Below are 54,170 nucleotides of genomic sequence, written 5' to 3'. Positions count from 1 at the left end.
ACGCCAGTTTTAATTAACTGGGCAGCGAAATTAAATGTTGTTGGTCCATTGACGTTACTTTTTAATAAAAACTGATTCGTCGTGGCTGGTAAATCGAAGTCTGGTCCAAATTTTATTGGAGAATTATTATATTTTATCTGAATGCCAATGCCTTGTGCGCTACTTGCTGGGTCGAGACTAAGTATATTTGTTAAATTAGTAGGGTTGATATTATCTGTGAAAGTGGTGTAGATATTTGGCCCGTAGGTGGTTGGGCAAGTTAAATTAATCGAAAAATTTCTGACAAATAATGCGGAGCCTAGACTAATATTATTCGTTGAGTTGGCAGTTATGCGAGGGAGTGAAACTAATAAATTATTTGAATTTACTGTGCATGTTGCTGTGGTGGCATTGATGGTAAAAGAATTAAGCCAAACGGTGCCATAGCTAACAACATTACTATTTCCTGCGATATCGTTTGGGTCTCTTATTTCGATTGTAAATAATTTAGTTGCAGGTATGGCGTAATTGCCCGATTTAATCGCTACTCCATTAAATTGCAGACTTAAATTAGGAGTTACTATAAGGACTGGAAGAGTGCTATCTAGTTGCCCGATATAAACTCTACTCGTGTTTGAGAAAGTAACGCTCCCTGCAGTACTGGCACTCAGGCCAACTTTTAAAGCCAGTCCAGGTACGGATGGCAAAGTTATAAAATTATTTGTGTCGAATATTAAAGTAGAATCAACTTGGGCCCATATTCTATATGCAAGCTGTGGAACATAAGGTCCGTTGCATGGCACAGCGTATGAAGTATCATATTTTGTTCCTGCATATCCTGTTTTATTTGCAGGTCCAGTGTAGTTGAGTGGGGACGGGCTTAGACCTGCATTAATTGTAATATTTTATATCGTTCCAGCCCCCGATGTCGCACCACCACAATCAACAAGAGCGGCGTTGGCATGGAAGGGTAAATTAAAAAATACTATTGTGAAAAATAAAATTCTGTAATAGCTAAATATTTTCATGCCATGATACTCCTTGATTATTCATTTTTTAGTGGTTAGTAGGCATATTTAAATAAGCAAGCTTTACTAAATTATATACTTTATGAAGCTATTGATAGCTCATGGTGAACGTAGCCGTTGCATTATAGTCACCAATTATTGCATCACTAGTTTTTATCAATGTAGCCGTAAATGGTATGTTGACAATTCCAGTCGCATTATTTTGCAATAAAAACTGATTGCTGTTCCCTGCCATGCCGGAATCAGGGCCTAAATATATAGGTGTATTTTTATACTTAAGCTGTACACCAACACCCCTTGCGCTACTGGATGGATTCAGTGTGAGAATATTACTCGTGTTTCCAAGGTTGTTATTATCAGTAAATGTAATATATACATTAGGCCCGCCTGTAGAAGGGCAGTTTAGCTGAATTGAGAAGTTCTGAGTACTAATATTGCTACCATTTATGGCATTGTTAATGGATGATGCTGTGATTGCAGGAAATGCAACAGATAAGTTCTTGGTATTGACCGTGCATGTGGACGTTGTTGCGGTAATCGTAAAACTGTTGAGCCATACATCGAACCGGCTCATATAGTACGTGCCATATGCATCATATCCAGTATCAAGTTCTATTCTACCCAGCTTTGTTTTTGGAAAAGTGTATGTGCCCGATCTTATCGCTATGCCGGTATATCTCAAAGTAATGTTGTAGTATATAGTAGGGGAAGAAGCTGCTGCTGGTGCGGTTGCTTTCCCTAAATATGTTCTGTCTTTTGAATTTATTGGGGTAAGGGTTCCGCCTTGTGGTTGTATGTTAAAACTTATTCCAATTCCAGGAATATTGGTTAATATAAAGTATTCACCTGTGGATACTGGTAAAAAGGTTATTCCACTATCAGCCGTATACCATACTGCTGGAACATCGTTAGGGCAATAAAAAGATCCATAGGAGTTGGCGTTCCCTCCCGCTACAGTGGCATCAACTCTTTGGTTGGCTGGGCCGGTGTAATTAATAGTTGTCGGTTTCATTGTTGCGCTATAATCAGGTAATATTTCCTTCGCCTGATATGTGCCACATTTTATTCCTGCAGCGTAAGTTTTTGTGGAAAATGAAAGCAGAATAATTACTGATAAAATAATAATGCTATTTGCTGATTTGGCCATGTTGTATAGGATAGCTTTCTTTAAATAGGCAAGGTTGTGCTGCAATGATAAAGCCTATGGCTTTTCTTCAATGTACTGGGCCGTGCTCATTGCTCTCAATTTCATAATGCTATCCTAGTGGGCGGTAAATATGAATAATCGACACGATCAATCTGTAATTACCTCGTAGTGACATTATTCCATTGTTGCATATTCAAATTTATACACTCATTGATAACTCATTGTGAATGGCGCGGTTGCTTTGTAATTGCCAGGACTTACCGTGCTAGTTCTCACTAATGCTCTATCAAAACTGTAATTGACCAATTCGGTTGCTTAATTTTGTAATAGAAACTGATTTTTGTTGCTCAGAATGGCTAGATCAGGTTCGAACTAGATGATATTTTCATTGTATTTCAATTGCACATCTATTCCTTTTGCGCTGCTATTTGAATCTAGGCTTAGTACAATACCTGTATTGTCGATGTTGTTATTATCCGTAAATGTTGTATAAACATTAGGCCCGCTGGATGTCAGACAGTTTAATTGTATTTAAAATTTTGTGGTCAAAATACTGGAGCCAATGCTGGCATTGTTAATACCGCTGGTGCTATATTCCGGCATTCAACGAGGCCTCTGGAAAGTATCCTGTGGGGCCTGAGTCGCCTGTTGTACAGTTGACAGCAGTTGCGTAAAGTTTTGGCGATATAATTAAAATTACTAATGCATGCAAATGGTATTTGAAAACTATCCTTTTTTTAAAATTTAGCATGTGCTATTTATTTTGAAATTTTCAATGAATTGTGTAGTTTGGTTGTATTTGCGCATCTATATTAATATTTCCCTGATGAAAGTCTTATTTTTTATGCAGTTCAATTTAATTGCAGATGCTCTTTTGCATAACGTACTGTTTTGAATTTTCAAATGTCGTATAGCTAAATTGGCAGCTTTTCTTGTCGGCCAAAGCTGCATGCAAAGTACCTTTTGCATTTTTGACACGAGCCAATAATTTACCATTTTGGCCCACATTGCCTACATTATTGCCATTCTCATCAAGAATGTCGGTGCCAAATGGCAGTACTTCACCATTGGGCTGTGTTACTTTAAACAGAACTGGTAATCCTTTTGTTGTTTTAAAGTTGACATAGACTACAGCGCCACTCCGCGGTACTGCCTGGTTACTGCTGCCCTGTAATTCAACGCCTTCATTCATACTGCCAGTTTGTAGTTGTACATCATTCAGTTTATACGGAGACAATGAAGGTAGTAATGCATAACCGGAACGATCAATCTTCACACCAACTGCGGGCATGACTTCCGCACCTTCAGCGTCTTTGGCTTCAACAATAGCAGCACTTTCACCCATGCTCTGGCCAAAGAAAATACCATGTGCGGTAGCAAGTACAGAACCAGTCACACCAAGCGAAAGTTGTTTGCTGTTTTTATTAACACTGGAAGTTGCATTTACTGAAGCTTTACTGCCGGAGTAATTTACATTTCCACCAATGGTATTATCTTCAGTTGTGTTATTGGTATTTCTGTTTGCATTAATACTGTAGCTCCATCTTTTATCTTCTCCAGTATTGCCGGAAAGGCTGACTTGCTGATTATTATTCCCTTGGCTATCGTGCTGAAAAGAAGAGCTAAATGATTTTCCACCATCCATATTGATGGACAAGTTAAACATGACCGTGGCTACTTTATTGTTATTGTTGTCGCGTACCTGGTTCAGGCTAACACCTATAGAGCCCCAACGCAGGCTTTTTCTAAATCCTGCCTGATACTGTACATTTCGAGTGTCTGAGTTCCAGTAGTTCTGTACCGATGCATTTAAATATACTGAGCTGCTCTGGTTAAATGTTTGGTTAATATTTATTTCAGCACGGCTACGAAGCCTGGAAAAAGAAGTAGCTGGGTTTTCTGTACTTTTGACGGCTAGGTCCCGCGCATTAAGTCCATCGCGCACGCTGAAATAGCCACTTGTCGAGTATCGATAAGCAGCAAGCGTAACGTTTGTCCCTGTGTTGAGAAAAAGCTTGTTAAAGCTGAAACGATAAGATTGTCCCTTCAGTAGTGTGTCATTGATTTTTGTATTGGAATGAGTGGCATCAACACCCACCGCACCAAGGCTGGTATTGAATACCGTACCGGCTTGGAAGGCGGTGTATCCTTCTGAAAGGGTAAGCCCGGTATTTCCCGTGATTAAGTTACTCAAACCGCGCTGGTAAGTAAACTGACCAAGCATGGGGCTAGTGTTGAATAAATTTCGCACTTTGCCGATATTGAAATTGAAGCGATCTGATCCTTCACGCATGGAGCGTGGAACTGCAGAGAATGGTACGGTGAAAGTACTCTTTTTCCCATCAGCTTCGGTCACAGTCACATCCAGGTCACCATTGTATGATCCCGGCGGGATGTCACTAATTTCAAATGCACCAGGCGCGACGGTTGTTTCGGAGATGACATAGCCATTCTGTTTGATGGTAACTACAGCATTACTATTGGCAATGCCACGTACAATGGGGGCATAGCCTGTTTGAGAAACAGGTTTCATGCGGTCATCAGTGACTAAACGTAGGCCGCGTAATGAGACAGAATCAAATAAATCACCATCGGTGAAACTGTCACCTAGAACGAGTTGTGCCCGTAATGAGTCGATATCTTTTTTGACATAGCTCTCCATTGGCACGACAGATCTGCCATTATTGTTGTCCCAACTAATCGATGTTGTATTCCTGAATTGCCATTCCCCAAAATTAAATCCTAGTTTGGTGGATAGATAAGCATTTTCCGTACTGCTATTATTATTTTTAGAAAAATAGGTGTTGCCATTGTAGTCAAGAAGAAATGCTGGAATGCCTGCTTCCCACTTTTCTGGAGGCGAGTAATCTCTTGGGTGATATTTGACATTAATCTGAGGAACACTAATTCTCAATGATAAGTCGTTCGTATCAAATGCATAAAATGCATCTGGTATATATTTGGAGATGTCGATGCATTCGCTGTCTTCTACTGTTGGAGGCAGGCTTTCCTCTTTAACTCCAAATGAAATAAGTAAGCTACGAGAAATGCATGGCATTGAATAACCATTTGTGGTATTTTTCTTTACTGCAAGCTCATATCTCCCTTTGAGAGTATCATTGAAAACAATATCAATGCTATATGTGCCATCTGGAATGACATTGCCTTCCTCATATTTTGAAATGTCCAGCTCTTTTAAGTTTCCCCATAGCATGCTTTTGTCAAATAAGGCAACTTTGCTTTCTTCTCCAGCCATCGCATAGTCGTACGGCATGCTCAAGGCACACAAAACCAGCAAGCTGATTTTATTTCGTTTGAAGTAAGTATCTGTTGTCATGATGATATACGCTTGCTATAGTGGAAAGTACTATTTTTAATGTGGCTTTAACGTGGCGCTATAGTCGCTAGTGCCGCCGTAGTCGTTGATGGTGCTGAACTTAACTCCAGGTTCAGTAGGCGTGCTATCTGGTGCTAATACTAATTGTATATTTTGTCCTGGCGGGATCATTGAGTTTTGTGGTGTTAGTTTTGCAATACCCGTGAACTGAGATGTTTTAACTTTGATTTGACTTAAGGTTATAAAGTAGGGGCTGTCGTTTTGTGCGGAAAGCAGCCACTTTCCTTCGTTATGTTCGATTTGCCAGGTTACTTTCTCAGGTGCTTCTTCTGGTTTTAATTCCAGATTGCTTGGTCTGTAAAAAAGTTTTATCCTGGTTCGTAAAGAGATTCTTAGTTCGTTTGGATCCTGAGTGTTTTTGGGTGCTTCAAGGACATTAATCCAGAATAATGATTCCTTGTCGTTTGCTAATGCCTGTTCACCGCTGTAGCTCATTCTAATGTTTTGAGTTTTTTGTGCACCAATCACAGCCAGCGGTGGGGTGAGAATGAATGGTGCTTTGGAATTGTCTGGAGTGTCTTTGGGATTTCCTTCATCCACCCAAGTCTGAATGAGTGATTTCGTGTTCGCCCCATTACCTACAGTGAATGTAATTTCTCGCTTTTCGGCTGGATAAATCACTCGGGTAGCATTGATGTAGACGTCTGCATTAGCTGAATTAAACGCAAGCAATGCAGATAGCGTGAAAAAATTACTTTTATTAAATATTGGCATTATCTTTCCCCGGAATAAAAAAGGAGATAACCTGTGCATCTCCTTTTTTGTTTGTTTACTATCTGTGATGAATCGAACGATTATTGATATTGAATGGTGTAGTTGACCTTGGCCTGAACCTTACCAGGAGGTACGCCGGTTGTTTCTGCGTAGTACTTTGCCTGGTATTTCAGAGTAGTACCTGTTCCGGTAATATCAAAGGCGGCACCATTGCTACCAATACTGCCGTCGCCCTGACCAATGGCAATCGGTGTTGTACTTGTCAAATTGTAGAGCGCGATGCTTAAAGCACTTGTTGACGCACCTTCAACGGTTGTAAAGAGGCGCCCTGCGGCATTTACTTCGGGTCCAGCTTCAAACCATGCAGCAGCCTTTGTTGGAGCAGGGGTGCCAGCGCAATTCGACAGTACGATGTTGAACTGCGTGGCACCTGCGGTATCACCAGCTGCTTTCAGTGCAGATTGGGTAACGGCTGGTAGCGTCACAGTGCCATTATTAGAGCCACCTGCTGTAGCAATGGTGCAGGTAATGCTTGACACATTTCCTGTGAAGTTAAGCGTGCCGTCATATGCGTAGGCATCGGCTGCAATTACTGCCATCGCAACTGTACTGGCGAGTGTGATATATTTTTTCATCGTTTATCCTTGGTACAGCAAAGCAATCAACTGTTATTGTTGTTGATTGCTATGCATGTTTTCTAAGTATTCGCCTAAGATTCGAGGCTTACTGGTATTGAATGGTGTAGTTCACCTTGGCTTGTACTGCACCTGGAGGAACGCCTGTTTTTTCAGCGTAATACTTGGCTTGATAGTTGAGTGTTGCGCTACCGTTGCTAAGCTGGAACGGAGAACCGCTGCTGCCAATGCTGCCATTGCCCTGGCCAACAGCGATGGGAGTTGGGCTATTGATGTTGTAAAGTGCGATACTCAGGGTATCTGTTGAGTTGCCGGCAACTGTCGCTACCAAGCGGCCTGCTTGATTTACTTCAGGGCCACTTTCAAACCAGGCAGCGGCCTGTGTCGGGGCTGGAGTACCTTGGCAATTGGAAAGTTTGATACTGAACTGCGTTGCCCCGGCGGTATCACCAGCAGCTTTCAATGCTGATTGGGTTACGGTAGGCAAAGTAACTGCACCAGTTCCACCACTGCCAGCTGCCAGCGTGCAGGTAACGTTTGAAATAGTACCGTTGAAAGTGATGGTCCCGTCATAGGCGAAAGCCTGAGTTGCAATGCTTCCCAATGCGAGGGCGCTGGCGATAGTCAGAAGTTTTTTCATGATGAGTCCTTGGCGAGTGTTTTGTCGGTCAACAAGAGTGTTCTTGTCTGGCCGTAACTATCGCTAACTCAACGATGACTGTAATTAAGACTAGTCCCTGAATTGTCTAAGAAAATTCCCAACATCGCAGGGTTGCAAATTGCCCATTGAATTGTTCTAAATATTTGGCTTATTAATAACAAATCTTAATAGTTTTTTACCATAAACGCATAAAGGTGATATTTTCCTACTCGAATGGAATTGAATGGCCATTCGTTTTTTATTCATACGCTTACGACTTCTTATGACTAATTCTTGTCACAGCATTGACTGAAGGTAATAATTCCCTTTTATTGGCGTGTCAGGAATGATTATGTTGATCGGCGAGTCGCGTGTTGAGCGCTTGGTAGTACATCGGGTGGGAAATCAGGCGCGTGGTGAACCGCTGCAGTTGTCCGAGCGAGCCAGCGATGTTGATGATGGTGTTTCGTCGCTGATCCTTAGTGGCTATCTGCGTGGTGTGGTGTCGGACAAGAAAAAGCATCAGTTCTTTCATGAGTCCGATCTCAATCTGAACGAGATTTATCATTACACCCGCCAGTTTTTCCGGGACGAACTGGACTTCCTTGCACTGTCACAGCGCATTGCCAAGCACCTGTATGCACGCTCACAGCATCCCAACATCAGTGCCGGTGACTTGTTTGTCATCCTGTTTTCCGGCTTGTCGGATGGCGAGCGTGAACTGCGTGGTCTGGGAGTGTTCAAGTCAGAAGTGCGTGATGACTTCCTTTCCGTTATTGAGGCTGGTGAGGTGTTTGATATCCGCCATGCATCCGGTATCAACCCCAGGTTGATTGACAAAGGGGCTTTGATTCTGGAGTCCGGCCCTCTTGTGTATGCGGTGGACCGTGGAGGTCAGCAGGCAAAATTCTGGCTGGATGATTTCCTCAAGGCCATGCGGGTTCCGGATGCTACGAGTAGTAGCCGGATGGTTGCCAGTGTGGTGGAGCAGCTGTCTGAGGAGATTGCCGACCCGTTGGAACAGGCCCGCTTCAAGGATGAGTTTCTGGCGGTATGCGAAACCGAGGAAGAAATGTCCGCAGCTCAGGTCAGCTCGATTGCAGAAAAGTTTGTTGGCAAGGAGCAGGTCAGCCAGGCTTTTGATGATGCTGCAGAAACTTATGGTTTCGCCCTTGATGACGAGGCCCGCCTGCCTGCACAAAGCATGGCCAAGCGACTGGAAAAGTCGCTGTCAAAATATGGTATCGGTCACGGTATCAGCGTGTTGTTGCCTAGTGGCATTACCTTGAAGAATATCCAGTCGCAGAATGATGGCGAAGGTGAACTGACTTTGGTGTTGAAGTTGCACAAAAGAGAGTGAGATGTCGCGGCCGGTCAGGACTGTGTTTTCTATCACGGTCAGCTGATAACGGTATCTACAGAAAAGAGAAAAGCCCGGTACAAGACCGGGCTTTTTGCTGGGTGATGGCAGTCAGTTTTTCAGCACGGCAGCCATCGCTTCGGCAACATAATTCACATTGCGACTATTCAAGCCCGCCACGCACATCCGGCCGGAACGCACCAGATAGACTGCAAATTCTTCGCGCAGCCGGTCAACCTGTTCAGGAGTGAGGCCGGTGTAACTGAACATGCCTTGCTGTGTGACGAAGTAGCTGAAGTCACGACCGGGCACGCGCTCGCTCAGGACTTGATACAGGCTTTGGCGCATGGCCTTGATGCGGACGCGCATTTGGGCAACTTCTTCTTGCCATTCTGCAAACAGAACCGGGTCATTCATGACGGCGGCAGTGATCTGACCGCCATGCGTCGGAGGACTGGAGTAGTTGCGACGCACGGTGGCCTTCATTTGGCCCAGTACACGTGTGGCTTCTTCCGCATCCTGACAGACGATGGAGAGTCCACCGCAACGTTCACCATAAAAGGACAGATTCTTGGAGAAGGAATTGCTGACAAAGAAGCTGATGCCGGCATCGGCCATGCTGCGAATGGCATAAGCATCTTCGTTCAGACCCTCGCCAAAACCCTGGTAGGCAATGTCCAGGAATGGAATCAACTGGCCAGTCTTGAGTAGCGGAATCAGGATGTCCCATTGTGCCGGGGTCAAGTCAACGCCGGTCGGGTTGTGGCAGCAGGGGTGCAGCAGCACGACGCTCTGTGCTGGTAATTGCTTGATGGTGGCAAGCATTTCTTCAAACAGCAGGCCGCCGCTGACTGCGTCGTAGTAGGGATAATCGTGCACTTTGATGCCCGCACCTTCAAAGATGGCGCGGTGGTTATCCCAGCTGGGGTTGCTGATCCAGGCTTCACTTTGCGGAAAGTAACGTTTGATGAAGTCCGCGCCTACCTTCAGTGCGCCGGAACCGCCAATGGTCTGGATGGTGGAGATGCGCTTCTCGACGACAGCCTTGTGGGCTGCGCCAAACAATAAATGCTGAACGGCTGTACGGTAATTGGCTGCGCCTTCCATCGGCAGGTAAGGACGGGGCGAGGGGCTGGCTGCGCGCGCGGCTTCGGCTTTCTGCACGGAAGAGAGCAGCGGGATACGGCCTTCTTCATCATAATAAAGCCCGATGCCGAGGTTCACTTTCTGCGGACGTTGATCTGCATGAAATGTTTCTACCAGGGTCAGAATGGGGTCGCCTGGGTACGCTTCGACATGTTCGAACATGAGACGGTACTTCCTTTGTAGCGGATTGTTATTGAATGAGTGAGCAGCGATTCAGCCCCTGTCCGGATGATTGGGCTGATGCCAAATGCTAATCGTGCATCTTCGCGCAAAGCATGCTCTGGCAGCAAGCCATGCGCATCTTCTCTGCCGGGTGGCAGCAAAATGCACGTCAGAAAGATGACGCAGTGCCCAAGTACTGGCATAATCCGCGTCTCGGTGCGCCCATGGCGAAATTGGTAGACGCAAGGGACTTAAAATCCCTCGACTTCGGTTGTGCCGGTTCGACCCCGGCTGGGCGCACCATCACCGTTGCCAGCCTGATACGCAAATCTGTCCTGCTGCTATTCGTTCCCGCCTTTTGCTGGCACGGCTTGGCAAGCTGCATTACCATACAGGACGCTGCGGTGTCGTGGATCAAACGACAAGTTGGCATTGTGACGGTTCGAGGCCGTTCCCCCTGTCTGGCAGGCTTGCCTGTCATTACAAAAGCATCACTGGATCTAGATAGAAGTTCATGAAGCCAAATACCGAAACGGCACTGGGTGCTGCTCTCAAGTCCGCTGTTCAGAGTCTGTCCAAGAAAAAACAGACTGAAATGATTGCGGAACATGTATACAGCAAGTTCGAAGTGTTCCGTCAATTCCGTCCGCTGGCTCTGGGCATCCATGAGAGCCTGATTGCCGCCCTGCCGCAATTCGATGCAACCCTGATTTCCCGCGTGGTGGCAAATCATTGCAGAAAGCCGCGTTACGTGAAGTCGCTGGCGCGTGGTGGCAAGCGTTTTGACCTTGCCGGCAAGCCTGCTGGTGAAGTGAGCGCCGAAGAGAAAAAGGCCGCCCAGCTGATGTCGGCACCCAAGCCCGCTGCCGAAACCCCGGCTGTCGAAGCTGTACAGAACGATCAGGCTGCTACTGAATAAGCGAAGTAGCCCTGTTTTCAGACCCCTCCTTGCCTTGGCAACGAGGGGTTTTGCATTTATGTTGGCTGTTTTTGTCATGGGGGTGTGCTATGCGCTGGGTACTTGCACCTGACTCCTTCAAGGGGTCGCTGGATGCGGCTGACGTGGCGAGTGCCATGCGCCAGGGAATTGAACGGGCAGATCCTCGTGCTGAATGTGTTTTGCGTCCCATGGCTGATGGTGGCGAGGGAACACTGGATGCCCTGCATGCGGCAGTAGGAGGCCAGTGGCTTGATTATTCCGTTTGCAATGCAAGCGGGGTGGAACAGTCAGTGTCCTGCCTGTTGCTGCCGGATGGGACGGTGGTGCTGGAAGTGGCGCGCATCATCGGTTTGCCAGACGCCGGCGATACGCCTGTCACGCAGCGTAGCAGCCGCGGAGTTGGTCAGCTGCTGCTGGCATTGCTTGCTGATGGCTATCGAGAGATTGCTGTTGCGTTGGGTGGCTCCAGTACCAATGATGGCGGAGCTGGCTGCCTGGTTGCACTGGGCTTGCAACTGTGCAATGCGCAGGGTGAAAGCCTGCAAGGAAGCCTTCAGGATGTGCTTGATTTTCAGACGCTAGCGTGTGAGCCGTTACGCGGAAAGACGGCACAGGTGAAGCTGGAAGTCTGGTCGGATGTGGAAAATCCTTTGACCGGAGAGCAGGGAGCGACAGCGGTATTCGGTCCGCAAAAGGGTGTTGCAATGGCGGATATCACACGCTTTGACGCAGGGATTGCTCATTTCGCACGGCAGCTGGATACCGGTATGGGGCAATCTGCCAGTCATCTGCCCGGGAGTGGCGCTGCCGGTGGCTTGGGTTATGCGCTGCAATTATTGGGTGGGCGCATGGTGTCCGGAGCTCAGGCGGTGGCCAGCCATATTGGTTTGGCACAAGCTGTTGCCGAGGCAGACTGGGTACTGACCGGGGAAGGTCGTAGTGACAGCCAGACCCTGTCCGGCAAGGCTCCGGCTTGTGTTGCGGCCCTGGCCCGGTCGTCAGGGGTGCCTGTCAGTTTGCTGTCTGGTGCCATTATTGCGGATGATGCGGGTAGGCTGGCAGCAGCATTTGATGGCTGCTATTCGCTTTGCAATCGCCCGATGGTTCTGGATGTGGCGATGCAAGAAGCTGCACATTTGCTTGCCCAGCAGGCCGAACAGTTGACGCGGACCATTCTGGCCGCACGTTCCCTGCCAAATGCCCGGTGATGTTCAGCTGACTGTGTGATTGGCCGGCCGTGGCAGCTTGCCGCCACAATGCTTGCAAAAGCGGGCATCCCAGTCGTGCCCTTCGGTAAAGCAATGTGGACACAGCCGGGTGGCTGATTGCTTGTCTGCCGGCGTACTGCTGCTGCCACGGGCAATTTCTGCCGTCACGATGCCGGTGGGCACCGCAATGATTCCATAGCCGGTAATCATGACAATGCTGGCCAATGCCTGTCCCAGCGGGGTTTTGGGGGTGATGTCGCCAAAACCGACGGTGGTGAGGGTGACAATTGCCCAGTAAATCCCGATGGGGATGCTGGTAAAGCCGTTGGCTTCTCCTTCTATAACGTACATCAGCGTGCCCAGGATGATGACCAGGGCGATGACACTCATCAGGAATACCAGAATCTTGCGGCGGCTGGCCAGCATGGCGCGTTTGAGCTCGCGTGCCTCACCCATGTAGCGCGTGAGTTTGAGAATGCGGAACATGCGCAGCAGGCGCAAAACCCGGACGTCGGCCAAAAAACGGCTTTCCGGAATGAACAGGCCCAGGTAGAGCGGCAGGATGGAGAGCAGGTCCACCACACCGAAAAAGCTGCGCGCATAACGCAGTGGCTTGTGTACACATACCAGCCGGAGCAGATATTCAGCGGTAAACACGATGGTGAACAACCAGTCCAGCCATTTCAGTTGTGTTCCCCAGCTTTGACGGATGCTGGCCACACTCTCCAGCACCACGGTGAGCAGGGACAGCAGGATGAGTACGATCAGCCCCAGGTCAAACATGCGGCCAGCCCGGGTATCGGCCTCGAAAATGATGATGTAAAGTTTGCGGCGCCAGCCGTGCAGGGGTATCAGGTTTTCCTGGATAGGCATGGTAGGACCCGGATTTGTTGGTTCATTCAATAGAAGCAAACACTATTAGGTTTTCAGGCAGGCTCATATATTATATGGGATATTAAATTCCGATTTATTGTTGCCCGGGAGAATAAGACAATGCGTATCGCCAATACCGTAACCGATCTGATCGGCAATACACCGCTGGTCAAGCTGAACCGTGTGACCGAAGGGTGCGTTGCCACCGTGGTGGCCAAGCTGGAGTTTTTCAACCCAGCGCACAGTGTGAAAGACCGTATTGCCGTTGCCATGATCGATGCTGCCGAAAAAGAAGGCAAGATCGGGCCGCATACCACCATCGTGGAGCCAACCTCTGGCAATACCGGCATCGGTCTGGCGATGGTTTGTGCCGCACGTGGCTACAAGCTGGTGATTACCATGCCGGAAACCATGAGCCGCGAACGTCGGCAATTGCTGAAGGCATATGGCGCAGAACTGATTCTGACCCCGGGCCCGGATGGCATGGGTGGTGCAATTGCCAAGGCGCGCCAGCTGGTGGAAGAAAATCCGGACACCTGGTTCATGCCGCAACAGTTCGAAAATGCAGCCAACCCTGAAGTGCATCGCAACACCACGGCAGAGGAAATCTGGCGCGATACCGATGGCCAGGTGGACATTTTTGTTGCCGGTGTGGGTACCGGTGGCACCATTACCGGGGTTGGCGAGGTGCTGAAATCCCGTAAGCCTGGGGTGCAAGTTGTGGCGGTAGAACCGGATGCTTCGCCGGTGCTGTCTGGTGGTCCGAAGGGACCGCACCCCATCCAGGGTATTGGTGCCGGCTTCGTACCGCCTATCCTGAATACCGGCGTATATGATGAAATCATTCGCGTTAAAAACGACGATGCGTTTGCGACGGCGCGTGCCGTTGCCACGCAAGAAGGTGTGCTGGTCGGTATTTCTTCTGGTGCGGCGGTGTGGTCTGCCATTGAACTGGCCAAGCGCCCTGAGAATGCAGGCAAGTTGATCGTGGTGGTGATTCCTTCGTTTGGCGAGCGCTATCTGTCGACGCCGCTGTTTGAGCATCTGGCCTGAAGCTGATTGTTGTTCAGGCCCACCGGGCAAAACCGACTGTGCATTCCCAGCCAGTCGGTTTTGTCATTTTCGCTGCTTGCCGAACTGTGTGATGGTGGATTTTGTCCAAGATTGCCTGACATCCGCTACACTACCGCCATGATTTTCATCCATAAGACCTCACTGCAACTCGCGGTGCTGTCCTTGTCACTCAGCGCATGCAGCTTGTTGCAACAGCCTGCTGCACCACAAAATGGTGGCATTCATCCCGCTCGTCCTCCCGTGACCACCAGTCCGGCGGATAGCAAGGTGGATTTGCTGTTGAAAGAGGCCAATCGTTTGGCGGACAAGGTCAAAAATGGCGGCATGACCCGTGTTGCCGCTGCCGACCAGCTCAATGCCTATCGCTTGCGGCTGGTGGGCGCCAATCAGGTTGATGACAACTGTTTTGCCATGTACCGCTATCTGGCGGTTCAGCGTGATGCCGGTCAGCTTTCTCAGGAAGAGTCGCAGTCTCGGATGGAAATGCGTCTGCGGGAGTGGCTACGGCGCTGGCCCAAAATGCAGCCAAAGCCGCCACAACCTGTTTTTACCAATTTTCTGTTGAAACTCTACGGATTGCCCGCCCTGGGCTAATTGAAACAATGAGCAAGAAAAAACAATCCACAGGCTGTCCTTGCGGGCTGCCTGCTTCCTTTCAGGACTGCTGCGGCCGTTATATCAATGGTGGGGAATCTGCTCCCGACGCAGAAAGCCTGATGCGCTCGCGTTATGCTGCGTACACCATGAACAATGCGGACTATCTCCTGGCCAGCTGGCATGCCTCCACACGTCCGGCTGATCTGGATTTGTCGCGCGAAGAACGCTTTGTCAAATGGATGTCTCTGGATGTACTCAGTACCCAGGCCGGTGGCAAGGATGATGAGGCAGGGGTGGTTGAGTTTGTTGCACGCTACAAAGTAAATGGCCGGGCGCAACGACTGCATGAAATCAGCCGCTTCCGCAAGGAAGATGGCCACTGGTTTTATGTAGATGGAGATGCCGAAGAAGGCTGATTTGTTGTCCCTTGCTTCAATCGCATGCTTGAGGTGAAGGGGACTGGGACGCGACGCATGGTTTTGTTGCTGTCCTCAATGTTGTCGCTGGTATTTGAGAATGGCTGTCCTATGGTGATAGGGCAGCCATTTTTGCATTGTGCATGATGATTTCCAACGCTATCCGCCTGGTCCGGAAACGTGAATATCTTGTTTCAAGTCAATATGTTGGTTGCCTGTTCTTGGTCGGTGTTCTATCAGGAGCTAACGTTAAATGGAAGCTGAAAGGAGAGTGTGATGGGACTGGCTCTGAAGGACTTGCTGGGCGAGCTGGAAAGCTGTCGCAGCAAGGGAATGGTGGCTGATGAAGTCATTCATGTCGATGCAGTGCGTACGCTGGAAATTCCACTGGATCTGAACAGCTGTCGTGAATTGCGGGTACTGTCGCATGTGTTCAGTGTCAGTGGTAAACAGTCGGAGCTGGCGGCCGTGGTGCTACGGGCGGCCTTGATGGACTTGCAGGAACATCTGGATGAGGATCTGGATGCCTTGGCGGAAGCTGCCAGGGTATTGATGGCGGATCCCTGTCAGAAAGCCAGTGAAGTGATTTAGTCTGCGGCGGGTTTGTGGGGGGCGGGTACGGATCGGGGTCAGCATGTGCTGGCCCTGTTCTGTTTGGCCTGATAGCGGTTTTCAAAGTGTCATCTGCATTGTCATTTAAAATCCAATGAAATTTTATTTTTCAGTCAATATGCAAATGTAATTTTATCAGCACAAAAAAAGGGGCGTTACGGCAAGGGGGAACCGCGACACCCCAAGAAGAAACTGTAATAAAGGCAGATTGACTTGCATGGAAAACTATTTCGTACAGTTCATCCTAGAACAAGGCGGCAATAATGCGAGCGGCTTTTGATTACACAGCAAACAAAAAAGGACAGCGATCGCTGTCCTTGTCTTTGCTGCTGGCCGGGCTGGCCATGTGTATTCAGGGGCGTGGCAGGGTAACACCAACCTGGCCCATGTATTTGCCTGCGCGGTCGGCATAGGACACATCACACACTTCGTCGGACTCGAAAAACAGCACCTGCGCCACGCCTTCATTGGCGTAGATTTTGGCTGGCAACGGGGTGGTATTGGAAAACTCCAGCGTGACATAGCCTTCCCATTCCGGTTCGAAAGGGGTGACGTTAACGATGATGCCACAGCGCGCATAAGTCGATTTGCCCAGGCAAACCGTCAACACCGAACGCGGAATGCGGAAGTACTCTACCGTGCGTGCCAGCGCAAAGCTATTGGGCGGAATGATGCAATAGCCTTTGCCGGAGACTTCAACAAAAGAATCGGGGTCGAAGTTCTTCGGGTCGACAATGGTGCTGTTGATATTGGTGAAAACCTTGAATTCATCGGCACAGCGAATATCGTAGCCATAGCTGGAGGTGCCGAAGGAAATCACCTTCTCGCCATTGACGTTCTTGATCTGGTTGTACTCAAACGGCTCGATCATGTTGTGATCCTGCGCCATACGGCGGATCCACTTGTCGGATTTGATGCTCATGGTCGGGGGTCCGTTACGGAAATTGGAGATGAGCCAGATTCTAAACGCTATGCCGCATCAGGGCCACATTTGCGACCGGATTTACCTGCGCCGTCTGTTACCCGGCCTGAGCCGATTGATATGGCTCAAGGGTTGGCATCATCCTGCCGTGCAAAGCCTTACAGGATGGAGGGATTATTGCGTACAATAATGCAAATTATTCGCGTTATTGGGCTGCACATGTTGTCACTCGACAAGTTTCCGCTGGGGTGTAAGGGGGTGGTGGACAGTCTTGAATTGTCTGATGAGGCATTTCGCCGCGTTGCCGCATTCGGTTTGATTCCGGGAAGTCGGTTCAGTTTGTCGCGCCGCGCACCGTTCGGCGGGCCTCTGGTATTGGAAGTAGGCTGCACGCGGTTCTTGCTGCGGCGCAGCCTGGCACGTTTCATTCAGGTCAAGGTGGCTGAATGAAGCGTTTTGCCCTGATTGGTCTGCCCAATACCGGCAAGTCGACCTTGTTCAATCGTCTCACCGGCATGTCACAGCGGGTAGGTAACTGGCCGGGACTGACGGTGGACCTGACCAGTGCGCGTGTGTTGCTGGGTGGCAGCATGGTGGAGCTGGTGGATTTGCCCGGCGTCAATGACCTGACCGGTTATACCGACGATGAAGCCGTGGTTCGTGATGTGCTGATGAGTACTGCATTCGATGCCGTGGTGCTGGTGCTGAATGCCGCGCAGCTGGACCGTCAGTTACCACTGGCGATGCAGATACTGGCCAGTGGCTTGCCCGCTGTGGTGGTTTTGAACATGGCGGATGAAGCCCGGCTGATGGGGATCAAACTGGATGTTGATGCCTTGCAGCACAAACTGGGCGTATCTGTGGCGCTGGTTTCTGCCAAGCGCATGGAAGGCTGGCCGCGACTGATGGACATGTTGAACAGGCAGGCCTCTGGCACAGAGCCCGCCGTGCATGCCCAGCTGGACAAGGTACCGGAAACACAAGAAGCCATTGCACTGGCGCATGCGTGCTTGCAGGGAGTATGGAGCTTGCCGCCGGTGTTGCCGGTGGGCCAGACCGAAAAGGTTGATGCCTGGCTGATGCATCCATGGCTGGGTTTGCCGCTGTTTTTCGGTTTCATGGCCTTGTTGTTCAACCTGACCTACCAGATTGGCACTCCGCTGCAGGACCTGGTTGGCTCCGGGCTGGATTGGTTCAAGGAAGCTGCGCTGGGGCACTGGCTTGCGCCATTGCCGGCCATTGTGCAAAGCCTGCTGCTGGATGGTATCTGGCAGGGGGTGTCCACCGTTCTGACCTTTGCGCCCATTCTGTTCGTGTTTTTCATCCTGATGGCCATGGTGGAAGATAGCGGCTATCTGGCACGGGCGGCTTATCTGACTGATGCCTTCATGGCGCGGCTGGGGCTTGATGGGCGTGGCTTCGTGATGCAGCTGATGGGCTTTGGCTGCAATGTCCCCGCCATTCTGGGGACGCGGGTGATGCGCGAGCGCAAACAGCGCTTGCTCACCATGTTGATCATTCCCTTTTCCCTGTGTTCGGCCCGCTTGCAGGTGGTGGTGTTCTTTTCCGGCATCCTGTTCCGGCCACAGCAGGCGCCCTGGGTGCTGCTGCTGCTGTACCTGCTGAGTTTTGCCGTCGCCATTTTCACTGCCTGGGTGTTCAAGCATCGTTATCGCGGCAATGAAGCATTTTTGCTGGAGCTGCCGCCTTACCGCCTGCCCGGCTTGCGCCATATGCTGATCCGGGCGACGGGTGAAGTGCGTGCCTTTCTCGAGCTGGCCTCCAGCTTCATTCTGATGGGGGTGGTGCTGGTATGGCTGGTGTCCCATATCCCGGCGGGGCATGACAAGACACTGGCGGATATGTTGGGCAGTGTGATGGCTCCGGTACTCGACCCGATTGGCATCCGCCACGAACTGGCCGTTGCCCTGCTGGTGGGCTTTGTGGCCAAGGAAATTCTGCTCGGCGGTCTGGCAGTCATTTACGGCGTGCCGGAAGCCGGCCTTGGCGCAGCTTTACTGCACCATCTGGATTGGGCTTCGGCCATGAGTTTTCTGATCTTCACCCTGATTTATGTGCCTTGCCTGTCTACGGTAGCGGCCATTCGTCGTGAATCGAAAAGCCGCGCATTCACCGCGTTGTCGGTGGTCTGGTCGGTGTTGCTGGCCTGGGTCATCGCTTTTGTCTTCTACCAGGGGGTGCACGCCTTGCGCTGATGCGCCCTGTCTTGTCAGAAAACGGCCGCCTGACGGCCGTTTTTCATGGCGTTTGACGTGGCGCAGTACCCGCTTTGCCAGCGGCGCTCAGACTGCGCATTTTGATGGTGAGGCGAGCGATCATGCAGCTAGACCTTTCTGTTTCCTGGCTTGGTCTGACCATGACCAACCCTCTGTACAATGCTTCCGGTGTAATGTGCCGCTCGGTGGAAGAACTGGAGCAAGTCCGTCATTCGGCTGCCGGTGCTGTGATTACCAAAAGCTGTACCTTGCAGCCCAGAGACGGCAATCCTGAACCGCGCTACTGCACAACGCCGCTGGGCAGCATCAACTCGATGGGCTTGCCCAATGCCGGGTTTGACTACTATCTGGACTATGCGCGTGGCTATCCGCATGAAGAAGGCAAGCCGCTGTTTTTGTCGCTCTCCGGCATGAGTCTGCAAGACAACCTGCAGATGTTGGCCACCCTGGCCGAGCAGGATCTGCCCTGTATCCCGGAAGTCAATCTGTCCTGTCCGAACCTGCCTGGCAAGCCGCAGTTGGGCTACGATCCTGCCGCATGTCTGGCAAGTTTGCAGGCCATGAGCGAGGTCTATCCCGGTGAATTCGGGGTCAAATTGCCGCCCTATTTCGACCCGGTGCATTTTGACCAGATGGCCACGGTACTCAATACCTTCCCGCGTTTGCGCTTTGTCACCTGCATTAATTCGATTGGTAATGGACTGGTGATTGACCCGGAGCATGAGTGCGTGGTGATCAAGCCCAAGGATGGGCTGGGCGGGCTGGGTGGGGCTTATGTATTACCGACGGCACTGGCCAATGTGCGCGAGTTTGTCCGGCGCTTGCCGGACAAACATGTGGTGGGCTGCGGTGGCATCAGTAGTGGCCGGGAGGCGTTCATGCATATCCTGGCCGGCGCGACTGCGGTGCAGATTGGTACCTGTCTTTATGAGGAGGGGGAAGGTGCTTTTGCCCGCATTCTGCAGGAGCTGACAGCGCTGATGGAAGCTAAGGGCTATCAGAGCCTGGCTGACTTTCGCGGCAAGCTGAAAACCCTGTGACAGCCGGTTTACAGTACAGGCCCCATGGTCAGGGGCCAGCTGCCTGCTCAGTCAAATTGCCAGCACGCCATGGACAGTGAGCCCATGCGCCAGTCGTCGTGCAGTTTTACCGGCGCAGTATTGTCCGAGGCAGCACCCATCATCACCAGCAGCGGATTGAAGTGTTCGTCGGTAGGGTGGTTTTCCCTTGCCAGCGGTGCCTTCTGTTTCCAGTTGAGAATGTCCTGCTGACGGTTTTCCAGCAATGCCTGGTCCATCCATTGGGCAAAAGCTTCGGCCCAGGCTGGCGGCGTACTGCCATCGCGGCTCAGTTGCCACAGATTGTGGGTATAGCTGCCAGAACCGATGACAAGTACATTGTCATCGCGCAGGCCCCGTAGCGCACGCCCCATCTGGAAATAGGTCTCCCCGCTTGCGTTATGGGGCAGGGACACCATCACCAGCGGGATATCTGCTGCCGGGTACATCAGCATTAGCGGTGTCCACATGCCATGGTCCAGTGCGCGCTGGTCGGTAGTGCCCACTTTGAGACCGGCATTGCGCAGACGGTCTACCACATCTGCGGCCAAGCCGAGGTCGGTACTCGCCGGATAGCGCAATGTATACAGTGCCGCAGGGAAGCCACCGAAGTCATACATGGTCTCAGGCTTGGCGGCCAGGTTGACGGTGGGAATATGGGTTTCCCAGTGCGCGGAAACCACCACAATGGCTCGGGGGCGCGGGAGCGTTTCACCCAGCCGGGTCAGAAAGTGGCGTGTCGGGCTGTCTTCCAGCGGCAGGGTAGGGGCGCCATGTGAAATGAACAGTGCTGCTTGTCGGGTGCTCATGATTGTCATGCCTGTGCTAATTGCCATGTGAACAGCTTAAAGCGATTGCCATGTTAAAAAAATGGCTATTTCTTCATTAAATTATTTACTAATAAGAAACAATGGTGCTGCTGAGGCTGGCAAGACAATAAAGCATTACGGCTAACCCGTCTGCTGCTGGGTAAACGAGCCGGCCACTTTCTCTTGTCCATGCAGCGCAGACCCGATCATCCAGCCCCAGCCACTGCAAACAATCAGTAATCCGGCAATCACACGAATCTGGTGCCATCTGGCGGCAGGTTTGTGGTAGTTGTGTTTGTCTTGGGGCATGGCACTCTCCTTTGGTAGTTGGTAGTTGGTAGTTGGTAGTTGGTAGTTGTATTTTAATGATAATTATTCGCAAGTAAAATTTATAATATCTAAACTTCAATTGCTATTTTAAATTGCAACCTGTGCTGGATAGGCTGCTGCCGCTATCTCCAGAGTGAGAGCAGGCATGGCCTTGCAGGCGAAAGTGCGCAGCAGCAAATGAAAAAGCGGTACCGCCGGTGCTGGCGATACCGCTGTGGGCAAGCAGGCAAGTCCTGCCTGTCGGGAGGCTGATTAGTTCAGATCAAAACGATCCGCGTTCATTACCTTGGTCCAAGCGGCAGCAAAGTCCTTGATGAATTTTTCCTGATTGTCATCCTGGGCATAGACCTCGGCATAGGCACGCAGGATCGAATTGGAGCCAAACACCAGATCAACCCGTGTTGCCGTCCATTTCAACGCACCACTGCGACGCTCGCGAATTTCGTACAGATTCTGCCCAGCCGGCTTCCAGGTGTAAGCCATGTCCGTCAGGTTGACAAAGAAGTCATTGGTCAGCTGGCCCGGTTTATCGGTGAATACGCCGTGTTTGCTGCCGGCATGGTTGGTATCCAGAACGCGCAGGCCACCAATCAGAACGGTCATTTCATTGGCAGTCAGACGCATCAGCTGAGCGCGGTCCAGCAGCAGTTCTTCGGCGCTGACGATGTAATCCTGCTTCTGCCAGTTACGGAAGCCATCTGCCAGCGGTTCCAGTACGGCAAACGATTCGGCATCGGTCTGCTCGGCAGTGGCATCGCCACGACCCGGTGCAAACGGCAGCGTCAGGGCATGGCCTGCCGCACGTGCGGCCTGCTCGATACCGACATTGCCACCCAGCACGATCACATCTGCAATGCTGATGGAAAACTCGCTGGCAATACCTTCCAGTACAGTCAGTACCTTGGCCAGGCGGGCTGGTTCATTGCCTTCCCAATCCTTTTGCGGAGCCAGACGGATGCGTGCACCATTGGCACCACCGCGCTTGTCCGAACCACGGAAGGTGCGGGCGCTATCCCAGGCGGTGCTGACCAGTTCGGCCACGCTCAGGCCACTGGCGGCAATCCTGGCCTTGACGGCATCGACATCATAGTCGCGGCGGCCTGCCGGAACCGGGTCTTGCCAGATTAGCTCTTCCTGCGGCACGTCCGGGCCGATATAGCGGGTTTTCGGGCCGATGTCGCGGTGGGTCAGCTTGAACCAGGCACGGGCGAACACCTCGGAGAAGTGTGCCGGATCCTTATGGAAACGTTCGAGGATCTCGCGATAAACCGGGTCTACTTTCATGGCCATGTCGGCATCGGTCATGATCGGCATGCAGCGGATGCTCGGGTCTTCCACGTCAACCGGCTTGTCTTCTTCCTTGATGTTGATCGGAATCCATTGCCAGGCACCGGCCGGGCTCTTGGTCAGCGTCCATTCATGACCCAGCAGCATGTCGAAGTAGCCGTTATCCCATTGGGTGGGGTGGGTGGTCCAGGCTCCTTCGATGCCGCTGGTGACGGCATTGCGGCCAATGCCACGGCTGTGGTGATTGATCCAGCCCAGTCCTTGTTCTTCCAACGGCGCGCTTCGGGAGCCGGGCCCAGTTGCGCTGCGTCACCGTTGCCGTGGGTCTTGCCCACGGTATGACCGCCAGCGGTCAGTGCAACCGTTTCTTCATCATTCATCGCCATGCGGGCAAAGGTTTCGCGGATGTCGTATGCAGTTTTTTGCGGGTCTGGCTGGCCGTCTACCCCTTCCGGGTTGACGTAGATCAGGCCCATCATCACGGCTGCCAGCGGGTTTTCCAGCGTGCGGACGCCGGAGTAACGACTGCCTTCACTACCACTGGGTGCCAGCCACTGCTTTTCCGAACCCCAGTAGATGTCTTTTTCCGGATGCCAGATGTCTTCGCGGCCAAATGAAAAGCCGAAGGTCTTCAGGCCCATCGATTCATAAGCCATATTGCCAGCCAGAATCATCAGGTCTGCCCAACTAATCTTGTTGCCGTATTTTTTCTTGATCGGCCACAGCAGGCGGCGTGCCTTGTCCAGGTTGCCATTGTCAGGCCAGGAGTTCAGCGGGGCAAAACGCTGGTTGCCGGTACCTGCGCCACCACGACCATCGGCAATGCGATAGCTGCCGGCTGCGTGCCAGGCCATGCGGATCATCAGTCCGCCATAATGCCCCCAGTCGGCCGGCCACCATTCCTGGCTGTCGGTCATCAAGGCTTTCAGATCTTGCTTGAGCATTTCAACATCGAGCTTTTTGACTTCTTCACGGTAGTTGAAGTCGGCTCCCATCGGGTCGGTCTTGCTGTCGTGCTGGTGGAGGATGTCCAGATTGAGCGACTTGGGCCACCAGTCAGTGTTCGACATGCTGGACTGTGTCATGCCACCGTGCATGACCGGACATTTACCTGCGGAACCTGTTGTATGTGCCATCACTTGCTCCTGTTCTCTAACGCTGTGAGTATTGCGAGTTTTGCTCGCTCGCCTGAGTCGATCTACTTGCTCCCCAGTGCAGGCATCACGCCATGTGCTCGTCTGCCTTGGGAATGGTCTGGAAGTTGTTTTCCAGTATGGTCACTGCAAACCTGAAAAAGCAGCCAATATGTCGAGCAACACTTCCTGCCATGTTTGTTGGTTTTGCATGAGGCACTCCCTGTGTACTGGATTGCTTGATGTATTTGTACTGCATCGCCTGTTCTTTATGACTGGGATGCTTCTTAAAAAGTAATAGGAATATTCTCAGCTAAACGCATCCACAAAATGGCTGGTACAAACTTTTGCTGACAACCGTGTTACTCTTGGCATGGATGCAGTATCTGTGATGGCAATAGTTTTGTTAAATTGATTGTTATAAATCGATTGTTAGTTTAGAGCTATCAAAAAAAAAGAGCCCGCAGGCTCTTGAGTGGATCGTGGTGAACAGGCGATTCAGTCCCAGGGCAAATCGCCAGGGCTGGCAGCAGTTACCTGTGCAACAACCGGACTGTTGGCTGGTGCGCTTGCTCCGGTTTGTGGTGTCAATGTGGCCTGGCTGTCATCCAGTCCACCCAGTGCTTCAATCAATGCCTCAACCAGCTCGCCCAGTTCTTCGCTCATCAAGGTAAAGGTTGCTTCAAACAGGCTTTCCCTGTCGTCGCCGGCTTGACTGGCTTCTTCCTGCAGAACGTCCAGGAACTGGATCCGCTTCAATTGCAAGGTATCGGTCAGCATGAAACGCACTTTCTCTTGCCAGATCAGGCCAATGCGCGTGACTTGCTTGCCGGTTGCAATATGCTGACGAATTTCATCGGATGTCAGATCCATCCTGGTACAGCGGATGACGGCACCATTTTCACTGCCATCTTTCAGTTCGCAATCAGCATCCAGCTCGAAACCATACGGAGCCTCACCGGCAGCCAGCCAATCTGTCATGGCCGTGTGCGGTGCCAGCTTGGTGCGTGGCAGGGCGGCAGGGAAGGGGGGCAGGGCCTCACGCAGTTTGGAAACCAGTGCTTCGGCTTTGCTGGCAGTGCCTGAATCCACCATCAGCCAGCCACGGCGGCAGTCCAGATAAGCAGTGGTGCGGTGTGTGCGTACGAAAGCACGTGGCAGCAGGTCATCGGTTACTTGCTCTTTGAGCGCCAGCTTTTCCTTGCGGCCAACCTTGCGCAGTTCCTTGTCTTCAATTTCCTGGACTTTCAGTTCGACAAAGTCGCGGATGACCCCTGCCGGCAGTACTTTGTCTTCGCGCTTCAGTGACAGTAACTGACAGTCGCGTGCCTGGTAGACCGGGCTGTCCAGATGTGAGGCCGCGGCGACCCAGCCCTCGCTGAACCAGTCGAGACCACCACAATGCTGGAACGGGGTCTTTTCCAGTGCTTGCACCAGTTTGCCGGTTTCGTGCAGGGATTCCTGATTCAATCGATAAAAAGATAGTTGCTTAAACCACATAAATGTTCCATAATGCGCGTCCTCTGATGTCGCTGATTGTAACCCGGAAACAGGTCAAAAAGCAGACATTAAGAGGACAGAAAAATGGAAGCGGAGTGTAGCTTAGCCTGGTAGAGCGCTACGTTCGGGACGTAGAGGCCGGAGGTTCGAATCCTCTCACTCCGACCAGATTTCTGAAAAAAATGTTGCAAAAAGACTGGAAAACAGTTAAATTGCTTCTCTCGCAGAAATAAATGCGGGACACATATCGGAGTGTAGCTTAGCCTGGTAGAGCGCTACGTTCGGGACGTAGAGGCCGGAGGTTCGAATCCTCTCACTCCGACCAGATTCGAAAAAGCCTTGAATTTCTTAACAGAGACTCAAGGCTTTTTTACCAAGTTGGTAAGCCGGTATAGCTCAGTTGGTAGAGCAGCGCATTCGTAATGCGAAGGTCGGGGGTTCGACTCCTCTTACCGGCACCATTCACATCAAGGCCTTACAGTAGAAATACTGTGAGGCCTTTTTGTTTTTGTCTGACCGGAAATGAAGCCGCCAGGTGTAACGTCGCGGATTCTTTTGCACACTTTCGCACAAGCTTTTGCACTGAGGTGTGCATGAGACAGGTGCAAAACAGCCTGCAAAATCGGGCCGTTTAAAACTTTCACTAAAGCACCTGATCTGATATTGGTGTGCTATCAACAATAGTCGGTTCTCCACCGCTATTCGCCCACTGCTGGTAGTTAAGAAAGTCTGGGTCTTCTGCAGACTGGCAGGGAGCTACCTGCTTACCGTCGCTATCCCGTACCACAATACCAGTGTGTATATCTAACGTGTACATATCAGAGTTCCAACTCGTGGTAGATACGGTTAACGTCAACCCCTACCGCCTGTGCGGTAGAGTTGTTTGTTCGCCATATTGTTGGGCATAACAGAGTGCCGGCAGCAGGTAGTACCGCCGATGAACCGGCAGACGAGATTGTGTTTGTGAAGCTGTACGCAGTGCCGACGCGGTCTACCTGTACGATTACTTGGCCATTTTTCGCTGGGTCGGAATAGATGTGCAAGTCGTACAGAGCCCCTCCATTGGCCGACCCCGGCGACTCCTGCACAGGGAAGTTCACACCGAGAGGCACTGCAGCCTGCGCTGTCGTTCCTCCATACACCAGATACAGCTGAGTACTATCCGACGACAACTGCGCGATACCAATGCAGTTTATAAGCGTGTTTGGTTCAACATTGGTTGGGGCACTAGTTGTTGCCACCAGGCCGGCAAACATACGCGCACCTGCTACAGGGGCGGAATCCGAAATGGAAAAACGGCTTTGCCAGTAAAACCCTCTCCCGACAGTGGAACCATCCCCTAGCAATAGCCAGCGTGTCGTGTAGTAGAACCCGCACAACGAGCCAGCCGCTGTAGCAGAGACGTTACCCCAACGCACGGAGCGTGAAGCAATCGTCGCAGAGTTATAGGTGCGCGCAGTATTTGTACCCACTGCAGTGATTGCACCTACACCGAAATAGGACAGGCCTGTACCGCCGTAATAGGCAGTAGCAAGCGCCACCGTTTTTTTCCAAAGGGAGGTCTGCAGTGCGTACTCGCTACCGGAGTCGGGAAGAACATGAAGCATAGCGCGGCCGGCCACCATCTTGGCGTACAGCAGCATAGAACCCGACATTGGAGAGGCAGGTGTACTGATAGCAACCAAGCGTTCCGCTCCCGCGATCTGTAATGCAGATGTACCGTCATCAGATATACCAGCACCAACAACTACCCTGGACAGTATAGGCTTCGCCATCTCAGGCCCCTTTTGTGTAGTAGAGCTTGGATAAGAAGATCATTGCTGCTACTGGTAGCGAGTTATTGTTAACCCAGCACAGTTGATACAGCTGCATTCCGTTCTGAGGAACAGTCGTCGCCCCTCCTGAAACTGTCGTTTCAAACGAGCTGCTACCGTCTGCGGTTTCGACGCGGATGTAATATGTCCCGGAGGCATTCGGGTCGGCATAAATGTGCAGGTCGACGAGAGACCCGTTCTCCCATGAAGATGTAGTAGACGCATAAACTGGAATACCGGTTGGTATTGCAGGTTGCGCAGCAGTTCCACCGTAGACGACATACCATTGGGAAGAGTCTGTAGACAAAACGCCGATGCCGACAGCGTTTGTCAGCGAGCTTGGCTCTACATTAGCCGTTCCAGTGTTATAGCTCACGGACAGGCCTATAAACGCACGTATGCCAGCAGCAGGCGTCTGAATAACAGCCCCACCGCGCATAGAGGTCATGAAACCATCTTTGCCAGTGCCATCACCTGGTGTTATCTGCGGGCTATTTAGTACCATGCTGGCACTACTACCAGTTGCGACCGCGGTGTACAGCCCTAGCCACCACACAAGTGCAGCAGCAGACGCTGTAACACCAGTATTCCCAAGAGCATGGTTGTAGCCGGTACCGCTAGACGCCACGCCAGATACTCCATGCACATTCTGAGTACCGTTGAAGTAGTTCCAGAACCCGGTATGTCTGTTGCGAAACGCCGCTGCTACAGGAACTTCGCGCCCTGCACCTGACCGCATGTGCGGCAGGGTACGTCCGGCCATGATTTTGCCATACAGGTGCGCACTGCCCGGTACGTTGACCGGGGCTGATACCATAATGCGTACAGGCGCGATCAGCTGGACCGAAGAGCTACCGTCGTCAGATGTATTCACCGCCAGGCGGCTGAGATAGCGTTTTGCACCAGCCATAGATCACCCGTGGATAACAACGATCAGCGAGTTAACTGCTGGGGCTGAGGAGAATGTGAATGTGACGTTATCCTTGTCGGTAGCAGACCAGTCGACCTCATAGGCCTGGAACGTTGTCACATCAAGCACCGACACGGTAACAAGCCTGGTGCCCAGGCTATGCAGCACCGTGATGGTTGTTGCCGCCCCATCACCGATAGTCTTTGTTACCTTGCGCACGGCCACTGCGGTATCCAGCTGCAGGCCGCTGGCGCTGGATGACAGGCCACCACCGGCTAGCAAGGCGATGCCCGTACCAGCAGCAAGTGCTTTGATGTCGGCCGCAATACCCTGTGCCAGCGTATTGATTTTGGATACCAGGCTCATGTGTTAGACCTTGGCTGCGTTGTAGACCGCAACAAAATCAGCGCTGGGATCGCCTATGCCGAGGTTGGTGCAGGCTTGCAGCTGCTGTGCTGCAGTCAGTGACTGGGGATCAGCAAAACTGAGCCGGTTACCCACTGCCGCCAGTAGATTGGCCAGTGCCGTGTCGTCGCTGCCCAGCTTGGCTTCAATCTCCTGCAGTGTGTCGTAGGCCGACGAGGCACCACCGAGTATCTGGTTTTTCAGGGCAGTCAGCTGCGCATCGATATGGGTGGACGAGTACGTGGTCGCATTGCCGCTGGCGCTGTCATTGATGACCGCTCCGGCCGCCGGCATGGCCGCCAACAGCTCATTGATGGCCGCCACCAGGTTGCTTTTAGCCGTGGTATTGAGTGCAGCCAGATTCCCCTGCGCAGCCTTCAGTACCTTGTAGTCAGCTGCGATTGCGCTGGACAGCTCATTGATGCGAGTTTGCAGAGACATTTGCACTCCTAGAGTTTGGCAATTTGGTAGTTCAAGGCGAGGTCGATATCGAACTCATCGGTACCGGCAGGCCCTTGCGGACCAGGTGGGCCTTGCCGGCCCAAGTCCACAATTTGTTCCCGGTCGACCTCGGTTTGCTCCAGTACCAGTTCAATCACTTCAGTCATGCAAGCACTCCTGGGCGGACTTCAATCCGGCCTGTCATGAAGGGGTCAACCCGGCGCGGCTCCGGTCCCGGCCATTTAACCCGCAGGTTAAAAACAGCATCACGCCAGGTGTATGCCCGTGTTGCTGCCTCCTCAATGCGGAGGCTGACGGCATTGCCGCTGACCGTAATGCCACCATTGGCGGTGGTGAGGTGGATCAGCGCGGTAGCGTTGTCCGTGCTGGCCTTGGCCACCAGTTCAAACTCGGTCCCGGTCAGGTCGACTGGCTGGCCACCGGCAATCCACTCCCAGGTGTGCACAAAGGTGCAGCCCTGGACGATGATCAACGGGGATGTGCGGACATAGGGGAGCAAAGTGGCCTCTCAAAACAAAACACCGGACATTGAGTGCCAAGTGTCCGGTGTTTCTGCTTTGGAGGAACGGGGGAAGGGGTTCGGCCTGCTACACAAACCAGCAGCTCATATCATTGCTGTCATCGGACAGGTAAATCCGGTCGGGAGAGAGAGCCCGGACATATGTCGCGGCTGCATTCTTACGCACGATATGATCCTCACTGAATGGCCGGTCATTCACCATGTCCCAGTAAACGTAATGCGGATTGCCGCTGGTATCGAATAACAGGATCTGGGCAAGGTTCTTGTACACGCTGACGCGGCTGCTCGAAAACCCAGGGTACGTTGCCAGCTCATAGCCGATATCGACACCAGCCACCTCGCACCGGATTACTTCAGGCGGCATGGCAGCCCATACCTCATTGAACATGGCATTGATTTTTTCCCCGGTCAGACTTGGGTCATTGGCAGGGTTGATATCGCACAAAAATCCACCGACACCGGAGACCATGCCTGAATACTCGCTGGCATATGATTCGATATATCGGGTATGCGTGAACGAGCCAACATGAGCCACCAGTCTGGATTTCTTCCATGCATAACCGTATGAATGCCCATTAAAGCTGCCTACCTCGACATAGTTCAGACTTGTTGTTTCATACTGGCCTTGCGCCATATTGAAGGCGACAGGAACATCGTCCTTGATGATCCACGCATCCGAGTTAAAGCTCTCACTATCCCCAATTACCAAAGGGTTATCTTTCCGCTGAATTTGGGCAGAAATGTCATAGCGTACCGTGCTGTCGGTAGAGGTGTTCTGGACGTTCTCGACTTTGTTGACAGTAATGTCTAGTTCATAGAAATAGCCCCGATCATCCCGGATGATGGCTTTCTTGCCATTCAATGACGCGGAAACCCATAGCGGATTGCCACGGAAGTCATCACCCTGTTTATTCATCGCAATAGATGGCTGATGATTGATCGGTACCGTAGATACCCAGCCACCACCACCGGGCATTCCCACCCAGATCACCTCTCCCAGCGTCAGGGGCACTAGCCATGACACCGTGCCTTGGTAGTTTGGAACGATAGTCCCATAAATCGCCAGGGTCGGGCCTGACCCCCAAACGGTATTGCGTGCACCTGGTACATTGTGCGGCGCACCTGGTATTGCAATTTCGTTTACATATGCGGGTAAACCGCCGTCCTTGACTGTGCCGGTACCAGGAATGAAATGCGGTCTAAACGGTGCCCAGCCAGCGACTATGCCGTCCCAATCGAACGTGGCACTGTCCATTTCGCGTACAAACTTACCCTGACGATTTGTCCCGCAGTCTTTGATCATTCCGCCAAAGAATCCCAGGCTAACTGGCTTGACCATCATTGCGGCACATCTCCGCTGAATGTAATGGTGACTGCCGTTCCGCTGATCGCAGTGCCCGCACTGGTGGCTTCAGCAATCGTCAATGTTTTGAGCGGTACCATTCCAATGCGGAACATGCCGTCATGACTGAAATACATCACGGTGCCGTTGGTTTCATCCGCATAGGTCCGGGCCGTTTCCACATAGGCCGCAGCCAGCCCAGCACCACCGGACGCACTGGCCGCTTCCTTGGCCTTGCCCCGGAAGATACCCCCGGCAATGCCACCCGGCCCGCTGACTGCCGGCAGGTTGCCGCTGGCGGTGGGTTGATTGTTCTGACCGGCAAGAGCCTTGGCGACTTCTGCTGCCTGCTGTGCATTCATCCGTGCCATGGCTCAGCTCTCATAGATCGGGTTGGTTACCAGGGAGACATTGCTGTACTCCCCATCCGCCAGCGCGGACTGGTCGACCAGCAGCCACACGGCCTGCATGCCGCTGACCACCTGGCCCAGATCGACAGAGGCACTGGCGCTGGCCAGCGCAGACAGTGAGGTAGCCAGGTGGATGGCGCTGGCTGGCACACCAGGCAGTACTGCATTGGCTGTCAGCGTGATGCTGCCGCCACTCGCGGCCTGGGCTTGGGCGGTGCCATCCGTTCCCACCCAGATCCGGGTAGCCGTGCCGCCCTTGATGGCCAGGCTGGCCAGCGGCAGGGTCCGGCCCGCGTCTTCATAAAACCCAAAGGTCAGACTCATCGCATTTCCAGGGTATCAACCGGGATGGCCACGGTGATGTTGTAGGCCAGCTCCCGCGAAACAGGGTCAGTCAAAAACACCGGAATATCCGGCACCGCAATCGCCACTTCATGGGGATAAGCCGAGCTGCTATCGCCCGCGGCACCGGTGGTGTAACCGGTGGTGGTGGCACTGTAGGTTCCCAGACCCTCCAAGCAAGTACCCAGATCCGCGCTATCTGCCTGCGACATGTTCGGCAGGCTGGTGAGTTCCGGTGCCAGGATCGGATCGCTATTGGCAGTACCGGCAGCCACCAGCCCGGAAATAGCCAGTTCCACATCGGTGATGGCGCTGCCGGCAGAGGTGTCGTAATGCTCTACCAGGCGTGCCACCTTGCCGCTGGCCAGCATGTCGACACTGTTCAAGGTCACACCCATGTCCACATCCAGCAGTGGGTTGCTTTGCGCTTTGAATTGCACTCGGGTGGTCCGGTGCGATGCCAGGATCTGGCGACGGGCGATGGCCGCCAGCGTCTGCAGCGCAAGGTTGGCATCATCACGACTCGCACTGGCCAGCGTGGTCAGGTCCGTGGTGGTGCCGATATCAGGCTGCATGGTTGTCGATTCAGTCCAGGCAGTCGCATCAAACAGGCCAGAGGCATCCATGCTGACTGTCTGCCCCTGCTTCTTCAACGTACCCAGTGCCGCTACGCTATCTGGAGCCTGGACAGTAATGCGCCAGCGCTCTGTCATGGATTGCACCACACGCCTGGCGATTTGCAGGAGTGCGCCGGCACAGCGCGGATCGTCGGCAGCCGGGCCGGTATAGTCGTTGCGGAAGGTCAGGATAGCCACTGCACTGGAGGACGGGTTTCCTTCAATAATCGCCCCGGAGGCATCCACATAGCCAACGTACTGGGTGCCCTGCAGCGGTGCGGTCCAGGCCTCCGAGCGCAGCTTCCAGCCACTGCTTTCCACGGCTGAACGGAACAGGCTCTTTTCGGGCAGCTTGAACGGCTTGCCATTACGTCCCCGTACAAACTCACCATAGGACAGGCCCATGCTCCAGTTGATGACGCGGCGGTACTCATGCAGTCGCGGGTAGCGATACTGCAGGCTGCAATCCACAACCTGCTCCATAGCCGACTCGCTGGTCACCGCGCTGCCTTTGCCGTCTCTGGCCACCTGGAATGGCGTGCCCCACATGATGCAGGAGGCTGCGCCGGCACTGAGTGTGACCTTGGGGGTGTAGCGGCCGTCGGCCAGCAGCTTGGTCGTGACGGACCAGGAGCCGGTGCTTCCCGCCACGGTCGTCAGCACCTGGCCAGCAATGTCCACCCGGATATTCATGCCAGGCACGGCGATACCGGTCAGGGTTGGCTGGGGATTGGTGGTCAGGGTTTTATTGTCAGCAAGATGGCAAATCGGGGTGGTACTGACCGGCTGGACGCCAATATTGTCATTGGTGACCAGGTTGACCACGGACTGACGGGCAGCCGGCTGGATCGCAAGCGATCCGTCTGCCAGATCGTCGTCCGTCAACGTCAGCCGGGAAGCCAGACCGGCCCACGGCGTCAGCCGGGGGGCACCATACACATCAAGATCATAGGCGGCGGGCAGTGTGGACAGCCGATCCTGGGCGTACTGCAGGCTGTCTGCATAGCGGGCAAACACATGGGGCGACCAGAAGCCACCGAGCAAGGCATCCAGCTCGGTGCGCGTGGCCAGGGCCAGCGAGTCGCGCCGGCCATCCGTACCATGCAGGGTGGCAATGCCGGTTTCAGCGTCAATCTCTGGCAATGCAACACGCCCGGTAAACCGCCGTACCCAGGCACTCAGGCGGGTGTGCTGCACATCAATGAGCAGGACTGCGCCAGACAGGCTGGCAAACGACTCGCCAGCGACCAGGAGCAGCCTGACCGTGGCGATACGGGCCGAGTCTTCCTCGGCTTCGATAGTGACTTCCCCGGCAATGCGGTCAGAGACATCCACACCACCCAGCGTCACCCTGACATCCCATGCCTCTGCGGGCAGAGACTGGGCATGCGCAACGGTAATCACCAGCGGCAAGGAGACGGCTTGTCCGGCCGGTCCCCTTGCTGTCGAGTCGGCCAAGCCAATGGGCGTCAGGCCGAACTGAGATAAACCGAACATCATGATAGCGTGCCGCCATTGTTATTGGTGATGGCTGGCATATCAAACCAGTTCAGCTCACCAGTCAGCTTTTGCTCCTGGATAACGACATAGCCACGGCTGGTAAACGCGCATAGCAATACCAGGCCCTTATCCCCATCCACAATATTGGGGAAAACATATCTCCTTCCATCCGGGCCATACGGCTTTTGGAAATAGTGGGTGGTTGCAGAAACCCATGCGTTATCCTGCACCGTATAAGGCAGCAATACCGGAGAGAAGTTAACCAGGAACTGAATATCTTCCGCCATGAGGGGAAGATAAACCCTGGCTCCGTTGGGAATGGGTTTGCTGGCATCATCAAAAGACACCGCATTGGTTGCCATCCCGATGCCAACCTTCTCGGCATAAACATTTCCCTCCATTGCATAAGCAACGCCAGGTTGGCGATAGGTCACACCATCAACTGCCCATTCAAATACAAGATTCGCATAAGAATTGGGAAACTGGAGCAGGATGGTATCCAGATTGATCCAGTTCTCCAGTTGGGGTGTTCCCGTTCCGCTCCATTCTGCAGTCAGCGTGGTTTCCCAGCCATCCAGATAAACAGCCTGACCTGGATTCGGAGCAACACGGGGAGAATAGAAACTATTGGGGACTGCCATTATTGCTCCTCAAAATGCAGATTCCAGCCCCAGCTCGCGGAGCGGATATCGGTGTTCTCGGTAATCGTGATAAAGCCGGTCAGGCGCGGCCAGTAGTAATACATGCCATTGCGGACTACGCCTGGGATGTCCGGGCGTTCGCTGACTACCGTGCCAATTGGCACCGCCCTGGGCGCGGCGCAGTCCAGAATGTGGGGGATGGTTTGATCCAGTGCAGCCAGTGGTGCCGGCATCCAGCCGGTGGCGGCGATATCGGAACGGATCTTCTCCCAGCGGGACTGCATCACGCCCCGACCGGAGCGCATGCGCAGCAGATTGCGCCCACCGGCACGTTCATAGGTCTGCGTTAATTTCACGACGGCTTTGACGGGAATTAACGTGCCATCAATGCCGAGGGTCAGTGCGTATTCGTGGACGTTTGCCATGTTCAGCCTTGTTTCAGGTTCATCAGGGTGGCGGCCTTCACTAGTTGCTGGACGGCATCGTCATCGCCATAGAGCGGCACCGGGTCTGCCTGGCCTGGCAGGTAGATATTGAGCGGGGTCTTCTGGCTGGCCGGGCTGGCGGCCGCAGCTGCCTGCATGGTAGGAATGCCCGCCATGGCGCGGCTCACTGCCGGTAACTGGCCAACAGCGCCACCGACAGCAAAGCGTGGCAGGCGCATCTGGTTGATGGCCTGCAGCAGGCCGGGGCCGTAGTAGCTGGTGGCTGCAGCCTTGACCACGAATTCCCCATTGCTCAGCCAGCTGAGGATGCTGTCCGAGGTGCCGGTACCGGGGCCAGAAATGGCACCACCTTCGGCATTGGACTGGATTTCAGACAAGGGGCGGTCAGCCAGGTTGATTTCCTTACGGGCATCCTGCAGGTACTTTGCAGCGGGTCCGACCAGCGTAGTGGCGATCTGGACCGGATGCTTCGCTGCCGCCTGCTGGAGCATGTTCTGAATGCTTTCCAGGTCGGTAACAGCCGGTTTCCCATCCAGTCCTAGCGGGATCTCCATTTTTTGCACACTGGCCACGGCAGCCTTGATCGACTCAATCTGCTCCATGGCTTTCTGCAGGGTGGATTTGGCGGTCTTCTCCATGCCGGCATCGGCGCTGTCCTGGGCACGGCCTGCCTGGTCATTCATGAAGTTGAATTCGCCCTCGGTGATCTTGCCGTTTGTGCGCAGCTGGTTGATCACCTCCATCACCCGGCTGAATGCCGTTTCAGCGGCAGAGGCATCGCGGGCGGCTTTCTGGAAATCGCTATCCAGTCCGGTATTTCCGGCTGTCTGCTGGCTGGTCGCGGCCTTGCGAGCCAGCTCATTGGCCTTGCGCAGGCTTTCGTAGTAGTCAGTGACACCCTGCGGCTCTGCGGCCTTGGCTGCAGGGTCGACCGCTTTATTGTTGGCCCATGCGTCCTGGTGCTTCTTGCGATCCGCAACCGCCGCTTGCAGCTGCTCGTTGGCCTTGTCGTATAGCTTCTGCTCCTTGGCCAGATCGGCTGCAAGGTTTTCAAGTTCACCATTCTTGACCGCCTTGAGGGTGTTCGCTGCATCGCTGGCGATCTTGATGCGCTTGGCCTCGTAGGCATCCAGATCCTTGAGTGCCTTTGCATACTTGATCGACTCAGCCAGCGACTGCTGGTACTGCGCATCTTGGTCAGACACACCCCCAGCCCGGGTTACCTCCTGCGCCCGCATATTGGCCTGGTCCATCTGTATCTTGTGGGCGCGCTCCAGGTTCTGGCGATACTCGTCCAGTTGCTTTTTAGTTGAGCCTTGCAGTTCGCTTTCTGAGTAGACCCGCGTTACAGATCCGGTGCCAGCGCCACCCTCTTGTTTCGCGCCCTCACGGATTAGTCGGTTAATTTCCTCCAGCTTCTGCCGCTTCTGCTCCAGGGCATCCGCCTCCATCTGGTGCAGATCAATGGTGTTGCTGATGATGGGTTCAAGTGCCTTGTATGCGGCATAGGCCACCGTCCCCCATACCGTGAAGCGGGCAATCAAGGCAGAAACACCTGCCAGCGAGGACGTAGAAGTAAAGGCGACTTCGGCGGTAACGCCCGACCAGGCTTTTTTGGCAACATTCGCAGCAGCTGTCCAAGCCTTACCGGATTGGAGTGCTACCGACTCAGCGACCTTTGCCCCCTCAGCTGCACCGCCCGAGGTTGCTGCGGGCACTGTCTTCGCCAGGCGGTAGGTTTCTGCCATACCGACACCTTGCGCATAGGAGGCCCCTTCCAACACACCTCCGGCTACCTTTGTCACGGTAGAAGCTGACGCGGCTGCTTTTTTAACACCACCTTTGCCGACCACCGTGTTAACGATATCGCCCACGGTTTGGGCCTCTTTTAACTCCTTCAATGCAGTCGCTGCCTTGCTGGCAGCAGTACCAAACGTCACCAGATCGGTGGCAAGGCCAGCAAACAGCTTCTTGGCGGCCAACGCTCCATAGACAGTGGCCACCGCCAGAATGGCATCGTGATGGGTGGTGATGAATTTGGCCGTACCGATGGCGATCTTGCCCAAGGCCTGCAGCGCGTCTGCGATGTCGTGGGCGATCCGGGACAGCTCGCCGGTTTCCTTCATCTTCTGCAGCGCAGCCGTCAGCTGGTTGATGCTGTCCTTGGCAAACTGCAGCAGCCCGGCCTGGCCAATACTGTCCAGGAACTCCTGCCACAGGTCGGTGGCATTGGATACCACGCCATTCCAGGTCTGCATCTGAGATGCCGCTGCACCGGCCGCATCGTTCTCCATGGCCTGCATCAAGGCGGTGATGGCCTCCCGGCCCAGCTGGCCGTTTTCGGACATCTTCATCAGCTCGGCGGCCGACTTGTTCATGGCCTTGGACAGCAGATCCCACACCGGGACACCGGCCTCGTTGAGCTGCATGATCTCTTCGCCTTGCAGCTTCTGCTTGGTCCAGGCCTGGCCGAGTGCCAGGGTGATGCGCTCCAGCATTTCCTGGGACGCGCCCAGCTTGGCAGCCTGGTCGATGATGGCCTGCATGCTGCCGGCCGTAGGGTCCAGCCCGTAATTGCGCAGCCGGATATAGGTCTGGGTCAGGTTGGTGACCTGGAACGGGGTATTGACTGCCTGCTGCTTGATGTAAGCGAAGGCGTCACCACCCTTGGTGGCCGACTTTTCAACGGCGTTTAACTGGGTGCGCAGGGTTTCAAACTGGCCAGCCGTGGACAGGATGCTGCGGGTCAGCGCCAGTGCAGCATTGAGCGACACCACCGCACTGGCCATAGCCACCAGCTTGCCGGCACCGGTCATCAGGAAGCTGCTGGCCGGCATCGTGCCCTGCAGCTCGGTGCGCAATTCAGCAATCCGGGCCTTGGTAGCCGTGGCCGCCCTGGACAGCTCGGCCATGCTGATGGCCGGGTTCTGGCTCAGCCGCGAGAATGCAGCCGACACCTGCTGGATTTCACGCTGGATATCGGTCTGGGAGCGGATGCCCAGGACGTCACGGGCACCGTCCAGTCGGCGCTGGCCATTCACATTGCCACTGGCTCTGGCAATCGCGCTGGCCATCTTGTCCTGCTCGGCAGCCAGATTGCGGGTGTCGACACCGGCCGCAGCAAGTGCCTGGCGCATAGAGACTACAGCAGTCACCTGGCCGCGCATCGCAGCCTCGGTCTTGTTGATGGCTGCTTCGGTCTGGGCCAACTGCTGGTTTTGCTGCAAGGTTCCGCCACTGTCACCCAGCGCCTTGCGCACCTGCTCAGCCGTGGTCTTCAGCTTGACCAGGGCAGTACCGGTGCTGTCAGCCTCGTCCTTGGCCTGCTTGAACAGGCTGATCTGTTTGGCCTTGTCCGCCATGCCCTTGAGTGCCTGGCCATAGATGGTTTCTGCCTTGGTCACCGCAGTGACAAAGTCGGAGCTGTTGGCCTTGATCAGGTATTCCAGGGTTTTCATGTGGCGTTTCGGCTATTCAGATCATCAATGACGGCAGCAAAGAAGCGCAGCGGGTATTGCGCTGCATTGGGGTGGCCCGCTTCAATCAGCCGGCCCAGATTGGTTTCCAGTTGGCTTAGCTGTTCAGCTGGGCCAGGGCGATCATCTCCGCCTTGGCCTGCGCCTGTTCCAGCCGCGCCTTCATGCCGAAAAAAAGCGGGTTCAACTCCCGGCACTTGTCGCGCAGCACCTGCAGTTCAGAGTCGGCCAAGCTATCCAGCAGCTCAGGCTCCATCGGTGCCATGGCGCGCAGCTCGTCCAGGCGCAGATCCGGCAACAGGGTGGCATTCAGCACCAGATCAGCCTGCGCCGGGATCAGTCCGACATCGCCATGCTGCTGCATGGACTCAACCAGCAAGGCACGAATATCTGCGACAGTCAGTTCGCGGATGGTGATGACGTGGTCACCGATAGGGGTGGGTTTTTCGATACGCATGACAAGCTCCAGGGCGCAGCCAGGCTGCGCCCATCGGTGAGGTAGTGGTTTAGCTGAGCAGGGTTTCGCGTACCCACTGCGACAGGCCGTCACCGGTCTGCAGCGGGTCTGCCAGTACCTCAAACTTCAGGCCGGCACTGCGGAAATCCTTGCCCAGGATGGAGTACTTGTCGGCAAAACCGAACTTACCCCGGAACACTTCCATCACCACCTGCTTGCGGCTGGCCTTGTTAACACCATGGAAGATCAGGCTGCGCTCTTTCTGGGAGCCGGCCAGCCATTCGACAACATTGGCCTGCAGTGCCTTATAGCTGACTTTGATCTTGGTGCCGTCCGCGATACCGCCACCGGCCAACGGGATGATGCCGGCAGCAGTCGGGAAGTAGTCCTTGCCCGCGATATACGGCTGGCCACCCGCATTGGGGGCGACAACAAAATCACCGGCACCGATATTTTCCAGCGGTACCAACGCGCCCTGGTAAGCGGTCTGGACTTCGTCCGTAATCGCCAACTCAGCACGTTTGTTAGCCACGCCCATGGTCATTTCAGCAATGATTTCCGGCTGGAAGGTGGTCACCTTCAAATCCAGGGATACCGACTTCACCGAATACAACTTGTCGTAGTTGCCCTGGCCGGTGTAGGAGTCCGGCAGCTCCTGGGTTTCCTGCTCAATGGTCAGGTCGGCGGTTTCGACCATGGCAAACGGGGTGTACTTTGGGACACCATACTCAGCCATCAGGATCTGGCCGGAGACCGAGTAAGAGTGTTTTTCAGGGGTCAGGATGACGGGTGCGTAGCTCATGCTTCAGGCTCCGAGAGAGTGGAAATGGACTGCTTTGCCGTTGCCGGCTTGGCAATGTTGTTGCGGTACAGCCAGGCAGCCGTGCTGGGTGATACGTCCAGTTCTTCGCCGGCTGGGTAAGTCGTACCGGCGTTCTTGTGTTCATGGAGCAGCTCGACACGCTCCTTCTGGGTTGGGCCAGCCATGGAATTCCTTTCGGTCAGGCGTAGAAATCAGCGGTAAACAGCAGCGGAAAATAGCCCCAGTCGCTTATGTAGAGGGCTGCCGGTGGTGTGGAGGCCTGCAGCGGGTCATACAGCCCGACATCCGGGGTCCAGCCCAACAGAGCGGCACGCACCTTGGCCAGCAGCTCCCCGGCCTTGGCCAGCATCTGGTCGGCACTACCCTGGAGAGCGGCCACAACCATCCATTGCTGCAGGATGTGGTTCTGGGCCTCCTGCGACTGACCATCACCCGGCAGGACATCACGCACGTAGATCACGTACAACGACGGCGAGACTTGCTCACCGCTGGTCACATCGGTCAACTCGCCACGCTGCACGATCTGGCGGACGTCACTGATCTCGGCCTTTAGCTGTACGACGATGTGTTTGCCCAGGGCGAGGTGGTCGGGTCGGTCGAGACGCATCAGTAGTCCCTCATACTGCGGCGGGTGAACTTGCGGCGCGGGCCGGACATGACCACCTTGCCAGTAGAGCTGGCTGGGGTTTCCGGGACCGGCAAGCCCAGCGACACCACACCATTGGCCACGTCCTTGAGCCACTTCAGACCGTCGTAGTAGCGCGTAGTAACTTCTTCACCCGCCTTGTCGGCATAGAGGAAGTAGCGCACCAGGTCAGCGGCCACACGCTCCAGTGCACCAGGTACAAACGACACTGGCAGGGTGTAGCGCTTGCCCAGGTAGGAATTGACCAGCTCGGTGGCGTCCCCGATGGCGCGGGATAGCTTGCCCTGGTCAACTTCACCGGTATTGGTCGGGTCGGTGACACGCAGCAGGAATTCCCGCCCGAAGCGGTCTTCCAGGCCTTGCTGGGTGATGTAGGGGGTAGAAGTAGTCATGCCCGCATTGTGCGGGCATGGGGAGTGCAAAAAAGGCAGGAAAGGGTTCGGTAGACTGCTATTCCTCGGGATTGCCAAACTGTTCCCGGAAGCGGCGGTTGAGCCCCTCCCGGAACAGAATGCCACCGACTGTAGTCAGGAGCGCCATGTCATCTACTGACAAGCGGTCTGCATTCAGATCCATCCAGATCGCCAGCTGAATAGTTGCCTCATCGATAGACTTGGTACTTTGGGTGGCTTCCAGGATTTCGGCCTGGGCACGGAATTGCTCAATGACGGGATGAAATTCCATGATGCCCCCAAGTGGCTATTTGGTACTGGTGGCGGCCTCAATTACCGACTTGTATAGCATGCACAGGTATTCGCCCTGGCTGACTGCATCTTGCAGTGCATTGTGTGACACCTTGGTGAACTTGGTATAAGGCAGACTGACCTCGAGGCCCAGTAATTTCTGCATCCAGCGCAAATCATCCTCGCGGGTGCGATGGCTCTTTGCTGCCCAATACTTCCAGGGAATGAGAATGCCCAGCTTTTCGTACTTGTCCGCCAGGATAGCCAAGTCAAAGTCATGGTCACGGGTGATCAGCTGCGCATCAGGATAGGCAGCCTGGCAGGCCTCTATCCAGTTAGCCAGCTGCAGCAGGGCCTCTTCGGTTTTAACAACGGTCTGATCATGGAGCAGGCCAAGAGCGCGTAGGTGGTCTACTCCCTGGCTGATGTGCCACAGCATGGTGTCGACATCTGACAGGCCATATTGCATGGCGTCGTTGACATCGATAATCAGGGATAGGCGCTTTTCAGGCAGCTCCTCACCACCGACAAACAGGGCGGCACCGATAGTCAACACCGCCGCACCAGGTGCTTTCTGGTGCAGGGTCTCAATGTCCAGGGACATCATGTCCGGGATAGTTTGCATTACGACTCCTCAGTCTTGTTTCCCGTACATGATACCTTGACTGGCTTTTCATCCCCCCAGTCTTACTTCATTCAATCGGCTGGCAGGATTATGATATGTAGATTTAACAAAACGCCTCGGAAATCTCATATGAAGAATCAAATGACTGATCCCATGAATGCTCTAGAGTCCTTTCAGAGCGCCTTTGCTGGCGGTTTCATCGCCCCTCAAAAGGGAGAAATTCATCAAGATCTACTTGTACTACTTGACCATCCTAACGATGAGCCTCGATTCACTTATGCACTAGCTGAAAAAAATGCTGTAACTGCGCTGGCCAACTTCATCCTCGCCGACCCGATTAATGGATTTCCATGCTTCAATATGGGGTATGCAGTAGATCCCAAGTATCGATCCAAAGGTCTTGGCAAGGAAGTCGTACAAAAAGTCTTTGATGAGCTTGCTAATGGGTTTAAACGTAACGGTGTTCCCCACCTGTATGTTGAGGCTATCATCTCTACCTCCAATGACCACTCCAACAAGCTTGCCAGCAAAGCCATTTCAAATAATCCGACATCTTGCATAGATAGCGAATCTGGCGAACCTGCACTCCAATACGTCAAGCAGCTATTTTGATAGAGCGATAGCTGGTTGGCCTGCAGCTCATATCTGCGGTCAGCTGTCCGGGCGGGTGTTGACGCACCCACCCGGTCGCTGTCTCTCTATCGCCTTACGGCGTCATCAGAGCAGTTTCAATTCCACCAGGACACCCGGACGGGCGCACAGCGGCAGCGGATTGGACTGGGTATGCACATCCACACCACGGTCAAAATCGGTGTTCTTGATCTTGGCGTAGTACGGCTGGCCCAGGGTGCCGACGGCTTCCATGAAGTCACCCGGCGCGTCGTACATCAGGAAGGTCTGACGGGTACCCTGCGGATAAGCGTGGCCGGTGCCTGCACTGATCAGCGATACGGTACTCTTGCCATCAGCCTTTGGCACTTCACCGGTGTATTCCGCAAAAGTCACACCACCGAACTTGAAGCCGGCGCGCACGTCGCCACCAATGTTCTCCTGGGCGGCCATCCAGCCCTGGAATGCCTTTTCCACGTTCGGGTGGGTGGTCAGTGCATCCATGAAGTCTGCATCGACGTAAGCACCGACACCGGAAGAAACATCACCCAGCAGGTTCTTTTCAACGTGACGGCATACATCCATGCAGGCTTTTTTCACATTGAACTTCGGATCAGACAGCTTGAATTCGATCACCGCTTTCTGGATGCCGAATTCCTTGTACAGGTCGTACATCACGTCACCGTCACCATCCAGAATGATGCCTTTCAGCGCACCCAGCATCATCCATTCCTGGGTCAGATCGTGGCGGACCTTCATGTCCTGCAGATGGTTGTTCACCACATTGGCGACGTCGGCCACCGTCAGGGTGTCGTTGCTGCCAAAGGCGCGGGAGCCAATCAGCTCGGCTGCCAGAATGGTGTCGTCGTGCGGGATGTGCGGCACCCCGAAGAAGCGCACGTTCTTCTTGTCACGCTTGGTGCGCTGGCCCGGACTACCCACGTCCTGGTTGGACAGCAGGTGAAGTCGGCCACCGGCATACTCCAGCGCGATGGTGCGGGAATTTACGCCCTTGCGTACAAAGATGCCGGACTGGCCAACTTTAGAGTAGGTGTTCGGCAGCAGCTTGATCGACTCGGTCAGGCTGGCGACACCGAAGGCGGGGTCTTTCAACAGATCAGCGATAGATTGAGGCATGGCTCAGTTTCCTTTGCTTGAGGTGGTGGCGGCTGGTGATGCTTAGTCGCCGGCACGCTCGGTGATGCGGATGCCACGGGCCGACAGCTGGCGATAAACGTGGCGGTATTTGGCCGGGGCGGATGCTTGTGCCGCTTGCAGCTCCGGCAGCGTATCCAGCGCCACCAGGCAATCGCCGGCCACGGTACCCACCTCGCGGGAGGTGACACCGGCATCGGCTGCCGGCAGCGCGTGGCGGGTCACGCCCAGCACGAAAGCCAGCGGGTCGTCACCGACATGCCAGGGCACGGCCAGCTCATCGTCCAGCGTGACCACGCCCAGAATGGTGCCGGCAGGCAATGCGGCCGGGCCGACAAACAGGGTTTCGCAGCATTCATCCGGCTCACCCACCAGCGGGATCTGGGGCGGCAGGGTCTGATTGATCGTCAGGGAGTACATGACTGTCCTTTTCTGGCCAAGGGCCGTATTGGGTTACTTGGTGCCGGCGCGGGCCTTGGCGTTGGCAATCAGCGGGTTGTCGCCAGCCTGCTGATTGTCATGCTTGCTATTGGCGGCGCGCGTGGTTGTTTCGGTACCGGCCTGCACCACAACCGGGGCGGATTTCACGAAGTCCTGGAAGGCCTTCATGTCGGTACTGCACATTGCCTGGTAGAAGTTGCGACTGGCCGGCGTGATCTTGCCGGCAGCAATGGCTTCATCCAGCGCCTTGTCGACTTCGGCAGCAGCGGTACCGGCCTGCAGCTGCTGCAAGCTATTGGCCACGCGCTCGTATTCGGCTTTAGGTACAAAGCCGGTCATGATGCTGTTGGTTACTGCCTTCAGGTCGGCATCGGCAGCGGCACCGGTAACCTGGCGCAGACTGTTCATGGCGGTCTGGGTCGAATTGCTGATGTCCTTCAGCGTCTTGATGGCATTCAAGGCGGCAGACAGTTTGCCGGCTGCATCCATGGCATCGCTGATGCTGATACCAAGCTCCTGCAGCAGCTGGTCAATCGGGTCCATGCGGTTCTCCTGTGAGTTGAGGGCACGTAAAAGCAGGTTGGGTTGGTTGGTTAGCCCCACGGCGACCAGGCGGACCACGCGGCCGCTGGCATCAAAATCGAAAACGGGTGACAGGTAGCGCCATTTCTTGGCCGTGATCACCTGGATAGCGTCGGCATTCCATTCAATGCGCGCCCAGGTCTCTCCATCCCGGATTTCCAGCTGCTTGATCCAGCCCGCAGCCTCTGCTTTCTGGCCGGTCTGCAGGCACACCATGCTGAGGTGGTCGTAGTCGACCACCGGATCAATCCCCTTCGCCTGGTTTGCTGCAAAGTCGGTTAGCACGGCGGCGGTGTCGGTATGCCACGGTCCACGGCCATCGCGTCCCATGAACGTGCCGGCCGGAAGGACCGGGCACCACTCTGGCGGCTCACCATTTGGCCCCAGCGACAGGGCGATGGAGAGCGCAATGGCGCAGCTCGCCCGCTGCATGCCATCAGGCTGCAGGCTGTTAAGTGCGCGGATAAGGTCTTCGGGAATGAGCTTCATGGGCTGCATTGTGCGCAGCCTGGTGAGGGCAAAAACGGGGGAAGGGGTTCGGTAAATGCGCAGATTGACCGGATGCAGCGGGCGGCAGGCTGTCTGAGTTAGGAATTAACACGCGTTAACGGGGGTGGACGGCGTTTTACCCCCTTGCAACCAGCCCTTGGTGGTCTGCCTGCACTGCGCATGCGCCAAGGGCGGTTTATGGGGAAAGTCAGGTTTGCTGGAAATGGGTGGCCAGCATGTCCAGCAACTTGGCTTCTGCAGGATCGGCCAGCGTGCCGTCGACATCGACCGGCAAGTACTGGCGCATGGGAATGGTGACTTTGAGTCCCCGGCCCGCCTGGCCACCAAAGTTCTGGATGGCGGCATAGGCGTCCAGGCCATTGCCCCATGGACCAAAACGCAGACTGTCGCTGGTCGCGTCGTAGCTGAATGCAGCCCGGCGCAGCGTACCGTCCACTTGCAGGATACGTTTGGCGGCCAGCCGCCTGGTGCCTGCCGCGCTCAGCTTGCCGTCCTTTTTGAAGTTCTTGCTGCCGCCATGGTTGCGAAGATAGTTGGCCAGCGTCAGCTCGGCATTGGGTGCCCATGGCTGACCATGCCAGTCCGCCTGGTCGGCAAAGCGCTGGTCCGTCTCGGCTTTGGCCCACTCGGCAAAGTCCAGCAGGGCCGGCCGCAGGTTGTGGGCTTGGGCCAACAGTTCGCGCAGTGCCTGGCCGACACTGTCGTTGATGACTTGGATTTCAAAGCTGTTGTCACTCATAATGAATATACCGTGCTGGAATACGTGAAATAGCGCTGTACGTATTGCAACCCCCGTTGGCCTCTCCCAGCGGACGGGGCGTGCACACGCAGGGGGGTGGCGTCCCTGCCGGCACGGTTCCCCCCCTTCTATAGAATCCGCTTGTAAAGCTGCGGATTATCCAAATCCCGCAGGTCCACATAGCCCAGGGTCAGCAACGTGTTTGTCTGCAAGGTATAGCGCTTCCCTGATACATCCTTGTCCTTGGTCCGGTAGTTCACGTTAATCGCTGCTTTAACATGCCGGCTGCCATCTGCGGCTTGCCAGACCGCCAGATAAACAGGCTCCTCTTTGCCATGATCAATCTGCTGATAAACGCGCTCCGGCTCCCACATGCCGACGACAGTCTGCATGGCATCGTCCAGGGCAATCCGCTTGTCCGCTTTTGCCCCGGTATCGCGCAGCGCATGCTTGACCTCTGCATCGTCGACCGACACCACCGCCGTGGCCAGCGGCTCACCCGTGGCCTGTTCTATCTTGTCGACAAGTTGCGGCGAGAGCGCACCAATGTGGAAGCGTTGCTTTGTCGGTCGGTAGCTGGCCGGGTCCGGGTAGATCTGCTGCACTAGCGGCTGCCAGCGCTCCTGGATGACCTTGTCCAGGGCGTCGATGTTGTTCACGGCGGACTGGATGGCATCGGCACCGATCCGGGCCGAGGTGGTCGCGGCCTTGTCCAGGAGCAGCTTGCCGACATAGGCTTGGCCAGGGGCATAGTCCCAGCCGAAGTCGATGCCGTCGGGCACATAGACCACGCTGCCATCGTCCTGCTCAACCCGGCGCGTCTGAATGACCGGTGCATTATCCGGGCCGTCCTTACCGTACTTGTCACGCAGCTCCTGCTGCGATACAGCATGCACGGTGCACTGGCAGCCCCAGCCATTGGGTGGGTAATGAACGTTCCACCAGGGATCATCGGCGCGCAAGATCAGCCCATTCCACGCCTGGTGCTGCGGACGTGGGCGCAGGACCGAGTCGGAATGCACATAGCGCCAGTACGGCCGCACCTTGAGCATGTCCGGGTCGGTCAGCTGCTGGTAGCGACCAGCCGCATAACTGGTCTGCAGGTTGGTCTGGTAGATGACGCGGGTGCGCCAGTTGCGGCCGCCCTTGAAGTCCCAGCCATGCGTGGCCACGATCTGGTCAAAGTCGCGCCGGAAGTCGGCTAGCGTGCTGCCGCCTTCAATGGCTTTGCCCACTGCCTGGCGCAGATCCTCCAGCAAGTCGCTGGCCATGGCCCCGGCCACCACAAAGGAGCGGTCATGCTGCGCCTTCATGATGTCGGTCCACTGCTCCGTAGGCAGGTTCAGCTTCTGCTGGAAATAGTCCAGCTGGGTCTGCCAGGGCTGCTTGAAGACCGCACTCAGCGGAGCCGCGCTATCGGCCATTGCTCACCTCGTAGCGGCCGGACAGCTCAGCCAGGCTGAAGGCGGTATTCATCACCCGTTGCAGCTCCGTGGTTGGCAGGTCACCAAAGGCACCAGTCAGCCACGCCTGGAAGGACTCCAGATCTGGGGCATCTGCCAGGGCCTGGCGAATCACCCGCAGCATGGTGTCCATCGGGTCGGCCGTCTGGCTGGTTAGCTGTTCCAGGAGCGGTGCCATTGGGTCAGTCTGGACTGGCTGCAGGGCATTCATTGCACGATAGCGGTTCATCGCCTGCTGGACCGGGGCATCTACCGGCACCAGTATCGCCTCGCCCTGTTTGGGGCGTTCCAGTCCAAAACGGGCATAGGTCGATTCCTGGCTGACTGGCAGACCAGCGCGCACCAGGGTGTCGACGACCCCGGCCAGCGCAGTCAGGTCTTCCGGTTTGTTGATCCGCAGCTTGATGGTGGGATAAGCCGACTGCACGCCCAGATTGAGGTCCACCACCGGCTTGACGTAGTCACGGCTGAGGGTGGCTTCCAGCTGCTGGACATCAGCCTCCAGGATGTCTTCCCGCACCTCGTTGTGAACCTTGCCCAGGGCATAAGCCCCACCGCCATCCGCGCCACCGGTATTGGTCGACAAAGTCTGGCCCAGCACGATCTTGCTGGTCTGCTTATCGAAGTACTCCGTCAGCCGGGCATAGATATCGACCGAGGCTGTCTTGTTGCCGGCGTCGACAAAGTCGATCTCCATGTTCTTGGGAATGGCGGCCGCCGCATCGGTGCCCAGGCTGCGCAGGGCCATCAGCAGGGTTTCAATGTCCTGCGGCGTGGCCGACACATCGTACTTGCCCACCCGCAGCGGCTGGCCATAGGCCTCTGCGAACGTGACCCAGTCCTTGATGGCGTAGTTGCTGAACAGGAAAGCCCAGCAGGCCATGCGCGCCAGGCCGCCCCGGATCAGTACGCCTGACTTGGCTTTGACTTTGTGGGTGATGAATTTGTACGGGGCCAGCGCCTCACCGTAGATATTGCTGTCCGAGCGCAGGTAGAGCGTTTCCGGCTCCTCGCACCGGATCTGTAACCAGTAGGGCTGCAGGTAGGACAAGCCAACCGGCATCCACTGCTTGGCGCTGGTTTCCCAGTCGATCTCATGGACGCTGAAACCCTTGCCAATCGCGTCCAGGATGTCGAACAGGTTTTCCTTAATTGGGGCCAGGGCCTGCTCCACCAGCTCGGCCGCCCGCTGGCTGACAGCATCGTCGCCGGCCGGCTCCACATACAGCTCCAGGCCAACCAGGGCGCGTTTGCGGGTCGACAGCTCCGAGCCGTAATGCAGGTACTTCTCTTCCATGTCCTCGGCCAGGCGCAGGTAGGCGCTGGCATCCCCATTCACTGCCTGGCGCAGCATGTTGCCCAGCAGCTCCGGGTCCAGCCCGTGGCTGGCCGAGGCAATGATCTGACGCACCCCGGTGGTGGTCGGGGTGGCGATGGTGGTTTTAAGCAGGCCGGTGTTAATCGGCTGGCCGTTGTGATCGACAATTTGCGGCATGTTTTGCACTCCGTTTCGTTACCAGGTGCCGCGCCCGAACCGGGCTGACATGGCCATGCTCCCGCGAGGGATGGACTTGTAGCCCCTGGTGGCCAGCGGCGCAGCATCAATCACACGGGACGCATACACGGCCAGGGCTACTCCAACTGCCACGTCACCGTGGCGCTTGCCCTTGTCTTCACCTGTCGTGCGGGTTTCAGGGATACGCGGTACCCCCTTGATGATCTGCACGGCGCGCATGTCGGCCAGCACATCTTTGTCCTTCGGCAGCCCGTCCAGGTCACCGTCTTCCAGGGCGGCCTTAACCGGGGGCATGTGTTCGCGGTACCAGCTCTCCGACAGCATCACCTGGTGGATGCGATCCGCCCCGTAGCGCTGCATCGCCACCTCGGCCAGATACTGGCCATTACCCCGTGCATCGAATGCGCCACCGGCAAAGCCAGGCAGGTTATCCAGCAGGTGAAAGGTGATTTGCTCTTGCTGACGAAAAGGCACATTGCGCATTTCCAGGATGAAGGGCACGCGCTTGACCAGGTTCTGCATCTCAATCAAGGGGACATGGACCGACAGGTCACCACTGCGGGCAAAGTCCTCACCGTCAAAGCTGCGGACACCCTTGGGCAGCTTGTCCAGCTGCGGCTGCAGCACCGTATCAATCCAGTCCTGGCAGTGGCTGGCACGGACATGGTCCGGCTCCAGTTCAAAGCCTGCCGGGCACTCATAGCGCAGCACCGGGGTGTCGGCGGACATTCGCTTTTCAATCAACATGCTGCTGAGCCAGTTGCCGCCACTGTTCTTGGGGACGCAGCCGTACTCTTCGTCGGCCGACTCGGGGTTCGGGGCGTTCTTGTACAGATCGGCCCGCCACTTCGCCTCGGCCTCTGCTGACCATTCTTTGTTGGTGACGTAGCAGATCCGCTGGTACAGGCCATCGGCAATGGCGTCGTCCAGCGTGATGCGGTGGATGCTGTAGTCACGCTTGCCGGCACGGGCTTCCAGGATCAGCTCATTGAACAGGTTTTCGACCCCGTTATGGGTACTGATCAGCCTCACCTTGTTGCCCCACATAGTCAGCGCCAGCGCGGCCTTGAGTAGCTCCTCGAGGGATTCATGGAATGCCGCTTCATCAATCACCACGTCACCCTGGAGGCCGCGCAGGTTGGACGGACGGCTGGACAGTGCCTGAATTTTGAAACCCGACTTGGGGAAGCGGATCATGTAGGAGAGGATTTCCTCCTGCTTGCCTTCGTCCCAGAAGGTCTGCTCGTACACGTCGGCGCGGGCCAGCTCATTGAAGGCCTTGGCGAACAGCGCGCAGGCGGCGATGTACTCCAGCGCCATCTCTTTCTTGGAGCCGACATAGAAGGTATTGCAGCCCTGGCGACGGCGCGGCCGGGCGGCCTTTACAACGTTGCGGCCGGCTTCTGCCCAGGTCAGACCAGTACGGCGCGACTTCTCCGCGATCATGATCTGGGACTCGTCCTCAAACCAGCGCTGCTGGTAAGGCAGAAAAACCGGCTGCTCGGCCGGGATGGCCTCGGCCACTTCTTGTGGCACCACTACCCCGGCCAGCTCCAGCTCCTCGGCCAGGTTAATTTTGCGCGGGTTGCCCAGGGCTTTTAACGGGGCTTGCTGTACGGTTTCGGTCATCACTCTTTACCCAGCAGGATGCGGCGGATGCTGCTTTCCATCTGCTCGCTCATGCCATCCGCGCCACGTAGCTCTTCCAGCTTCTGTTCCTGCTCGGCCAGCAGCGCAGCACGGGCCTTCTGCTCGATGCGGGCCTGTTCTTCCAGGCGGAATTTCTTCTGGTTCACGCTGGCCCGGCTCAAGGTGGCGATGTTCTTGGCCACCTTGGACAAAATGGCTATCCGGTCTTCATTGGAGACATCCTCGTCACCGGCTTCCTGCAGGTTGACGATGGATTCAAACAGCTCGGTCTGTACCAGGGCGAGCAAGGCTTCGGAGCGGGTGTCTGTGTCATCCGATGCGCCCTGGGTCAGCAGTTTGGCCGCTTCGGTACTGGCGCGGATCGCAGCGAAGCGGCGTTCGATCTTCTGGCCATAGCGGTGGATGGCGGATTTACTGATGCTGTAGCCCTTGTCGCGCAGCAGCTCCTCCAGTGCCTGGTAGCCACTGAAGTTGCCATCAACCAGGGACTGGTCCAGCCAAGCGCGTACCTCGGCCGGCAGCATGGAAACGCTGTTGCGTGCGGCCATTTTATTTTTTGTCCCAGTAAGGCGTAGGACGGGCAATGCCAGGCTGGCAGTCGATGGTGTACTCGGCCAGGTCGACGCCATAACGGGTGATGTCCGCCCACCAACGGCCCGATGGCTCCTTGCGCAGTTTCACCATGGCGCGGTCTTCCAGATAATCCAGCTGCTGGCGAACCTCCAGCGGCGATACATCGGGGATGATGGCGCGCATGGTTTGCTGGAGGATGTCCTCGACGACTTCAGCTGGGCGGGCGTTATAGGTCGCCATTACCAGGTACCAGCGCAGGCTTTCGCGGCGGATTTTGGCTTCGTCGATATTCATTGCTGTAGTCCTTTCAATTGGACGTTTTCGATTTTGAGGGCGACCGCATCCAGCTTGGCTTCGATCACGGTCTGGTTGCGGATGTAGTCATCCCGGCGCACGTATTCCATAGGCAGGGCAGCTTGGAAGCGCAGGAAGTCTTTTTCGATGCGCTGCCAGCCATCGGCCTCGCGCCGGTTCTGTTCCAGCAGCTCGGCAAAGCGGGTGTCCCAGTGGGTGCTGGTAGCCTTGTTCGCCTCGTCAATCGCCTTGAAGCGCTGATCCAGACGCTGCTCAAACTGGCCCAGCAACAGCTTGCCAAAGGTGAACACCACGCCCAGGAAGCCCAGTAGCAGGCCGACCAGGTACCAAAAATCAACAGTGACCGTCACCGGTTTCCCCCATTTCGGCGCTCAACGGCGCTCTGACAACGTGTACAGCGCAGGCCGGGTGCCGCGACCTGACGTTCTTTCGGAATTTCGACCCCGCAATCAATGCAATGCGTGGCTGGCGGACCATGCGGGACCAGTGCCTGGCGTGCAGCAATGTGGCCTTCGCGCTCGTCCAGCTCCAGCTTCTGGGCACGATCAAACGGATCCATCAAAGGCCCCCATCGCCCGGTCTGCCCAGTACAGTGCTTCGGACAGCCGTTTTGCAGCCTCATTTGCACATTCAGCATCACCACCAAGGCGGGCGATCTGGCCGATGACGGCGGCCAGTTCCGCGCCTTTGATTTCCAGGGCTTCCATCAAGTCACCCTGGCTATGCGTACTGATCGCGTCCTCTTCGGAAGCAAGACGACTTGCAGTCTCGGTAGCCGCCTGCAGCGAGGACATCCCTTTAATGACATCAAGCTCCTGCTTCATTTCACACTCTCCGTATGCAGGGTGATGAAGGCATCCAGCTGCTGCTCCAGCTTCTGACACCATTGGCCGTAATCCGCTGAATGCGTCAGGAGGTCTGTGGGTGATAGCCCGACTCCGGCGCTGCCGGCTTGGTCGGCTTTTGCAGCATCTCCGGCGCTGGTCGCGGGCAGACCCGGACCACCTGTGGCGCTGGGGTATCCGAGGTTTTGGGCATAGAGACGCAGCCCTGCAGGGCCAATACCAGTCCAGCGAGGGCCATCAGCTTGTACGACATGGGGAATCTCCTGTTTCAGTTGCTGCTGAGTTCTGGACAACTGGGCGCGGGTCTCCAGCAGGGCAGCACCGACCTGATTGGCCTGCTGCTCCAGGGTCTGCTTGTCGCGCAGGGCCGTGGCCAGCTCAGCGGCCCACTGGTCTTTGAACTTGCCCAGCTGCTTTTCGTAGTCAGCAACCAGATTGCTGCGGATGGTTTCATCTGCCTTGTACTGGGCAGCGGCACCCGATTCGACGCCGTGCTGATGCACCTGGTAGGTGATGAAGGCCAGGCTGGCCCCGATGGCGACGGCCTTTACCCAGGTCGGGATAAGCGGGATGGATAGGTTCATGGCGTCTCTCCCGCTGCCGGAGTGGGCAAGGCATCACGGGCAATGGCTGCCCGCTTGCTGGCCTGGGCATGGGTTACCCAAGCGGCCAGATAGAGGCCATACAGCCATTCCGTGGCGCGGCCGTGAACCACCTCCCACACCAGGGAAAAGGTGGTGGCCACCAGGGCGACCGCGATGCAGAACTTGCTCTGCGACAGACGCTGGGTAACCGGGTTGGTGAGGATGTCAGCGAGTTGCATGGCGGCGGTTCCTTCGCTTGGCTGCTGCACGCCTGGCCTTGGCCACACCGCTTGGGCCACGATGGCCTACCGGTACAGCCCGATGCACCAGCATCCGCCAGGGAAACGGTGGCTGATGGTGGGCTGCCAGGGCATGCAGCAACAGGTAAATGAGCGGCCGGTGCATTAGCTGGCCAGGGTGTTCTTGGCCTGCGGCTTCATGCCGGCAGCCAGCCAGGCGGCAACGGTGAAGCCGGGGCAAGTCTTGGTCCACTCGCTGGGCTCCACCGTGCCATCACCATTCAGGTCCGGGGACAGATCACGGTGGCCAACTACCGGCACGCCCGGATACTTGGCCAGCAATGCCTTCACCAGGCTGGCCAGCGCACCCCATTGCGCGGTGCTGTACTGATCCGTGCCCACCATGCAGATACCGATGGAGTTGGCATTGTGGCCAGCTACATGCGCGCCGACTTCATCCAGGGCGCGTCCGGTGGACTTGGTACCGTCGACGTCCAGGACAAAGTGGTAGCCGATGGCCTTGAGGTCGGGGTTATAGGCGGCAATAGCGGCCGGCTGGCGGTGAAAACCGCGCTGGGCGTGCCACTGGTCAATGACGCTGCAGCCGATTTAGACTCGGAGCCGAGTACCTTGCCGTTGGGGCTGGCGGCGCAGTGGATGACAATCAGGTTGATGGTGCGGGACACGATATTTCCTCATGCAGGACATGAGGCAAATCGTAGGGAAAATCAGGAGGTGGGCAGATTGGGAAGGGGTTCGGTACAAATGAAAAAGCCCTGCATGGGTAGCAGGGCAGCTAAATCAATGGAGGCTATTTAGTTCATCCGTAGTTGCCTTTAGGCAAGACTTGTACAATTCACTGTATTCTCGAAATCTATTGTTTGCCTCAGTCAACTTTTCTCTTGCTGCGACTCCTTGAGACAAAGCAACCAAGTCAAACCCTTCAATTGCTAGTGACATTCCATTCAAAAGGCTCTGTTTTGGCGGTACAACACACCCTTTATCCGGTATGATTTCAACTAATTTTTTCACTTCCCGCATTACATTGATTGCTTTTGGCAATCCCGACGTTTCTGATTTTGTAATGCTATCAACTTGCATCGAACTTATTGCAAGATTCACGGCACTTTGAGCTTTTATATTTCCATCCCCCAATTCATTCAGATAAAAAAGAACACCTTTTAACTCTACTATTTTGCTCTCTTTATCATTCTCGAGAGTAATTTTTGCTATTTGTTCACTTTCAGCCTGTTCTTTTTTTAAAGCCCTATCTTTATAGGTTATATACCCACCGATAGTGACTACACCTAGCACAACACTAACAATTATCAGATTTCCCATTTTCATCGAAACTCTCCTAGAACAGACTGCCCTGTGCAGTCGCAGGTAGCAGGTCATCTGCTTTGGCCAAAATTTCTTCAATCCTGCGATCACACAGTTTGTATTTCGGCACCAACACATTATTGACAGTGGCATTATGCCCTAACTCACCGCACGACATGTCATAGTCAGCACGGATACTGGCATCACGCAGGGCACGCAGCGCTGCTGCGCACTTCGGCACGTATAGCCTGGTATTGCCATATCGCTTGACCAGCTTGGTCGCTGCATCAACGCCTACCGCTT

62 protein-coding genes and 4 tRNA genes (2 of these 66 cut by a window edge) are annotated in these 54,170 nt (G+C 55.0%); 16 read left to right on the top strand and 50 right to left on the bottom strand.

The genetic code is table 11. From position 1 onward, the window contains the following. The 6 genes from AWT75_RS20670 to AWT75_RS20645 all read right to left on the bottom strand — a co-directional run. On the bottom strand, positions 1 to 686 hold the 5' portion of the coding sequence (locus AWT75_RS20670; RefSeq protein WP_161937712.1) for a fimbrial protein. It extends 55 nt beyond the left edge of the window; only the first 686 of its 741 coding nucleotides appear in the window; it begins with the start codon at positions 684 to 686; the stop codon falls past the left edge of the window. Positions 687 to 1,095: 409 nt separating this feature from the next. After that, a complete protein-coding gene (locus AWT75_RS20665; RefSeq protein WP_082695883.1) occupies positions 1,096 to 2,199 on the bottom strand; it encodes a fimbrial protein in 1,104 nt (367 codons plus the stop codon). Between the two features lie 811 nt (positions 2,200 to 3,010). Beyond that, on the bottom strand, positions 3,011 to 5,491 hold the full coding sequence (locus AWT75_RS20660; protein WP_082695882.1) for a fimbria/pilus outer membrane usher protein: 2,481 nt from the start codon (positions 5,489 to 5,491) through the stop codon (positions 3,011 to 3,013). A gap of 36 nt (positions 5,492 to 5,527) precedes the next feature. Continuing rightward, positions 5,528 to 6,265, bottom strand: coding sequence for a fimbrial biogenesis chaperone (locus AWT75_RS20655; RefSeq protein ID WP_161937711.1), 738 nt, complete (start codon positions 6,263 to 6,265; stop codon positions 5,528 to 5,530). Positions 6,266 to 6,345: 80 nt separating this feature from the next. Beyond that, complete coding sequence (locus AWT75_RS20650) at positions 6,346 to 6,900, bottom strand: fimbrial protein (protein WP_082695880.1); 555 nt, start codon at positions 6,898 to 6,900, stop codon at positions 6,346 to 6,348. A gap of 88 nt (positions 6,901 to 6,988) precedes the next feature. After that, positions 6,989 to 7,540 (bottom strand): fimbrial protein, encoded by a 552-nt coding sequence (locus AWT75_RS20645; protein WP_082695879.1) that lies wholly within the window; start codon positions 7,538 to 7,540, stop codon positions 6,989 to 6,991. A 352-nt stretch (positions 7,541 to 7,892) separates the two neighbouring features. Here AWT75_RS20645 and AWT75_RS00565 point away from each other — a divergent pair, with 352 nt between their 5' ends. Next, positions 7,893 to 8,900, top strand: coding sequence for a nucleoid-associated protein (locus AWT75_RS00565; RefSeq protein ID WP_062786110.1), 1,008 nt, complete (start codon positions 7,893 to 7,895; stop codon positions 8,898 to 8,900). Positions 8,901 to 9,011: 111 nt separating this feature from the next. Here AWT75_RS00565 and AWT75_RS00560 read toward each other — a convergent pair whose 3' ends face one another. Further along, the gene (locus AWT75_RS00560) at positions 9,012 to 10,208 is read right to left on the bottom strand and encodes an amino acid aminotransferase (protein ID WP_062786107.1); all 1,197 of its coding nucleotides are present in this window, start codon (positions 10,206 to 10,208) and stop codon (positions 9,012 to 9,014) included. A 218-nt stretch (positions 10,209 to 10,426) separates the two neighbouring features. Between AWT75_RS00560 and AWT75_RS00555 the strand changes: the two genes are divergently transcribed. From AWT75_RS00555 to AWT75_RS00545, 3 genes are all read left to right on the top strand, one after another. Then, positions 10,427 to 10,511, top strand: a tRNA-Leu gene (locus AWT75_RS00555). A gap of 211 nt (positions 10,512 to 10,722) precedes the next feature. Next, a complete protein-coding gene (locus AWT75_RS00550) occupies positions 10,723 to 11,127 on the top strand; it encodes a ProQ/FINO family protein (RefSeq protein ID WP_045845699.1) in 405 nt (134 codons plus the stop codon). Between the two features lie 89 nt (positions 11,128 to 11,216). After that, positions 11,217 to 12,356 (top strand): glycerate kinase, encoded by a 1,140-nt coding sequence (locus AWT75_RS00545; protein ID WP_062786104.1) that lies wholly within the window; start codon positions 11,217 to 11,219, stop codon positions 12,354 to 12,356. A 3-nt stretch (positions 12,357 to 12,359) separates the two neighbouring features. Here the strand turns inward: AWT75_RS00545 and AWT75_RS00540 are convergent, their stop codons facing one another. Next, positions 12,360 to 13,229 (bottom strand): ion transporter, encoded by an 870-nt coding sequence (locus tag AWT75_RS00540; protein ID WP_045845701.1) that lies wholly within the window; start codon positions 13,227 to 13,229, stop codon positions 12,360 to 12,362. Between the two features lie 120 nt (positions 13,230 to 13,349). Here AWT75_RS00540 and cysK point away from each other — a divergent pair, with 120 nt between their 5' ends. The 4 genes from cysK to AWT75_RS00520 all read left to right on the top strand — a co-directional run bounded on the left by cysK (position 13,350) and on the right by AWT75_RS00520 (position 15,907). Continuing rightward, entirely contained in the window at positions 13,350 to 14,282 is a 933-nt protein-coding gene (gene cysK / locus AWT75_RS00535; protein WP_062786101.1) for a cysteine synthase A, read from the top strand. 9 nt (positions 14,283 to 14,291) lie between these two features. Further along, a complete protein-coding gene (locus AWT75_RS00530; RefSeq protein WP_239689409.1) occupies positions 14,292 to 14,897 on the top strand; it encodes a hypothetical protein in 606 nt (201 codons plus the stop codon). An 8-nt stretch (positions 14,898 to 14,905) separates the two neighbouring features. Further along, complete coding sequence (locus AWT75_RS00525; RefSeq protein ID WP_045845703.1) at positions 14,906 to 15,316, top strand: YchJ family protein; 411 nt, start codon at positions 14,906 to 14,908, stop codon at positions 15,314 to 15,316. 276 nt (positions 15,317 to 15,592) lie between these two features. Beyond that, positions 15,593 to 15,907, top strand: a complete 315-nt coding sequence (locus tag AWT75_RS00520; protein ID WP_045845704.1) for a hypothetical protein — start codon at positions 15,593 to 15,595, stop codon at positions 15,905 to 15,907. A gap of 373 nt (positions 15,908 to 16,280) precedes the next feature. Here the strand turns inward: AWT75_RS00520 and dcd are convergent, their stop codons facing one another. Continuing rightward, complete coding sequence (dcd, locus tag AWT75_RS00515; protein ID WP_045845705.1) at positions 16,281 to 16,850, bottom strand: dCTP deaminase; 570 nt, start codon at positions 16,848 to 16,850, stop codon at positions 16,281 to 16,283. A 189-nt stretch (positions 16,851 to 17,039) separates the two neighbouring features. Here dcd and AWT75_RS00510 point away from each other — a divergent pair, with 189 nt between their 5' ends. The 3 genes from AWT75_RS00510 to AWT75_RS00500 all read left to right on the top strand — a co-directional run bounded on the left by AWT75_RS00510 (position 17,040) and on the right by AWT75_RS00500 (position 20,127). Continuing rightward, the gene (locus tag AWT75_RS00510; protein WP_062786098.1) at positions 17,040 to 17,300 is read left to right on the top strand and encodes a FeoA family protein; all 261 of its coding nucleotides are present in this window, start codon (positions 17,040 to 17,042) and stop codon (positions 17,298 to 17,300) included. Further along, the gene (gene feoB, locus AWT75_RS00505; RefSeq protein ID WP_062786095.1) at positions 17,297 to 19,066 is read left to right on the top strand and encodes a ferrous iron transport protein B; all 1,770 of its coding nucleotides are present in this window, start codon (positions 17,297 to 17,299) and stop codon (positions 19,064 to 19,066) included. The genes AWT75_RS00510 and feoB overlap by 4 nt, the downstream gene beginning before the upstream one ends. A 122-nt stretch (positions 19,067 to 19,188) precedes the next feature. Then, complete coding sequence (locus AWT75_RS00500; RefSeq protein ID WP_062786092.1) at positions 19,189 to 20,127, top strand: dihydroorotate oxidase; 939 nt, start codon at positions 19,189 to 19,191, stop codon at positions 20,125 to 20,127. Positions 20,128 to 20,174: 47 nt separating this feature from the next. Here AWT75_RS00500 and AWT75_RS00495 read toward each other — a convergent pair whose 3' ends face one another. The 5 genes from AWT75_RS00495 to AWT75_RS00485 form a co-directional block, all read right to left on the bottom strand. Continuing rightward, on the bottom strand, positions 20,175 to 20,954 hold the full coding sequence (locus AWT75_RS00495; protein WP_062786088.1) for a DODA-type extradiol aromatic ring-opening family dioxygenase: 780 nt from the start codon (positions 20,952 to 20,954) through the stop codon (positions 20,175 to 20,177). Positions 20,955 to 21,095: 141 nt separating this feature from the next. After that, positions 21,096 to 21,263 (bottom strand): hypothetical protein, encoded by a 168-nt coding sequence (locus tag AWT75_RS21615; protein ID WP_161937710.1) that lies wholly within the window; start codon positions 21,261 to 21,263, stop codon positions 21,096 to 21,098. Between the two features lie 273 nt (positions 21,264 to 21,536). Continuing rightward, on the bottom strand, positions 21,537 to 22,568 hold the full coding sequence (locus AWT75_RS22480) for a peroxidase family protein (RefSeq protein ID WP_239689414.1): 1,032 nt from the start codon (positions 22,566 to 22,568) through the stop codon (positions 21,537 to 21,539). A 122-nt stretch (positions 22,569 to 22,690) separates the two neighbouring features. Continuing rightward, positions 22,691 to 23,641: a peroxidase family protein gene (locus AWT75_RS22475; protein ID WP_239689407.1), complete on the bottom strand. Its 951-nt coding sequence runs from the start codon at positions 23,639 to 23,641 to the stop codon at positions 22,691 to 22,693. A gap of 561 nt (positions 23,642 to 24,202) precedes the next feature. Continuing rightward, the gene (locus tag AWT75_RS00485) at positions 24,203 to 25,204 is read right to left on the bottom strand and encodes a recombination-associated protein RdgC (protein ID WP_062786085.1); all 1,002 of its coding nucleotides are present in this window, start codon (positions 25,202 to 25,204) and stop codon (positions 24,203 to 24,205) included. A gap of 91 nt (positions 25,205 to 25,295) precedes the next feature. Here AWT75_RS00485 and AWT75_RS00480 point away from each other — a divergent pair. The 3 genes from AWT75_RS00480 to AWT75_RS00470 all read left to right on the top strand — a co-directional run bounded on the left by AWT75_RS00480 (position 25,296) and on the right by AWT75_RS00470 (position 25,665). Then, positions 25,296 to 25,372 (top strand) — tRNA-Pro (locus AWT75_RS00480). An 80-nt stretch (positions 25,373 to 25,452) separates the two neighbouring features. After that, positions 25,453 to 25,529, top strand: a tRNA-Pro gene (locus AWT75_RS00475). Positions 25,530 to 25,589: 60 nt separating this feature from the next. Next, positions 25,590 to 25,665 (top strand) — tRNA-Thr (locus tag AWT75_RS00470). Between the two features lie 357 nt (positions 25,666 to 26,022). On the opposite strand, the gene AWT75_RS21150 is transcribed toward AWT75_RS00470, so the two are convergent. The 20 genes from AWT75_RS21150 to AWT75_RS00380 all read right to left on the bottom strand — a co-directional run bounded on the left by AWT75_RS21150 (position 26,023) and on the right by AWT75_RS00380 (position 41,323). After that, positions 26,023 to 26,979 (bottom strand): hypothetical protein, encoded by a 957-nt coding sequence (locus AWT75_RS21150; protein WP_153013197.1) that lies wholly within the window; start codon positions 26,977 to 26,979, stop codon positions 26,023 to 26,025. Position 26,980: 1 nt separating this feature from the next. Further along, on the bottom strand, positions 26,981 to 27,928 hold the full coding sequence (locus AWT75_RS21145) for a hypothetical protein (RefSeq protein WP_153013196.1): 948 nt from the start codon (positions 27,926 to 27,928) through the stop codon (positions 26,981 to 26,983). A 3-nt stretch (positions 27,929 to 27,931) separates the two neighbouring features. Further along, positions 27,932 to 28,294: a hypothetical protein gene (locus AWT75_RS00460; protein ID WP_062786079.1), complete on the bottom strand. Its 363-nt coding sequence runs from the start codon at positions 28,292 to 28,294 to the stop codon at positions 27,932 to 27,934. A 3-nt stretch (positions 28,295 to 28,297) separates the two neighbouring features. Beyond that, on the bottom strand, positions 28,298 to 28,774 hold the full coding sequence (locus tag AWT75_RS00455) for a hypothetical protein (RefSeq protein ID WP_062786268.1): 477 nt from the start codon (positions 28,772 to 28,774) through the stop codon (positions 28,298 to 28,300). An 8-nt stretch (positions 28,775 to 28,782) separates the two neighbouring features. Further along, the gene (locus AWT75_RS21610) at positions 28,783 to 28,941 is read right to left on the bottom strand and encodes a hypothetical protein (protein WP_161937709.1); all 159 of its coding nucleotides are present in this window, start codon (positions 28,939 to 28,941) and stop codon (positions 28,783 to 28,785) included. Beyond that, a complete protein-coding gene (locus tag AWT75_RS00450; protein WP_062786076.1) occupies positions 28,938 to 29,267 on the bottom strand; it encodes an LtfC-like domain-containing protein in 330 nt (109 codons plus the stop codon). Before AWT75_RS00450 ends, AWT75_RS21610 begins: the two co-directional genes overlap by 4 nt. A gap of 115 nt (positions 29,268 to 29,382) precedes the next feature. Next, a complete protein-coding gene (locus AWT75_RS00445) occupies positions 29,383 to 30,657 on the bottom strand; it encodes a hypothetical protein (RefSeq protein ID WP_062786073.1) in 1,275 nt (424 codons plus the stop codon). Continuing rightward, positions 30,654 to 31,028, bottom strand: a complete 375-nt coding sequence (locus AWT75_RS00440) for a hypothetical protein (RefSeq protein WP_153013195.1) — start codon at positions 31,026 to 31,028, stop codon at positions 30,654 to 30,656. The genes AWT75_RS00445 and AWT75_RS00440 overlap by 4 nt, the downstream gene beginning before the upstream one ends. 3 nt (positions 31,029 to 31,031) lie before the next feature. Then, entirely contained in the window at positions 31,032 to 31,391 is a 360-nt protein-coding gene (locus AWT75_RS00435; protein WP_062786066.1) for a hypothetical protein, read from the bottom strand. Then, positions 31,388 to 33,526 (bottom strand): Ig-like domain-containing protein, encoded by a 2,139-nt coding sequence (locus tag AWT75_RS00430; RefSeq protein ID WP_153013194.1) that lies wholly within the window; start codon positions 33,524 to 33,526, stop codon positions 31,388 to 31,390. The genes AWT75_RS00435 and AWT75_RS00430 overlap by 4 nt, the downstream gene beginning before the upstream one ends. Continuing rightward, positions 33,523 to 34,167: a hypothetical protein gene (locus AWT75_RS00425; RefSeq protein ID WP_062786057.1), complete on the bottom strand. Its 645-nt coding sequence runs from the start codon at positions 34,165 to 34,167 to the stop codon at positions 33,523 to 33,525. The genes AWT75_RS00430 and AWT75_RS00425 overlap by 4 nt, the downstream gene beginning before the upstream one ends. Next, a complete protein-coding gene (locus AWT75_RS00420; protein WP_062786054.1) occupies positions 34,167 to 34,592 on the bottom strand; it encodes a hypothetical protein in 426 nt (141 codons plus the stop codon). The genes AWT75_RS00425 and AWT75_RS00420 overlap by 1 nt, the downstream gene beginning before the upstream one ends. A gap of 2 nt (positions 34,593 to 34,594) precedes the next feature. Further along, the gene (locus AWT75_RS00415; RefSeq protein ID WP_062786049.1) at positions 34,595 to 38,071 is read right to left on the bottom strand and encodes a tape measure protein; all 3,477 of its coding nucleotides are present in this window, start codon (positions 38,069 to 38,071) and stop codon (positions 34,595 to 34,597) included. Between the two features lie 115 nt (positions 38,072 to 38,186). After that, complete coding sequence (locus AWT75_RS00410) at positions 38,187 to 38,546, bottom strand: hypothetical protein (RefSeq protein WP_062786046.1); 360 nt, start codon at positions 38,544 to 38,546, stop codon at positions 38,187 to 38,189. A 49-nt stretch (positions 38,547 to 38,595) separates the two neighbouring features. Then, positions 38,596 to 39,348, bottom strand: a complete 753-nt coding sequence (locus tag AWT75_RS00405; protein WP_062786043.1) for a phage tail tube protein — start codon at positions 39,346 to 39,348, stop codon at positions 38,596 to 38,598. Next, complete coding sequence (locus tag AWT75_RS00400; RefSeq protein ID WP_062786040.1) at positions 39,345 to 39,533, bottom strand: DUF7210 family protein; 189 nt, start codon at positions 39,531 to 39,533, stop codon at positions 39,345 to 39,347. Before AWT75_RS00400 ends, AWT75_RS00405 begins: the two co-directional genes overlap by 4 nt. Positions 39,534 to 39,547: 14 nt before the next feature. After that, positions 39,548 to 39,976 carry a phage tail terminator protein gene (locus tag AWT75_RS00395; protein WP_062786037.1) on the bottom strand — a complete coding sequence of 143 codons (429 nt, stop codon included), beginning with the start codon at positions 39,974 to 39,976 and terminating at the stop codon, positions 39,548 to 39,550. Continuing rightward, positions 39,976 to 40,407: a gp436 family protein gene (locus AWT75_RS00390; protein WP_062786034.1), complete on the bottom strand. Its 432-nt coding sequence runs from the start codon at positions 40,405 to 40,407 to the stop codon at positions 39,976 to 39,978. Before AWT75_RS00390 ends, AWT75_RS00395 begins: the two co-directional genes overlap by 1 nt. 58 nt (positions 40,408 to 40,465) lie before the next feature. Then, on the bottom strand, positions 40,466 to 40,699 hold the full coding sequence (locus AWT75_RS00385) for a hypothetical protein (RefSeq protein ID WP_062786031.1): 234 nt from the start codon (positions 40,697 to 40,699) through the stop codon (positions 40,466 to 40,468). 15 nt (positions 40,700 to 40,714) lie between these two features. Beyond that, positions 40,715 to 41,323 carry a 3'-5' exonuclease gene (locus AWT75_RS00380; protein WP_082695876.1) on the bottom strand — a complete coding sequence of 203 codons (609 nt, stop codon included), beginning with the start codon at positions 41,321 to 41,323 and terminating at the stop codon, positions 40,715 to 40,717. Between the two features lie 129 nt (positions 41,324 to 41,452). Between AWT75_RS00380 and AWT75_RS20640 the strand changes: the two genes are divergently transcribed. After that, entirely contained in the window at positions 41,453 to 41,935 is a 483-nt protein-coding gene (locus AWT75_RS20640) for a GNAT family N-acetyltransferase (protein WP_161937708.1), read from the top strand. Between the two features lie 105 nt (positions 41,936 to 42,040). Here AWT75_RS20640 and AWT75_RS00370 read toward each other — a convergent pair whose 3' ends face one another. The 14 genes from AWT75_RS00370 to AWT75_RS22470 all read right to left on the bottom strand — a co-directional run bounded on the left by AWT75_RS00370 (position 42,041) and on the right by AWT75_RS22470 (position 53,042). After that, positions 42,041 to 43,069 (bottom strand): major capsid protein, encoded by a 1,029-nt coding sequence (locus AWT75_RS00370; RefSeq protein ID WP_062786022.1) that lies wholly within the window; start codon positions 43,067 to 43,069, stop codon positions 42,041 to 42,043. Between the two features lie 42 nt (positions 43,070 to 43,111). Then, a complete protein-coding gene (locus AWT75_RS00365) occupies positions 43,112 to 43,507 on the bottom strand; it encodes a hypothetical protein (protein WP_062786019.1) in 396 nt (131 codons plus the stop codon). Between the two features lie 33 nt (positions 43,508 to 43,540). Then, on the bottom strand, positions 43,541 to 44,599 hold the full coding sequence (locus AWT75_RS00360; RefSeq protein WP_239689406.1) for a phage protease: 1,059 nt from the start codon (positions 44,597 to 44,599) through the stop codon (positions 43,541 to 43,543). A gap of 208 nt (positions 44,600 to 44,807) precedes the next feature. Then, positions 44,808 to 45,359: a phage virion morphogenesis protein gene (locus AWT75_RS00355; RefSeq protein WP_062786013.1), complete on the bottom strand. Its 552-nt coding sequence runs from the start codon at positions 45,357 to 45,359 to the stop codon at positions 44,808 to 44,810. Between the two features lie 128 nt (positions 45,360 to 45,487). Next, entirely contained in the window at positions 45,488 to 46,783 is a 1,296-nt protein-coding gene (locus AWT75_RS20635) for a phage head morphogenesis protein (RefSeq protein ID WP_082695874.1), read from the bottom strand. Next, positions 46,773 to 48,317, bottom strand: coding sequence for a DUF935 domain-containing protein (locus tag AWT75_RS00345; RefSeq protein WP_062786010.1), 1,545 nt, complete (start codon positions 48,315 to 48,317; stop codon positions 46,773 to 46,775). Before AWT75_RS00345 ends, AWT75_RS20635 begins: the two co-directional genes overlap by 11 nt. A gap of 18 nt (positions 48,318 to 48,335) precedes the next feature. After that, on the bottom strand, positions 48,336 to 49,967 hold the full coding sequence (locus tag AWT75_RS00340; protein WP_062786006.1) for a hypothetical protein: 1,632 nt from the start codon (positions 49,965 to 49,967) through the stop codon (positions 48,336 to 48,338). Further along, complete coding sequence (locus tag AWT75_RS00335) at positions 49,967 to 50,536, bottom strand: DUF3486 family protein (RefSeq protein WP_062786003.1); 570 nt, start codon at positions 50,534 to 50,536, stop codon at positions 49,967 to 49,969. The genes AWT75_RS00340 and AWT75_RS00335 overlap by 1 nt, the downstream gene beginning before the upstream one ends. Before the next feature lies 1 nt (position 50,537). After that, positions 50,538 to 50,855: a hypothetical protein gene (locus AWT75_RS00330; protein WP_062786000.1), complete on the bottom strand. Its 318-nt coding sequence runs from the start codon at positions 50,853 to 50,855 to the stop codon at positions 50,538 to 50,540. Further along, complete coding sequence (locus AWT75_RS00325) at positions 50,852 to 51,226, bottom strand: hypothetical protein (protein ID WP_062785997.1); 375 nt, start codon at positions 51,224 to 51,226, stop codon at positions 50,852 to 50,854. The genes AWT75_RS00330 and AWT75_RS00325 overlap by 4 nt, the downstream gene beginning before the upstream one ends. A gap of 195 nt (positions 51,227 to 51,421) precedes the next feature. Then, on the bottom strand, positions 51,422 to 51,700 hold the full coding sequence (locus AWT75_RS21865; RefSeq protein ID WP_062785993.1) for a hypothetical protein: 279 nt from the start codon (positions 51,698 to 51,700) through the stop codon (positions 51,422 to 51,424). Continuing rightward, a complete protein-coding gene (locus AWT75_RS00315) occupies positions 51,697 to 52,305 on the bottom strand; it encodes a hypothetical protein (RefSeq protein ID WP_062785991.1) in 609 nt (202 codons plus the stop codon). The genes AWT75_RS21865 and AWT75_RS00315 overlap by 4 nt, the downstream gene beginning before the upstream one ends. Further along, entirely contained in the window at positions 52,302 to 52,544 is a 243-nt protein-coding gene (locus AWT75_RS00310; RefSeq protein WP_062785988.1) for a hypothetical protein, read from the bottom strand. The genes AWT75_RS00315 and AWT75_RS00310 overlap by 4 nt, the downstream gene beginning before the upstream one ends. 165 nt (positions 52,545 to 52,709) lie before the next feature. Next, positions 52,710 to 53,042, bottom strand: coding sequence for an N-acetylmuramoyl-L-alanine amidase (locus AWT75_RS22470; protein WP_239689413.1), 333 nt, complete (start codon positions 53,040 to 53,042; stop codon positions 52,710 to 52,712). On the opposite strand from AWT75_RS22470, the gene AWT75_RS22465 reads away from it, so the two are divergent. After that, positions 52,986 to 53,363 carry a hypothetical protein gene (locus tag AWT75_RS22465; protein ID WP_239689405.1) on the top strand — a complete coding sequence of 126 codons (378 nt, stop codon included), beginning with the start codon at positions 52,986 to 52,988 and terminating at the stop codon, positions 53,361 to 53,363. The genes AWT75_RS22470 and AWT75_RS22465 overlap by 57 nt on opposite strands. Here the strand turns inward: AWT75_RS22465 and AWT75_RS00295 are convergent. Beyond that, positions 53,346 to 53,891 carry a hypothetical protein gene (locus tag AWT75_RS00295; RefSeq protein ID WP_062785981.1) on the bottom strand — a complete coding sequence of 182 codons (546 nt, stop codon included), beginning with the start codon at positions 53,889 to 53,891 and terminating at the stop codon, positions 53,346 to 53,348. The two genes, AWT75_RS22465 and AWT75_RS00295, sit on opposite strands and share 18 nt — an antisense overlap. Before the next feature lie 10 nt (positions 53,892 to 53,901). Next, positions 53,902 to 54,170, bottom strand: the 3' portion of a protein-coding gene (locus AWT75_RS00290) for a Mor transcription activator family protein (protein ID WP_062785978.1). Its footprint extends 187 nt past the window's final position; the window shows 269 of its 456 coding nt (coding positions 188-456); its start codon lies beyond the right edge, outside the window; it ends in the stop codon at positions 53,902 to 53,904.

Source organism: Aquitalea pelogenes (assembly GCF_001515305.1).
GTDB classification, from domain to species: Bacteria; Pseudomonadota; Gammaproteobacteria; order Burkholderiales; family Chromobacteriaceae; genus Aquitalea; species Aquitalea pelogenes.
Note: the sequence above shows the minus strand (reverse complement) of the source record. Positions and strands in the feature narration are given on the sequence as shown.

Bases quoted from the DNA above. Each gene is read 5' to 3' on its own strand.
- AWT75_RS00390 (WP_062786034.1), bottom strand. From the start codon at position 40,407: ATGACTACTTCTACCCCCTACATCACCCAGCAAGGCCTGGAAGACCGC.
- AWT75_RS20660 (WP_082695882.1), bottom strand. From the start codon at position 5,491: ATGACAACAGATACTTACTTCAAACGAAATAAAATCAGCTTGCTGGTT.
- AWT75_RS22465 (WP_239689405.1), top strand. From the start codon at position 52,986: ATGCGCGCCGACTTCATCCAGGGCGCGTCCGGTGGACTTGGTACCGTC.
- AWT75_RS21610 (WP_161937709.1), bottom strand. From the start codon at position 28,941: ATGACTGAAGTGATTGAACTGGTACTGGAGCAAACCGAGGTCGACCGG.
- AWT75_RS00525 (WP_045845703.1), top strand. From the start codon at position 14,906: ATGAGCAAGAAAAAACAATCCACAGGCTGTCCTTGCGGGCTGCCTGCT.
- AWT75_RS00315 (WP_062785991.1), bottom strand. From the start codon at position 52,305: ATGAACCTATCCATCCCGCTTATCCCGACCTGGGTAAAGGCCGTCGCC.
- AWT75_RS00460 (WP_062786079.1), bottom strand. From the start codon at position 28,294: ATGAGCCTGGTATCCAAAATCAATACGCTGGCACAGGGTATTGCGGCC.
- AWT75_RS00345 (WP_062786010.1), bottom strand. From the start codon at position 48,317: ATGCCGCAAATTGTCGATCACAACGGCCAGCCGATTAACACCGGCCTG.
- AWT75_RS00330 (WP_062786000.1), bottom strand. From the start codon at position 50,855: ATGAATATCGACGAAGCCAAAATCCGCCGCGAAAGCCTGCGCTGGTAC.
- AWT75_RS00335 (WP_062786003.1), bottom strand. From the start codon at position 50,536: ATGGCCGCACGCAACAGCGTTTCCATGCTGCCGGCCGAGGTACGCGCT.
- AWT75_RS00495 (WP_062786088.1), bottom strand. From the start codon at position 20,954: ATGAGCACCCGACAAGCAGCACTGTTCATTTCACATGGCGCCCCTACC.
- AWT75_RS00415 (WP_062786049.1), bottom strand. From the start codon at position 38,071: ATGAAAACCCTGGAATACCTGATCAAGGCCAACAGCTCCGACTTTGTC.
- AWT75_RS00565 (WP_062786110.1), top strand. From the start codon at position 7,893: ATGTTGATCGGCGAGTCGCGTGTTGAGCGCTTGGTAGTACATCGGGTG.
- AWT75_RS00295 (WP_062785981.1), bottom strand. From the start codon at position 53,891: ATGAAAATGGGAAATCTGATAATTGTTAGTGTTGTGCTAGGTGTAGTC.
- AWT75_RS20655 (WP_161937711.1), bottom strand. From the start codon at position 6,265: ATGCCAATATTTAATAAAAGTAATTTTTTCACGCTATCTGCATTGCTT.
- AWT75_RS00395 (WP_062786037.1), bottom strand. From the start codon at position 39,976: ATGCGTCTCGACCGACCCGACCACCTCGCCCTGGGCAAACACATCGTC.
- AWT75_RS22480 (WP_239689414.1), bottom strand. From the start codon at position 22,568: ATGAAAGTAGACCCGGTTTATCGCGAGATCCTCGAACGTTTCCATAAG.
- AWT75_RS00500 (WP_062786092.1), top strand. From the start codon at position 19,189: ATGCAGCTAGACCTTTCTGTTTCCTGGCTTGGTCTGACCATGACCAAC.
- AWT75_RS00485 (WP_062786085.1), bottom strand. From the start codon at position 25,204: ATGTGGTTTAAGCAACTATCTTTTTATCGATTGAATCAGGAATCCCTG.
- AWT75_RS20640 (WP_161937708.1), top strand. From the start codon at position 41,453: ATGAAGAATCAAATGACTGATCCCATGAATGCTCTAGAGTCCTTTCAG.
- AWT75_RS00430 (WP_153013194.1), bottom strand. From the start codon at position 33,526: ATGATGTTCGGTTTATCTCAGTTCGGCCTGACGCCCATTGGCTTGGCC.
- AWT75_RS00370 (WP_062786022.1), bottom strand. From the start codon at position 43,069: ATGCCTCAATCTATCGCTGATCTGTTGAAAGACCCCGCCTTCGGTGTC.
- AWT75_RS00425 (WP_062786057.1), bottom strand. From the start codon at position 34,167: ATGGCAGTCCCCAATAGTTTCTATTCTCCCCGTGTTGCTCCGAATCCA.
- AWT75_RS21150 (WP_153013197.1), bottom strand. From the start codon at position 26,979: ATGGCGAAGCCTATACTGTCCAGGGTAGTTGTTGGTGCTGGTATATCT.
- AWT75_RS00410 (WP_062786046.1), bottom strand. From the start codon at position 38,546: ATGCGTATCGAAAAACCCACCCCTATCGGTGACCACGTCATCACCATC.
- cysK (WP_062786101.1), top strand. From the start codon at position 13,350: ATGCGTATCGCCAATACCGTAACCGATCTGATCGGCAATACACCGCTG.
- AWT75_RS00385 (WP_062786031.1), bottom strand. From the start codon at position 40,699: ATGGAATTTCATCCCGTCATTGAGCAATTCCGTGCCCAGGCCGAAATC.
- AWT75_RS00310 (WP_062785988.1), bottom strand. From the start codon at position 52,544: ATGCAACTCGCTGACATCCTCACCAACCCGGTTACCCAGCGTCTGTCG.
- AWT75_RS00520 (WP_045845704.1), top strand. From the start codon at position 15,593: ATGGGACTGGCTCTGAAGGACTTGCTGGGCGAGCTGGAAAGCTGTCGC.
- dcd (WP_045845705.1), bottom strand. From the start codon at position 16,850: ATGAGCATCAAATCCGACAAGTGGATCCGCCGTATGGCGCAGGATCAC.
- AWT75_RS00510 (WP_062786098.1), top strand. From the start codon at position 17,040: ATGCAAATTATTCGCGTTATTGGGCTGCACATGTTGTCACTCGACAAG.
- AWT75_RS00550 (WP_045845699.1), top strand. From the start codon at position 10,723: ATGAAGCCAAATACCGAAACGGCACTGGGTGCTGCTCTCAAGTCCGCT.
- AWT75_RS00420 (WP_062786054.1), bottom strand. From the start codon at position 34,592: ATGGCAAACGTCCACGAATACGCACTGACCCTCGGCATTGATGGCACG.
- AWT75_RS21145 (WP_153013196.1), bottom strand. From the start codon at position 27,928: ATGGCTGGTGCAAAACGCTATCTCAGCCGCCTGGCGGTGAATACATCT.
- AWT75_RS00400 (WP_062786040.1), bottom strand. From the start codon at position 39,533: ATGGCTGGCCCAACCCAGAAGGAGCGTGTCGAGCTGCTCCATGAACAC.
- AWT75_RS00545 (WP_062786104.1), top strand. From the start codon at position 11,217: ATGCGCTGGGTACTTGCACCTGACTCCTTCAAGGGGTCGCTGGATGCG.
- AWT75_RS00445 (WP_062786073.1), bottom strand. From the start codon at position 30,657: ATGATGGTCAAGCCAGTTAGCCTGGGATTCTTTGGCGGAATGATCAAA.
- AWT75_RS00355 (WP_062786013.1), bottom strand. From the start codon at position 45,359: ATGAGTGACAACAGCTTTGAAATCCAAGTCATCAACGACAGTGTCGGC.
- AWT75_RS00405 (WP_062786043.1), bottom strand. From the start codon at position 39,348: ATGAGCTACGCACCCGTCATCCTGACCCCTGAAAAACACTCTTACTCG.
- AWT75_RS21615 (WP_161937710.1), bottom strand. From the start codon at position 21,263: ATGCCCCAAGACAAACACAACTACCACAAACCTGCCGCCAGATGGCAC.
- AWT75_RS00440 (WP_153013195.1), bottom strand. From the start codon at position 31,028: ATGGCACGGATGAATGCACAGCAGGCAGCAGAAGTCGCCAAGGCTCTT.
- AWT75_RS20645 (WP_082695879.1), bottom strand. From the start codon at position 7,540: ATGAAAAAACTTCTGACTATCGCCAGCGCCCTCGCATTGGGAAGCATT.
- AWT75_RS20635 (WP_082695874.1), bottom strand. From the start codon at position 46,783: ATGGCCGATAGCGCGGCTCCGCTGAGTGCGGTCTTCAAGCAGCCCTGG.
- AWT75_RS00455 (WP_062786268.1), bottom strand. From the start codon at position 28,774: ATGTCTCTGCAAACTCGCATCAATGAGCTGTCCAGCGCAATCGCAGCT.
- AWT75_RS22475 (WP_239689407.1), bottom strand. From the start codon at position 23,641: ATGTCGAACACTGACTGGTGGCCCAAGTCGCTCAATCTGGACATCCTC.
- AWT75_RS00560 (WP_062786107.1), bottom strand. From the start codon at position 10,208: ATGTTCGAACATGTCGAAGCGTACCCAGGCGACCCCATTCTGACCCTG.
- AWT75_RS00340 (WP_062786006.1), bottom strand. From the start codon at position 49,967: ATGACCGAAACCGTACAGCAAGCCCCGTTAAAAGCCCTGGGCAACCCG.
- AWT75_RS21865 (WP_062785993.1), bottom strand. From the start codon at position 51,700: ATGAAGCAGGAGCTTGATGTCATTAAAGGGATGTCCTCGCTGCAGGCG.
- feoB (WP_062786095.1), top strand. From the start codon at position 17,297: ATGAAGCGTTTTGCCCTGATTGGTCTGCCCAATACCGGCAAGTCGACC.
- AWT75_RS00380 (WP_082695876.1), bottom strand. From the start codon at position 41,323: ATGCAAACTATCCCGGACATGATGTCCCTGGACATTGAGACCCTGCAC.
- AWT75_RS20650 (WP_082695880.1), bottom strand. From the start codon at position 6,900: ATGAAAAAATATATCACACTCGCCAGTACAGTTGCGATGGCAGTAATT.
- AWT75_RS00360 (WP_239689406.1), bottom strand. From the start codon at position 44,599: ATGAAGCTCATTCCCGAAGACCTTATCCGCGCACTTAACAGCCTGCAG.
- AWT75_RS00540 (WP_045845701.1), bottom strand. From the start codon at position 13,229: ATGCCTATCCAGGAAAACCTGATACCCCTGCACGGCTGGCGCCGCAAA.
- AWT75_RS00435 (WP_062786066.1), bottom strand. From the start codon at position 31,391: ATGAGTCTGACCTTTGGGTTTTATGAAGACGCGGGCCGGACCCTGCCG.
- AWT75_RS00365 (WP_062786019.1), bottom strand. From the start codon at position 43,507: ATGTACTCCCTGACGATCAATCAGACCCTGCCGCCCCAGATCCCGCTG.